At 37.9% G+C, this 56,812-nt stretch carries 62 protein-coding genes (1 of these 62 cut by a window edge); 42 read left to right on the top strand and 20 right to left on the bottom strand.

Annotated features, from left to right (window positions below; all coding sequences use genetic code 11):
* Positions 1-549 carry the 5' portion of a PAS domain-containing protein gene (locus ES948_RS04050; protein WP_152183661.1) on the bottom strand. Its footprint begins 15 nt before the window's first position, so 549 of the gene's 564 nt are visible here — the first part of the coding sequence; the start codon lies at positions 547-549; its stop codon lies off the left edge, out of view.
* Between the two features lie 58 nt (positions 550-607).
* Between ES948_RS04050 and ES948_RS04045 the strand changes: the two genes are divergently transcribed.
* Positions 608-1,054: a CZB domain-containing protein gene (locus ES948_RS04045; RefSeq protein WP_152183660.1), complete on the top strand. Its 447-nt coding sequence runs from the start codon at positions 608-610 to the stop codon at positions 1,052-1,054.
* Here ES948_RS04045 and ES948_RS04040 read toward each other — a convergent pair.
* Both ES948_RS04040 and ribA read right to left on the bottom strand, forming a co-directional pair.
* Positions 1,041-3,152, bottom strand: a complete 2,112-nt coding sequence (locus ES948_RS04040) for a bifunctional diguanylate cyclase/phosphodiesterase (protein ID WP_152183659.1) — start codon at positions 3,150-3,152, stop codon at positions 1,041-1,043. The genes ES948_RS04045 and ES948_RS04040 overlap by 14 nt on opposite strands.
* A gap of 10 nt (positions 3,153-3,162) precedes the next feature.
* Positions 3,163-3,726: a GTP cyclohydrolase II gene (gene ribA / locus ES948_RS04035; protein WP_152183658.1), complete on the bottom strand. Its 564-nt coding sequence runs from the start codon at positions 3,724-3,726 to the stop codon at positions 3,163-3,165.
* Positions 3,727-3,802: 76 nt separating this feature from the next.
* Between ribA and hemB the strand changes: the two genes are divergently transcribed.
* Positions 3,803-4,777, top strand: coding sequence for a porphobilinogen synthase (hemB, locus tag ES948_RS04030; protein WP_152183657.1), 975 nt, complete (start codon positions 3,803-3,805; stop codon positions 4,775-4,777).
* Between the two features lie 51 nt (positions 4,778-4,828).
* Entirely contained in the window at positions 4,829-5,752 is a 924-nt protein-coding gene (argF, locus tag ES948_RS04025; RefSeq protein WP_152183656.1) for an ornithine carbamoyltransferase, read from the top strand.
* 10 nt (positions 5,753-5,762) lie between these two features.
* On the opposite strand, the gene ES948_RS04020 is transcribed toward argF, so the two are convergent.
* Positions 5,763-6,614: a nitrate- and nitrite sensing domain-containing protein gene (locus ES948_RS04020; protein ID WP_152183655.1), complete on the bottom strand. Its 852-nt coding sequence runs from the start codon at positions 6,612-6,614 to the stop codon at positions 5,763-5,765.
* A 66-nt stretch (positions 6,615-6,680) separates the two neighbouring features.
* On the bottom strand, positions 6,681-7,646 hold the full coding sequence (gene trpS, locus ES948_RS04015; protein ID WP_152183654.1) for a tryptophan--tRNA ligase: 966 nt from the start codon (positions 7,644-7,646) through the stop codon (positions 6,681-6,683).
* A gap of 110 nt (positions 7,647-7,756) precedes the next feature.
* Here trpS and hpf point away from each other — a divergent pair, with 110 nt between their 5' ends.
* The 3 genes from hpf to hemJ are packed head-to-tail and all read left to right on the top strand — an operon-like array spanning position 7,757 to position 9,132.
* Positions 7,757-8,086 carry a ribosome hibernation-promoting factor, HPF/YfiA family gene (hpf, locus tag ES948_RS04010; protein ID WP_152183653.1) on the top strand — a complete coding sequence of 110 codons (330 nt, stop codon included), beginning with the start codon at positions 7,757-7,759 and terminating at the stop codon, positions 8,084-8,086.
* Positions 8,076-8,696, top strand: coding sequence for a hypothetical protein (locus tag ES948_RS04005; RefSeq protein WP_425505069.1), 621 nt, complete (start codon positions 8,076-8,078; stop codon positions 8,694-8,696). Before hpf ends, ES948_RS04005 begins: the two co-directional genes overlap by 11 nt.
* A gap of 10 nt (positions 8,697-8,706) precedes the next feature.
* Positions 8,707-9,132: a protoporphyrinogen oxidase HemJ gene (gene hemJ / locus ES948_RS04000; protein WP_152183652.1), complete on the top strand. Its 426-nt coding sequence runs from the start codon at positions 8,707-8,709 to the stop codon at positions 9,130-9,132.
* Between the two features lie 123 nt (positions 9,133-9,255).
* On the opposite strand, the gene der is transcribed toward hemJ, so the two are convergent.
* Positions 9,256-10,731, bottom strand: a complete 1,476-nt coding sequence (gene der / locus ES948_RS03995; RefSeq protein ID WP_152183651.1) for a ribosome biogenesis GTPase Der — start codon at positions 10,729-10,731, stop codon at positions 9,256-9,258.
* A gap of 125 nt (positions 10,732-10,856) precedes the next feature.
* On the bottom strand, positions 10,857-11,444 hold the full coding sequence (locus ES948_RS03990; RefSeq protein ID WP_152183650.1) for an LPP20 family lipoprotein: 588 nt from the start codon (positions 11,442-11,444) through the stop codon (positions 10,857-10,859).
* A gap of 100 nt (positions 11,445-11,544) precedes the next feature.
* On the opposite strand from ES948_RS03990, the gene ES948_RS03985 reads away from it, so the two are divergent.
* On the top strand, positions 11,545-11,985 hold the full coding sequence (locus ES948_RS03985) for a phosphoribosyltransferase (protein ID WP_152183649.1): 441 nt from the start codon (positions 11,545-11,547) through the stop codon (positions 11,983-11,985).
* Here ES948_RS03985 and ES948_RS03980 read toward each other — a convergent pair.
* Together ES948_RS03980 and ES948_RS03975 are read right to left on the bottom strand one after the other, a co-directional pair.
* Positions 11,982-12,347, bottom strand: coding sequence for a cytochrome c family protein (locus tag ES948_RS03980; RefSeq protein WP_223176038.1), 366 nt, complete (start codon positions 12,345-12,347; stop codon positions 11,982-11,984). The two genes, ES948_RS03985 and ES948_RS03980, sit on opposite strands and share 4 nt — an antisense overlap.
* Positions 12,348-13,100 carry a DnaJ domain-containing protein gene (locus tag ES948_RS03975; protein ID WP_152183648.1) on the bottom strand — a complete coding sequence of 251 codons (753 nt, stop codon included), beginning with the start codon at positions 13,098-13,100 and terminating at the stop codon, positions 12,348-12,350.
* Between the two features lie 79 nt (positions 13,101-13,179).
* Here ES948_RS03975 and ES948_RS03970 point away from each other — a divergent pair, with 79 nt between their 5' ends.
* The 9 genes from ES948_RS03970 to ES948_RS03930 all read left to right on the top strand — a co-directional run bounded on the left by ES948_RS03970 (position 13,180) and on the right by ES948_RS03930 (position 21,503).
* Complete coding sequence (locus ES948_RS03970) at positions 13,180-13,545, top strand: SpoIIAA family protein (RefSeq protein WP_152183647.1); 366 nt, start codon at positions 13,180-13,182, stop codon at positions 13,543-13,545.
* A gap of 18 nt (positions 13,546-13,563) precedes the next feature.
* On the top strand, positions 13,564-14,451 hold the full coding sequence (locus ES948_RS03965) for a DMT family transporter (protein ID WP_152183646.1): 888 nt from the start codon (positions 13,564-13,566) through the stop codon (positions 14,449-14,451).
* A 321-nt stretch (positions 14,452-14,772) separates the two neighbouring features.
* Positions 14,773-15,567 (top strand): 3-deoxy-8-phosphooctulonate synthase, encoded by a 795-nt coding sequence (kdsA, locus tag ES948_RS03960; RefSeq protein WP_152183645.1) that lies wholly within the window; start codon positions 14,773-14,775, stop codon positions 15,565-15,567.
* An 11-nt stretch (positions 15,568-15,578) separates the two neighbouring features.
* Positions 15,579-16,043 carry a 6,7-dimethyl-8-ribityllumazine synthase gene (gene ribH / locus ES948_RS03955; protein ID WP_152183644.1) on the top strand — a complete coding sequence of 155 codons (465 nt, stop codon included), beginning with the start codon at positions 15,579-15,581 and terminating at the stop codon, positions 16,041-16,043.
* A gap of 133 nt (positions 16,044-16,176) precedes the next feature.
* Entirely contained in the window at positions 16,177-16,578 is a 402-nt protein-coding gene (gene nusB, locus ES948_RS03950; RefSeq protein WP_152183643.1) for a transcription antitermination factor NusB, read from the top strand.
* 4 nt (positions 16,579-16,582) lie between these two features.
* Entirely contained in the window at positions 16,583-18,994 is a 2,412-nt protein-coding gene (locus ES948_RS03945; RefSeq protein ID WP_152183642.1) for a multiheme c-type cytochrome, read from the top strand.
* The gene (locus ES948_RS03940) at positions 18,994-19,182 is read left to right on the top strand and encodes a hypothetical protein (RefSeq protein ID WP_152183641.1); all 189 of its coding nucleotides are present in this window, start codon (positions 18,994-18,996) and stop codon (positions 19,180-19,182) included. Before ES948_RS03945 ends, ES948_RS03940 begins: the two co-directional genes overlap by 1 nt.
* Positions 19,167-20,219, top strand: coding sequence for a dehypoxanthine futalosine cyclase (locus ES948_RS03935; protein WP_152183640.1), 1,053 nt, complete (start codon positions 19,167-19,169; stop codon positions 20,217-20,219). The genes ES948_RS03940 and ES948_RS03935 overlap by 16 nt, the downstream gene beginning before the upstream one ends.
* Entirely contained in the window at positions 20,220-21,503 is a 1,284-nt protein-coding gene (locus ES948_RS03930) for a M16 family metallopeptidase (RefSeq protein ID WP_246153817.1), read from the top strand. It begins immediately after the preceding gene.
* A 65-nt stretch (positions 21,504-21,568) separates the two neighbouring features.
* On the opposite strand, the gene ES948_RS03925 is transcribed toward ES948_RS03930, so the two are convergent.
* Both ES948_RS03925 and ES948_RS03920 read right to left on the bottom strand, forming a co-directional pair.
* The gene (locus ES948_RS03925) at positions 21,569-22,669 is read right to left on the bottom strand and encodes a DNA cytosine methyltransferase (RefSeq protein ID WP_152183639.1); all 1,101 of its coding nucleotides are present in this window, start codon (positions 22,667-22,669) and stop codon (positions 21,569-21,571) included.
* A complete protein-coding gene (locus ES948_RS03920; protein ID WP_152183638.1) occupies positions 22,666-23,646 on the bottom strand; it encodes a HaeIII family restriction endonuclease in 981 nt (326 codons plus the stop codon). The genes ES948_RS03925 and ES948_RS03920 overlap by 4 nt, the downstream gene beginning before the upstream one ends.
* Positions 23,647-23,971: 325 nt before the next feature.
* On the opposite strand from ES948_RS03920, the gene ES948_RS03915 reads away from it, so the two are divergent.
* Positions 23,972-26,221: an AAA family ATPase gene (locus ES948_RS03915; RefSeq protein ID WP_152183637.1), complete on the top strand. Its 2,250-nt coding sequence runs from the start codon at positions 23,972-23,974 to the stop codon at positions 26,219-26,221.
* A 136-nt stretch (positions 26,222-26,357) separates the two neighbouring features.
* Positions 26,358-27,116 (top strand): TIGR01458 family HAD-type hydrolase, encoded by a 759-nt coding sequence (locus ES948_RS03910; RefSeq protein ID WP_152183636.1) that lies wholly within the window; start codon positions 26,358-26,360, stop codon positions 27,114-27,116.
* A gap of 37 nt (positions 27,117-27,153) precedes the next feature.
* Here ES948_RS03910 and ES948_RS03905 read toward each other — a convergent pair whose 3' ends face one another.
* A complete protein-coding gene (locus ES948_RS03905; RefSeq protein ID WP_152183635.1) occupies positions 27,154-27,654 on the bottom strand; it encodes a hypothetical protein in 501 nt (166 codons plus the stop codon).
* A 152-nt stretch (positions 27,655-27,806) separates the two neighbouring features.
* Between ES948_RS03905 and ES948_RS03900 the strand changes: the two genes are divergently transcribed.
* Positions 27,807-28,085 (top strand): peptidylprolyl isomerase, encoded by a 279-nt coding sequence (locus tag ES948_RS03900; protein WP_152183634.1) that lies wholly within the window; start codon positions 27,807-27,809, stop codon positions 28,083-28,085.
* Between the two features lie 10 nt (positions 28,086-28,095).
* The gene (gene aguB / locus ES948_RS03895; protein WP_152183633.1) at positions 28,096-28,944 is read left to right on the top strand and encodes an N-carbamoylputrescine amidase; all 849 of its coding nucleotides are present in this window, start codon (positions 28,096-28,098) and stop codon (positions 28,942-28,944) included.
* Here aguB and miaA read toward each other — a convergent pair.
* Genes miaA through ES948_RS03875 form a run of 4 tightly spaced genes read right to left on the bottom strand, consistent with a single transcriptional unit; the run spans position 28,916 to position 32,631 of the window.
* Positions 28,916-29,815 carry a tRNA (adenosine(37)-N6)-dimethylallyltransferase MiaA gene (miaA, locus tag ES948_RS03890; protein ID WP_152183632.1) on the bottom strand — a complete coding sequence of 300 codons (900 nt, stop codon included), beginning with the start codon at positions 29,813-29,815 and terminating at the stop codon, positions 28,916-28,918. The genes aguB and miaA overlap by 29 nt on opposite strands.
* A 7-nt stretch (positions 29,816-29,822) precedes the next feature.
* On the bottom strand, positions 29,823-30,560 hold the full coding sequence (locus ES948_RS03885) for an endonuclease/exonuclease/phosphatase family protein (RefSeq protein ID WP_152183631.1): 738 nt from the start codon (positions 30,558-30,560) through the stop codon (positions 29,823-29,825).
* Between the two features lie 2 nt (positions 30,561-30,562).
* Entirely contained in the window at positions 30,563-31,987 is a 1,425-nt protein-coding gene (gene cls, locus ES948_RS03880) for a cardiolipin synthase (RefSeq protein WP_246153816.1), read from the bottom strand.
* A gap of 5 nt (positions 31,988-31,992) precedes the next feature.
* Positions 31,993-32,631 (bottom strand): hypothetical protein, encoded by a 639-nt coding sequence (locus ES948_RS03875; RefSeq protein WP_152183630.1) that lies wholly within the window; start codon positions 32,629-32,631, stop codon positions 31,993-31,995.
* A gap of 108 nt (positions 32,632-32,739) precedes the next feature.
* Between ES948_RS03875 and ES948_RS03870 the strand changes: the two genes are divergently transcribed.
* The 11 genes from ES948_RS03870 to bcp are packed head-to-tail and all read left to right on the top strand — an operon-like array spanning position 32,740 to position 42,318.
* On the top strand, positions 32,740-35,850 hold the full coding sequence (locus ES948_RS03870; protein WP_152183629.1) for an FIST N-terminal domain-containing protein: 3,111 nt from the start codon (positions 32,740-32,742) through the stop codon (positions 35,848-35,850).
* A gap of 54 nt (positions 35,851-35,904) precedes the next feature.
* A complete protein-coding gene (gene mqnP / locus ES948_RS03865) occupies positions 35,905-36,765 on the top strand; it encodes a menaquinone biosynthesis prenyltransferase MqnP (protein WP_152183628.1) in 861 nt (286 codons plus the stop codon).
* Positions 36,762-37,286: a hypothetical protein gene (locus ES948_RS03860; protein ID WP_152183627.1), complete on the top strand. Its 525-nt coding sequence runs from the start codon at positions 36,762-36,764 to the stop codon at positions 37,284-37,286. The genes mqnP and ES948_RS03860 overlap by 4 nt, the downstream gene beginning before the upstream one ends.
* Positions 37,283-37,807 carry a DUF6115 domain-containing protein gene (locus tag ES948_RS03855; protein WP_188109446.1) on the top strand — a complete coding sequence of 175 codons (525 nt, stop codon included), beginning with the start codon at positions 37,283-37,285 and terminating at the stop codon, positions 37,805-37,807. Before ES948_RS03860 ends, ES948_RS03855 begins: the two co-directional genes overlap by 4 nt.
* A 4-nt stretch (positions 37,808-37,811) precedes the next feature.
* Positions 37,812-38,978: an FtsW/RodA/SpoVE family cell cycle protein gene (locus tag ES948_RS03850; protein WP_152183626.1), complete on the top strand. Its 1,167-nt coding sequence runs from the start codon at positions 37,812-37,814 to the stop codon at positions 38,976-38,978.
* 10 nt (positions 38,979-38,988) lie between these two features.
* A complete protein-coding gene (murG, locus tag ES948_RS03845; RefSeq protein ID WP_152183625.1) occupies positions 38,989-40,011 on the top strand; it encodes an undecaprenyldiphospho-muramoylpentapeptide beta-N-acetylglucosaminyltransferase in 1,023 nt (340 codons plus the stop codon).
* 42 nt (positions 40,012-40,053) lie between these two features.
* Positions 40,054-40,362, top strand: a complete 309-nt coding sequence (locus ES948_RS03840; protein ID WP_152183624.1) for a nucleotidyltransferase family protein — start codon at positions 40,054-40,056, stop codon at positions 40,360-40,362.
* On the top strand, positions 40,355-40,690 hold the full coding sequence (locus ES948_RS03835) for a HepT-like ribonuclease domain-containing protein (protein WP_152183623.1): 336 nt from the start codon (positions 40,355-40,357) through the stop codon (positions 40,688-40,690). Before ES948_RS03840 ends, ES948_RS03835 begins: the two co-directional genes overlap by 8 nt.
* Positions 40,691-40,732: 42 nt before the next feature.
* The gene (locus ES948_RS03830; protein WP_152183622.1) at positions 40,733-41,338 is read left to right on the top strand and encodes a DedA family protein; all 606 of its coding nucleotides are present in this window, start codon (positions 40,733-40,735) and stop codon (positions 41,336-41,338) included.
* A complete protein-coding gene (locus ES948_RS03825) occupies positions 41,335-41,829 on the top strand; it encodes a DUF420 domain-containing protein (protein ID WP_246153815.1) in 495 nt (164 codons plus the stop codon). Before ES948_RS03830 ends, ES948_RS03825 begins: the two co-directional genes overlap by 4 nt.
* A gap of 18 nt (positions 41,830-41,847) precedes the next feature.
* Positions 41,848-42,318 (top strand): thioredoxin-dependent thiol peroxidase, encoded by a 471-nt coding sequence (gene bcp, locus ES948_RS03820; RefSeq protein ID WP_152183621.1) that lies wholly within the window; start codon positions 41,848-41,850, stop codon positions 42,316-42,318.
* 22 nt (positions 42,319-42,340) lie between these two features.
* Here bcp and ES948_RS03815 read toward each other — a convergent pair whose 3' ends face one another.
* On the bottom strand, positions 42,341-43,897 hold the full coding sequence (locus ES948_RS03815) for a DUF3373 family protein (protein ID WP_152183620.1): 1,557 nt from the start codon (positions 43,895-43,897) through the stop codon (positions 42,341-42,343).
* A gap of 364 nt (positions 43,898-44,261) precedes the next feature.
* On the opposite strand from ES948_RS03815, the gene rpsB reads away from it, so the two are divergent.
* From rpsB to argS, 9 genes are all read left to right on the top strand, one after another.
* Positions 44,262-45,044, top strand: a complete 783-nt coding sequence (rpsB, locus tag ES948_RS03810) for a 30S ribosomal protein S2 (RefSeq protein WP_152183619.1) — start codon at positions 44,262-44,264, stop codon at positions 45,042-45,044.
* Positions 45,045-45,046: 2 nt separating this feature from the next.
* Positions 45,047-46,099, top strand: a complete 1,053-nt coding sequence (tsf, locus tag ES948_RS03805) for a translation elongation factor Ts (protein ID WP_152183618.1) — start codon at positions 45,047-45,049, stop codon at positions 46,097-46,099.
* Positions 46,100-46,182: 83 nt separating this feature from the next.
* On the top strand, positions 46,183-47,385 hold the full coding sequence (locus tag ES948_RS03800) for an NAD(P)/FAD-dependent oxidoreductase (protein WP_152183617.1): 1,203 nt from the start codon (positions 46,183-46,185) through the stop codon (positions 47,383-47,385).
* Positions 47,386-47,409: 24 nt separating this feature from the next.
* Positions 47,410-48,054, top strand: a complete 645-nt coding sequence (locus tag ES948_RS03795) for an ABC transporter ATP-binding protein (protein ID WP_152183616.1) — start codon at positions 47,410-47,412, stop codon at positions 48,052-48,054.
* Positions 48,054-48,818: a flagellar biosynthetic protein FliR gene (fliR, locus tag ES948_RS03790; protein WP_188109445.1), complete on the top strand. Its 765-nt coding sequence runs from the start codon at positions 48,054-48,056 to the stop codon at positions 48,816-48,818. The genes ES948_RS03795 and fliR overlap by 1 nt, the downstream gene beginning before the upstream one ends.
* 61 nt (positions 48,819-48,879) lie before the next feature.
* Positions 48,880-50,694 carry a DNA topoisomerase IV gene (locus ES948_RS03785; protein WP_152183614.1) on the top strand — a complete coding sequence of 605 codons (1,815 nt, stop codon included), beginning with the start codon at positions 48,880-48,882 and terminating at the stop codon, positions 50,692-50,694.
* Entirely contained in the window at positions 50,694-51,314 is a 621-nt protein-coding gene (gene gmk / locus ES948_RS03780; RefSeq protein WP_152183613.1) for a guanylate kinase, read from the top strand. Before ES948_RS03785 ends, gmk begins: the two co-directional genes overlap by 1 nt.
* Before the next feature lie 84 nt (positions 51,315-51,398).
* Positions 51,399-51,629 carry a Sec-independent protein translocase subunit TatA/TatB gene (locus tag ES948_RS03775; RefSeq protein ID WP_152183612.1) on the top strand — a complete coding sequence of 77 codons (231 nt, stop codon included), beginning with the start codon at positions 51,399-51,401 and terminating at the stop codon, positions 51,627-51,629.
* Between the two features lie 3 nt (positions 51,630-51,632).
* Entirely contained in the window at positions 51,633-53,228 is a 1,596-nt protein-coding gene (argS, locus tag ES948_RS03770) for an arginine--tRNA ligase (RefSeq protein ID WP_188109444.1), read from the top strand.
* A gap of 7 nt (positions 53,229-53,235) precedes the next feature.
* Here the strand turns inward: argS and ES948_RS03765 are convergent, their stop codons facing one another.
* Positions 53,236-53,913, bottom strand: coding sequence for a L,D-transpeptidase family protein (locus ES948_RS03765; RefSeq protein WP_152183611.1), 678 nt, complete (start codon positions 53,911-53,913; stop codon positions 53,236-53,238).
* A gap of 55 nt (positions 53,914-53,968) precedes the next feature.
* On the opposite strand from ES948_RS03765, the gene ES948_RS03760 reads away from it, so the two are divergent.
* Together ES948_RS03760 and ES948_RS03755 are read left to right on the top strand one after the other, a co-directional pair.
* The gene (locus ES948_RS03760; RefSeq protein WP_152183610.1) at positions 53,969-54,592 is read left to right on the top strand and encodes a GNAT family N-acetyltransferase; all 624 of its coding nucleotides are present in this window, start codon (positions 53,969-53,971) and stop codon (positions 54,590-54,592) included.
* A gap of 45 nt (positions 54,593-54,637) precedes the next feature.
* On the top strand, positions 54,638-55,975 hold the full coding sequence (locus ES948_RS03755; RefSeq protein ID WP_188109443.1) for a Na+/H+ antiporter NhaC family protein: 1,338 nt from the start codon (positions 54,638-54,640) through the stop codon (positions 55,973-55,975).
* Here the strand turns inward: ES948_RS03755 and ES948_RS03750 are convergent.
* A complete protein-coding gene (locus ES948_RS03750; RefSeq protein WP_152183609.1) occupies positions 55,972-56,244 on the bottom strand; it encodes a type II toxin-antitoxin system RelE family toxin in 273 nt (90 codons plus the stop codon). The two genes, ES948_RS03755 and ES948_RS03750, sit on opposite strands and share 4 nt — an antisense overlap.
* Entirely contained in the window at positions 56,241-56,474 is a 234-nt protein-coding gene (locus tag ES948_RS03745) for a ribbon-helix-helix protein, CopG family (RefSeq protein WP_152183608.1), read from the bottom strand. Before ES948_RS03745 ends, ES948_RS03750 begins: the two co-directional genes overlap by 4 nt.
* Between the last annotated feature and the right edge of the window lie 338 nt (positions 56,475-56,812).

The raw sequence follows: 56,812 nt of genomic DNA, 5'->3' as shown, positions 1-56,812 counted from the left end.
TTTCATAGCATTGAAGAAGATTTTAAAGATGCCTTTGTTACCAACAAGATTGTCTATGAAGTCATCATAGCTAAGGCCTTTTTCTTCTAAAAATCCTCGAAGGTATTTTTCACTTCCTTCCATTCCGCTCTCTTTTTCAATTTCCAAAAGTTTTTGATAGATAGGTTCGATAGCTTCAACTGCTTTGCGAGGGGCAGCTTTTCTAAAAGCAGTGTGGGAGATGATTTCATTGGTAATAGGATCTACTTTTGGCTCAAATTCAGTTACAACCCAGTAGTAGCTACCGTCTTTTGCTAGATTTTTCACAACAGCCATGATATTTTGGGCTTTGTTAATTCTGTCCCACATCATTTTAAAGACAACTTTTGGCATGTCAGGATGTCTGATTAGTGAATGGGGTGTACCGATAAGTTCCGCTTCACTGTATCCTGAAATTTCTACAAAATAGTCATTCCCATATTCTATTATGCCTTTTGGATCGGTCTTTGAAACAATATAACGTTTTGGATTAAGTTGTATTTCGTGATTAATCGGTTCTGGACGTTTCATAAAAGTTCCTTATTTTTTTAACTTATGCTATTATATACTTTTTTAAAGGTAAATTTCAATGAAAAAAGAACAAAGTGTTAATTCTGTACAAAAAGCAAGAGAGGCCCATCTATTGCAAATGGAGAAGATACATGCAATTATTGAGGGGAAAAAGGTTAATAATCCTACTGCCGTTTCAAAAAAAGAGTGTGACTTTGGACATTGGATTTATGATGAGAAAAATCATGTACGAGAGCTTATTGGAAGTCAGTTTTATAGTAAACTTGATATTTTACATGAGCAGTGGCATAAAGAGTATTTTAAAATCTATAACATTTTTTTCAAAGAAGAGAAAAAAAGAGGACTCTTTTCTAAATTTTTGGGTAGGAGCAGTGTGGATGCTTTGGAGATTGACAAAGCAAAGCTCTATTATGTCGAACTTCAGGCAACAACAGATGAGCTTTTAAGAGTACTTGCTGCTGCACAGAGAAGACTTGAAGCACTTCCAGAGTCTAAGTTTCATTAGACCTTTTTAACAGTTTCGTCATTTTATATCTGCTCAGAGGTTGTGAATAGTAATAACCTTGAATTTTTTTACATCCGTTTACAAGCATAAACTCTTTTTGCTCTTTTGTCTCTACACCTTCTGCAATAATATGAAGATTTAAACTCTTTGCAATAGCAATAATCGCTTTTGTAATGGCTATATCATCTTCATCGTAAGGAATCTCTTTTATGAAAGAGCGATCGATTTTTAGTTTGCTCAGAGGTAGTTTTTTAAGATAGGAGAGTGAAGAGTATCCGGTCCCAAAGTCATCAATGGCAATCGAGATCCCTATGTTACTTAAACGTTTAAGCTTTTTAATGGACTGTTCAGGGTTTTGCATTACCTGACCTTCTGTGACTTCAAGCTCAAGCCATGAAACCTTAAAGTTGTTCTCTTGCATTGTTTGCAGGAGATCGGTAATAAAATTATTTTCATTAAGCTGTTTCATAGAGAGGTTGAGTGCCAGTTTACCAGGGTTGAGCCCTTGTGCATACCAACTGCTAAATTCCTGCATCGCCTGTTTCATTATAATTTTGTCGATATCAATGATAAAACCGTTTTCTTCAGCCATGGGAATGAACTCTGAGGGAGGCACAATACCCACGTGAGGATGTACCCATCGAACAAGCGCTTCCATACCGATAATCGTTTCTGTCTCTGCATTATATTGTGGTTGAAAATAGACTTCAAACTGATTCTCTTTGATAGCAATACGCAGGGAATTTTCCATAATGACCTTTTCAAAAGCCTGTTGTGTCATCTCAGAAGAGTAGAACTGGAAATTGTTTCGTCCTTCATCTTTTGCTTTGTACATCGCTGTATCTGCATATTTTAAAAGGTCTTCTTGTGTCTCGGCATCATTGGGGTAGATACTGATACCAATACTGGAAGATATATGGAGAGAATGATGTTTTGTCTCAATAGGTTTTTTTAAGCTGTTAATGAGTTTTTGCGCAACAGTTGCAGCATTCTTTTCACTTTTAAGATTTTTTAGAATAATAGTAAACTCATCACCGCCCAAACGTGAGAGTGTGTCTTCCTCACGCAGCACTTTTTGGAATCTTTTTGCACTCTCAATAAGGACCTCATCTCCAATATGATGCCCAAGCGAATCATTAATCTTTTTAAACTGGTCGAGATCAATAAAAAGAAGAGCAAATTTTTCCTCATTACGTTTTGATGTAATGATCGCCTGTTGCAATCTGTCTTGAAAAAGAGTACGATTTGGAAGGTCCGTAAGGGTATCATGATAAGCTTGGTACTCTAAAAGTTTTGCTTGTTGATGATGCTCTTTTTCCAGTGCGATAAGTTCACTGATGTCCGTATCAAAGATAACAGCAGCATCCTTCCCGTGGTATGCGAGTTTATAGATATAGGATTGGACATGATACTCTGTTCCATCTTTACGCTGGTGGATAGTACGATTTAGAACCTTTTCCCCTTGTTCTATCTTTTCTTGTAAATAGGCAATTTTACTTTTTTCAAGATAAGGATTGATATCACGGACAGTTTTTTGAAGCATCTCTTCATTTGTATAGCCTAGAGCTCTGCAAGCACCTTTGTTTACATAGAGATAGCGGAGTGTTTCTAACTCAATGATATAGATTTCGTTCGAGGAGTATTCCAAGATTGCAGCGAGCTCTTTTGCTTCTTCTTTGATGTTGGTAATCTCTGTAATGTCCTGCGTTGTACCTATCAGTTTTAGGGGTTGTTTATTCTCATCAAAAATCACTCGTCCATTTATAAAAAGGTCAATAATAGTGCCATCTTTTCTGCGTGCTTTACAGGTAAATTTGAGTACTTTTCCTGTCTGAATGGCTTCTTGGAGCAGAGTCTTTGCATCGGTGATATATTCTGGAAGAAGCATGAAAAAAAATGTATCTATAGAGACCTCTGTGCCCTCTTTGAGACCATAAATCTTATAGCTCTCTTTAGACCAAACGGATTTTTTCGTTTTAAGGTCAACTTCCCAGCTTCCAAGTCCTGCAATATCTTCAAAGTGACGAAGTACACTCTCTCGTGCTTTGAGCTTTTTAAGAGCAATTTGGGGAGTATCTTTTGTTATATCTATTGGCATATGTTACTCTTTAAAGAAGATGACCCATGGCATCACGTTTTACATCCAAATAATCTTCATTGTATTGGTTGGCTTTCATAACTATTGGCACTCTCTCAACAATTTCAACATCAGAGATAGCATTTATCTTATCTGGATTATTCGTAAGTAGTTTGATCTTTTTAATGCCAAAATGATGGAGTATAAAAGTGACAATCTCATAGGTGCGTTCATCTGCCGCAAAACCAAGTTGATGATTGGCTTCTATGGTATTGTAACCTTTGTCTTGAAGAGCATAGGCATTTATCTTGTTTAATAGACCAATATTACGGCCCTCTTGACGCAAATATATAACCATACCACCTTTTTCATTGATGAGTGAAAGGGCATACTCGAGCTGATCACGGCAGTCACATTTTAAGCTTCCTATCGCATCACCTGTAAGACACTCTGAATGGACCCGAACAACAGGTATTTCACCCAACTCTTTTGCATATATGACAAGGTGCTCTTTTTGCCCCTCTTTAAATGCCTTTACTTTAAAATCGCCAAATCGTGATGGTAAATTCGCTACCTCTGAAATCTTTATATTCATTAATTAATCTTTAAAATGGTAAAATCTTTTCTTCAAACACTATTATAATCAAATATAGCAAAAAAAGGGTTTAAAAATGTTTCAAAGATTCCGTCGTACTCGGCTCAATCCACATCTGCGTGCATTAGTGCGTGAGACACATGTAAGAGCAGATGATTTTATCTATCCGCTTTTTATTAGAAGTGGAGAGGGTATTAAAACAGAAGTAGCTTCCATGCCGGGTGTTTATCAGATGAGTATTGATATGGCCATAAAAGAGTGTGAAGAGTTGAAATCTTTGGGACTTTATTCCATTATACTGTTTGGTATTCCTGATGTAAAAGACTCTATTGGAAGTGATGCGCTTTGTGAACATGGTATCATAGCATCTGCCGTACGTGAGATAAAACAAGCACATCCCGATATGTTTATTGTGACAGATTTATGTTTTTGTGAATATACGGACCATGGGCATTGTGGTATTATTGATGAAGAAAAAGAGACCGTTCTCAATGATGCAACACTGGAGATCTCAGGGCAGCAGGCAGTCATTCATGCAAAAGCAGGTGCAGATATGATAGCACCGAGCGGAATGATGGACGGCATAATTGAGACTCTGCGTGAGGCACTTGATGAGGCAGGATACAGTGAACTGCCTATTATGGCATATTCGACAAAATTTGCTTCAGGTTATTATGGACCGTTTCGTGATGTAGCAGAATCAACTCCAAGCTTTGGTGACAGAGCTTCTTATCAGATGGACCCGGCTAATCGTCGTGAAGCAATCGCAGAGTCTATCAGTGATGAAGCTCAAGGAGCTGATATACTTATGGTAAAACCGGCTCTTGCATATCTCGATATTGTACGTGAGATAAAAGACAATACAACACTTCCAATGGCAGTTTACAATGTAAGTGGTGAATATGCGATGCTGAAGTTTTCCGGAATGAATGATTTGATAGATTATGAGCGAGTAGTTATGGAGACAATGGTGAGTTTTAAACGTGCAGGTGCGGATATCATTATCTCCTATCATGCCAAAGAAGTGGCAAAAATGCTACAAAACAGATAAATTAAAGAAAAGTATACTAAAATTACTGATAATAAAAGACAGGATTGTATCGTGAGACATTTTTTAACACTCAAAGATTACACAAAAGAAGAAATTTTAGAGATAATACATCTGGGCCTTGAGATAAAACAAGATCTGCAAGCCGGAATTTATAAAGAAGAGCTAAAACACAAGACATTAGCGATGATTTTTGAGAAATCTTCTACACGAACTCGCGTGAGTTTTGAGACGGGGATGTTTCAGCTTGGCGGTCATGCACTCTTTCTCTCCAATCGTGATATCCACTTAGGACGCGGTGAGCCTGTAAAAGATACGGCACGAGTCATTTCACGTATGTGTGATATGGTAATGATACGAACGTACGAGCACTCTATGATAGAGGAGTTTGCACGATATTCAAAAGTACCTGTCATTAATGGTCTGACAGATTCTTATCATCCTGTACAGCTTTTGGCTGATTATATGACAATGATAGAACATGGTGTAGCAGAGAATGCCGTGGTTGCTTACATCGGTGATGGAAACAACATGACACACTCATGGCTCTTTTTAGCTGCCAAACTGGGTTTTGAATTACGCATTGCAACACCAAAAGGGTATGAAGTAGAGGCTGAGGTACTGCATGAGGCACTTGCATTTGCAAAAGAGAGCGGGGCTGTTATCAAAGTTATGAATGATCCTAAAGAAGCGGTTCGTGGAGCAACTATTGTAACAACAGATACATGGGCGTCCATGGGTCAAGAGGATGAAAAAGAGCAGCGTATAAAAGATTTTGCAGGTTTTATGGTAGATGGTCTGATGATGTGTCTCGCAGATAAAGATGCGAAGTTTTTACATTGTCTACCTGCGTATCGTGGTCAGGAAGTCAGTGAGGAGATTTTAGAGTCTCACGCAGAGATAGTTTTTGTCGAAGCAGAAAACCGTCTTCATGCACAAAAAGGTCTGATGGTCTGGTTGGATCAACACAGAGACTAATTTTTAGTCTCTAAATCCATCCTTTGGCATTTTCCAGGATGGCTTTATTACTTGTATCGTATGCTTTGATAATAGCTGAGATTAACGCAGTTCCCTGATCGAAGTATTTATCTGGATCGACTTTATTCGGAGTTTTTAGCAGCTTTTTTTGTGCAAAATTTATATAAGATCTTACACCTTTGTTGATAGTTGTGAGTTCATTATTTATATTTGCTCCTAGTTCACCTGGATGCTTTGCAACGATTTGTGTCATCTGATTTTGAAGTTTTTTATTTAAAGACTGCAGCTCATAAGCAAGTGCTTGAATATTTTCAATATCACTCTTGGTAACTTTGCCTTTTGCTGCGATACCTGCTCCCAAACCTCTCAGTCGTCCCGTATATTCTGTCATAGGAAGCATAATCTCCATCATTACCGAAGAGATGTCTTTTCCAAAAGGTGTGAGATCTTTTGCAAAGCGTTTTGAGACACTTTGTGCAAGCATAAGTGTATGGTCTATCTGCTCTGTATAAGCAGAAAAGGTTTTTTGTGGATCTTGTTTAAATGCTTTACGGTTGAGTTTTATCAGTGCTTGAGATATTGCGGTTGCACGTGAATTTATAACAGGGTCAGCTGCAAGTGGGAGTGATTCCATATTGCCAATGGCCCTTTTCATATCATCTCTGCTGGTAAAAACAAGCAGCATTGCTGCTGTATTACCATTGAGATAAGAGTTTGTTAAACCCCTTGTCTTTTGTGTCGCTATGATAAGGTTTTTTAAACTTTCTATATATTTAGAGGTATTTTTCTGATCTTCATTACTGAAGAAAGATCTTGCCTGTAAATTAAAGAGGAGTAGTAAAATAAGTACAAGTGAACGCATTGTGACTTCCTGTTATTGTTTCAAGATGTTATTGTGGTTATGCGTTATTGTACCTAATTAACTTAATTAATACCTTATACCAGTGACAGTTCTTATTTTTTCTATCATTGGTAGTGCGATCTCTTTGGCTTTTGTTGCACCAAAATCAAGAATATCTCTTACTTCATCCTGATGTGCTTGGTAGTAAGCTCTTTTTTCTCTGTAAGGTTTGAAATACTCCCAGATGACATCATGCAGGTAAAGTTTAAAATGTCCATGACCCTCTCCACCACGTTTATAGCGCTCTTGAAGTTCTCTGCACTCATCTTCATTTAAAAAGAGTTTTGCCATATTGTAAACATTACAGTTTTCATACTCTTTTGGTGCTTCCATCGGAACATTTTCAGTAACAATTTTTTTAATAGTTTTAAGCTGTTTTTTTTCATCACCAAAGATGTTTACCGTGTTGTTGTAGCTTTTTGACATCTTTTGACCATCAATTCCAGGAACTGTTGCAACATTTTCTTCTATCTTAAATGTTGGAAGTTTAAATATCTCTCCATACTCATTGTTAAATTTCACAGCGATATCACGGGCAATCTCCACATGTTGGATCTGGTCTTTTCCAACTGGAATGATGTCCGGAGAGTAGAGCAGAATATCTGCTGCCATCAGGACTGGATAGGAAAAGAGTGAATGGTTCGCAGCGATGCCTTTGGCAGTTTTATCTTTGTAACTGTGAGCACGCTCTAAAAGCCCCATCGGTGTAAACGAAGAGAGTGCCCAATAGAGCTCTAGTACCTCTTTTACATCGGACTGTACCCAAAAAGTTGCTTTTTTAGGGTCAATTCCCAAAGCCAAAAAGTCAGTTGCACTCTGCATAGTAAGTTCTGCTAGTTTTTTCCCATCTTTGACACTTGTCATCGCGTGATAGTTCGCTATAAAAGCAAAAGTATCATTCTCTTTTTGTGCATCGACCATCTGTTTAATAGACCCAAAATAGTTTCCAATATGCAAATCACCTGATGGTTGAATACCAGTTAATACTCTCATATCTCAAATTCCTAAATAATTTTTTGTGTATTATACCCATCTCAGCTTTATTTTGTTATTATATATCTAAATATAAGGGCCCAAATGTGCTCGTAATAAAAGGATTTATGATGATAGTACAATATCGTGCAAAAGATATTAATTTAAATGATGCAAATAAAGCACACATTGAAGCTGCAGTAGAGAAATTTAAAAAATATTCATTGGATTTAACACGTGTTATGTGTAATGTAATGGCTCAAAAAGATGGTGTTAGTGTTGAGTTCGAGATTCATGTGGCACATGCTGCGCCAATCGTCATTACAGAGAATGATAAAGATTTGGATGCTGCGATCGATATCGCAATTGATCGTGCAAGTAAAGCACTTCGTCGTCTCCATGATAAAATGAAAGATCATAAAGCATCTTCAATAAAAGAATTAGATGTAGTTGATGCATAAAAGTGTATCGGCTCTATTGATTTTCTTTCTTTTAGCCTTCTCTATAGAGGCTAAAGAGACAAAAAAGTACTCTTTTCGGGTTGCTTACGGATATGCAAGTGAGAAAGATTTGGGAGATATCCTATTTACTTTAAACTTTTCTAGACATCCAAGAGATTTAAGTACAGTTGCCGTGGATGGCGGTTACCTTCTTTATGAAGCAATAGGAGATATGCCTTTAGAACTGTATGCAAAAGGTGGTTTGTCTTATTTTTATGAAGATCAATTTAACAACACCTATGAAGCTATTGTATATCTAAAGCTCATCTATAATCTGGATTTTTATGAAAATAGAGTGCGTTTTGGTTTTGGTGAAGGTGTCTCTTATGTAAACGACAAGTTAGAATCTGAAGTCATTGAAGCAAGAGTAGAGAATGATAAAACTTCTAAGTTTTTAAACTATCTTGATATCACTATAGATTTTGATATCGGAAGAGTGACGGGTGTCAAAGCTTTGGAAGATGTCTATTTTGGTTATCTTTTAAAACACCGTTCTGGAGTATTTGGTCTCTACAACGGTGTTCATGGTGGGTCTAACTATAACTCTTTGTATATAGAGACGAATTTTTAAAGGCAAAAATATGTATGATTGGATACTTTGGTTTCATGTGATCTCGTTTATCTCGTGGTTTGCAGTACTGTTTTATCTACCACGGCTCTACGTATATCATATGGAACATATAGAGAACAGAGGTTTTGTTGAGGTTGTTAAGATTCAAGAGATGAAACTCTACAAGTACATTGGTGTGCCTTCTATGTGGTCGACAATTATCAGTGGAGCTGCTCTTATCTATATGGGTGAGTGGATGCGTTCACCTTGGTTGCATGCAAAACTACTCTTTTTAGCTCTTTTGATAGCGTACTTTTATTCTTTAGATGTAATCCGTAAGCGATTGCTTGAAGATAGATGTACAAAAAGTGGAAAATTTTTCAGAATGTATAATGAAGTACCGACAATTTTAATGCTTTTAATCGTCGGTATGGTAGTGTTTAAGCCTTTTTCTTAAAACAAAAAGGCTTCTATTTTTTACTCTCTTGCTCTTCTTGTTGCATACGTTTAAAAAGTACGACACCCAAAGTTGTTAGTGCTGCACCTGAAAACAAAAAAACAATCGCTAGTGATATATTCATCATCTCTCTCCTCTTCTTTTTGCTTTAAAGAGCAGTGGTGTCCCTTCAAAGTTAAATGTTTCACGAAATTTATTTGTCAGATAACGTCTGTAGGTAAAGTGAAGCCCTTTTGGTTTGTTCATAACGATGGCAATCTTTGGAGGGCGTGTCTCATACTGTGTCGCATAGTAGATACGAATAACTTGACCGTGCATACTTGGGAGTGTATGGCGGCGAAGCGCGCGTTCAAGAACTTCATTGACCTGAGATGTCGAAATTCTTTGTGAATAGTTCTCATTGATCTGTAAGATCATATCATGGAGTTTATCAACCCGCTGACCGCTTTTTGCAGAGAGTGTAATGATAGGTGCATAGGAGAGAAATTTAAATCGCTCACGCACCTCTTTGATGATTTTATCATGTTCTTGTTTGTCTGCGATATCCCATTTATTTAGAACGATGATACAGGCAAGATGATTATGATCAACAAGTCCTGCGATTTTCTCATCAAGGTCCAAAAATGGCTGGCTTGCATCAAGGACAACGAGTGCCATATTTGCATTCTCTAACATTGCTTTTGTACGCATAAGAGCATATTTTTCAATCCCTATGATACGTCCCCGGCGGCGTAGTCCTGCAGTATCGACAAAAGTAAGCTGTTTACCTTCATACTCAACCGTCTCATCGATCGGATCTATGGTTGTTCCCGCAACACTACTTACTACAGAGCGTTCTTCCCCTAGAAGAGCATTTAAGAGTGAACTTTTACCAACATTTGTACGTCCGATAATGGCGATTTTGATGTGGTTAATGTCATTTTCATCAAACTCTTTGATGTTGTCATTGTTCGCAAAGATTGAGTCATCTTCAACTTCATCTTCATCCTCGTCCCAGTAGTAAAAATCATCATCTTCATCTTCTTCATACTGTGCAAAGAACTCTTCATCACTGAGCTCCTCTCTTTCTTCATGCACAACTGTGATTTCATCTTCTTCTTTGATGATATCTTCATCAGGGAGTTTTTCATATATCCAATCAAGCAGTGCTACAGTATTTCTGTTATGTGATACTGATATACCAAAGATATCCCCCGTACCAAATTCATAGAAATCCCAAAGCTTCTCTTTCATTTTATCATTATCTATTTTGTTGACAACAAGGGCTATCTCTTTACCCATTGACTGAAGTTCATAAAAGAACTTTTTATCTTCATCTTCAGGGATGCTTTTCCCATCTACCATATAAAGGATGATATCTGCTGCATAAGCAGCTTTAAGGCTCATCTCTTTTATTTTGTCAAACAGCTCACAACCTTTGTCTAGTCCACCTGTATCAAGAAGAATTGCTTGCTTGTCATTGATGACGACATGCTTTCTCTTTACATCACGAGTTGTGCCTGCAAGGTCTGATGTGATGGCATCTCTGTTTTTTATAAGTCTGTTAAAGAGTGAACTTTTTCCAACATTTGGACGTCCGATAATGGCAATTTTTTTCATGGAGTGTAACCTTATATAAATAATAATGAAAGCGTATTAGTTTTTTTTGAAATTATATCTAAATAATGAAAGAAAAGGGTCTGTTGAGGTTTAAATACCCTGCGTGAGGGTATTTAAAAGAGGGGTTATTCTGTAGGAAACTCTTTGTCAAGTTGCTCTAATGCCTGTTTTGATTGAAACTGCTGCCAGAGTGCATTATCATTTTTAAAGCTTGACTTGATAGCTTTTTTCACCTCTGCATTGATACTTTCTTCAGGAACAGTTACAAGCAAATAGATAGCACCTGATGGAGCTTCCCAGTAGTCAATTGCCTTAGAGTTTTTCAGATCAACTTTTGCAAGCTGTTTTGTGACGGCAGTTGTTACTTTATCAACTGTCTCAGCTGAACCGTTACCAGTTGCACGTGTAAAACCTTCTACTTTATCTTTTACCTCTGTTTGGATCTGTTGTGCAAGTGATGAACGGCCGTTCATAAGTGCTACTCTTCTCATATGAGCGATGCCTGCAGCAGACTTCTCAGCAACACCGACACCTGCGTAATAACCTTCAACTTGAGGAATACATGTCCATCTCGGTGCTAAAACATTTTCTATTTTACATTGAAAAGTTGGATTGTAAGCCTCTTTTTTCGGCTCTGGCTTCTTGTCACTACATCCTGTGATTGTCAGCAGTGCAACAGCTATGACAGCAGTGTTTTTGACAATATTTTTCATTAAACTAATCCTTCTTGTAAACTTAAGTAAAGATATACTAACATAAATATTTAATAAGAAATATTAAAAAAAAGAGAAAAAATAGAGATTAAGGAAAATTGTGAAGCAATATTATGGCTATGCAAATTTTAGAGATGATACAAGACAACTGATAGAAAGAGTCAAAGATTTTGAAGCCGAGGCAATAGTCACAATAGCACGTGGAGGCTATACACTTTCACATGCTATGGCTGAGGGTTTAGATATCCGTGATGTGCAGAGTATTCGAACAGAATTGTATGACAAAGAGTGCAAACGAGAAACATTGAGTCTTTTTGGAAGTTGTGACTTTAAAGTCAAAAAGGTGTTGGTTGTAGATGATATTGCTGACAGTGGAGAAACATTAGCATATATTATGGAGTATCTGCAAAAAAACTTCTCCGATGTAACTTTTAAATCAGTAACACTTTTTTATAAGAAAACATCTATTTACGAGCCTGATTTTTGGGTCAATGAGGCAAATGCATGGATAGAGTTTTTCTGGGAGAAAGATTTTCTTTAAGGTTGTCTGTGTCCGCTATGGAGTTTGTTAAAGTCCGTATCATAGATATATGCGGCGATATCCTCTAAAACATCTTTTTCATAAGCAATGTGGGGCATTAGCTCATGTTTTTTGATGGCATCTTGCATGATAGAGGTCTCACGTGAGGGGTTTGCTACCCACTCGGAGAGGTACTTTACAAAATCTTGCTTCTTTGGAAATGTACTTATATATCTTTTGCGTACTTCTATCATAGCCGGAGCAGACTTCTCTTCAAGCTCAAAATGGCATGTTACACAGTTACCGTGAAAGAGCAAGGCACCCATCTCATCTGAAGCATGTAGGCTAACAAGTGTAAAAAGAAGCATTAAAAGTTTTCGCATTTATCCTCGTGCCTTTTTAATCATCTCATAAGCCTGATTGATCTCTTGGGTCTTTTGGGTCGCTTCTTCTATATAGCTCTCACTTTTACCTTGAGACTTGATGATGTCAGGATGATATTGGCGTACAAGTTTTCTGTAGGCTTTTTTGATCGTTGCCATATCATCATTTGGAGATACACCGAGAAGTTTGTACGCATCTTCAAGAGATTGTTTTGGCTGCACATTTTGCATCATCTGCTCAAACTGATCAAAAATTGCGTGGTATACATTTGGGTCAAACTGCATCGCTTCTGCAATGGTTGCGAGAATTGTCTCTTCACTTTTGGTGACTTCACCATCTGCAAAACTAAGCTGAATTAAAAACTGCATAAATTGATGCTGCATTGCCTGGGAGCGTTTTGTTGCGTGAGAGAGTGCGTGAGCTAAATGTTCGATGTTATCCGTTCTGTTTTTCTCTTCGTTGAAAATATCTTTGAGTATCGCTTTTGCCTTGTGTGGCTCTGGGAATACAGAAGATATATCATCAAGCATATTCGATATAAGTTCGGCCTCAAGTGCATCAACCCGTCCGTCTGCTTTGGCAACTTTTGCACTAAGGGCTACAAAGAGCCCCAATTCATTCTTTTTCAGTGAATCATAGGAGATAGAGAAATCTTTAAAGGTCTCTTTCGAGTACGTTTCATACCTTGCATAACTTTTAAATACATAATAAAAAATAGCACCAAGAAGCGTAAGAAGTAGTATATTTCCCATCAAGTTCCTTTGTAAAAGAGGTCTGTTGTTTTTATGTTATTATACAGATGAAAAGAAAATAAAAAGCAAGGAGTTTATCATGGTAAAAGTACTGAGTGATGATACCCGTAAAGATTTCCTAGGATTTGAGCTGAGTGGGATTGTTACAGCTAAGGATTATGAAAAAACATTGATTTCTGCTGTGCAAGAGAAACTCAAATCAACAGATAAACTCAGAGTACTTTATCATGTAAAAGAGGATTTTGATTCTTATGAGCTCAAAGCGATGTTTGATGATGCAAAAGCAGGAGAGAAGTTTTGGAATAATTGGGAGAAAATTGCTGTTGTCAGTGATGTTTCATGGATAATCAACGCTGTAAAGATATTTGCTTTTATGCTGCCTGGAGAGATTAAGACTTTTTCTAATGCTGAGCTAGAAGAAGCGAAGGAGTGGTTATTTTCATAAAATGATACAATTCGCTTTATGAAACGTCTTAGAAATTTAAACAAGGGTGTAAAGTATATGCTGATAGCTAGCTTTACATTCGCAATTATGGGGGCTTTTGCCAAGCTTTCAAGCCAGTATATGAGCTCACTTGAAGTGGTCTTTTTTAGAAATATTGCCGGTGTCATACTCATCGGTCTAGCCGTGCTGAAAAAACCGATGCAGCATCAGGGTGGCAAACCTTTACTGCTCTTTTTTCGTGGCTTTATGGGATTTGTAGCACTTTTGGCCTTCTTTTACAACATTGCACATATCTCTCTTGGTGATGCAATGACCTACTCAAAGACATCTCCTATATTTACTGCAATTTTTGCCTGGCTTTTTCTGCGTGAGAAGCTTGATCTTAAGGCTTGGATAGCTGTTTTTGTCGGTTTTATCGGTATCGTGTTTATTACACAGCCTAGTGGATTTGGATTTTCAAAATATGACCTGCTAGGAATATTTTCCGGTGTAGGTGCTGCACTGGCTTATACTTCTGTACGTGAGCTAAAAAGCTACTATGATACACGAGCAATAGTGCTTTCCTTTATGCTTGTTGGTACTATTGGTCCTGTTGTGCTCTTTGCTGTATCTCCATATATTCATATGCCAGAACTTGATTTTATGCTTGGGGAATTTGTGATGCCAGAGGGCATTGTCTGGGTTTATGTTATAGCGATGGGACTCTTTGCAACACTCTCTCAAGTGCTGATGACAAAAGCATATGGGGAGACAAAAGCAGGAATTGTCGGAGCGGTAAGTTATACGAATATACTCTTTTCAATTTTAGTTGGACTCTTTCTTGGTGATGCACTTCCAAGCCTAAGTACGAGCTTTGGAATCATTCTTATTGTCTTTGCTGGAGTGATGGTGGCAAGGGCTAAATAGATTTTTACAATAATTTGGCTATAATCTCTTACATTTTTTTAAAGGGCACCTCTAAAAATTCTAACAGTCCTCAGAGGGATAAAACAGAGCAAACTTGTGAAGAACTTTTTTTGAGTCATAGCTAAAGCTATGATGATGAAAAATTCTTTGCAAGTTTGCTCTGTTTTATCCCTCCCTTCGGGCAAAAGAGAAAAGTCCATACTCTGCGTTAATCTTTTTTAACTTAGCTACGGCTAGGTTTTCAAAAGACTGCCTTGATTATGAATTTTTCTCTTATGCTGAGGATTATTAGAGTTTTTAGAGGTGCCCTAAAGGGTATAGATGAAACTTTTGGCTGGTCCTTGCGTTATTGAAAGCGAGGAAAATATTTTTAAAATTGCGAAGTCTTTGGAGAAGTATCAAGAAGATAGCACGATAGACTTCTATTTTAAAGCGAGTTTTGACAAAGCAAACCGAACATCACTGGAGTCTTTTCGCGGGCTTGGAATGGATGAAGGGCTGCGTATACTACAGAAAGTCAAGGATGATTTTGGCTATAAAGTAGTAACGGATGTGCATGAGTCTATTCAGGTTGCACCTGTGGCAGAAGTTGTAGATATGCTGCAGATTCCTGCTTTTTTATGCCGTCAAACAGATCTGCTTGTAGCATGTGCCAAGACAGAGCGTGAGATAAACATCAAAAAAGGGCAGTTCTTAGATGCCAATGCGATGCAGTATCCGCTCTTAAAAGTGCTCCAAACACGTGGTTGTTCTCAAGCGACATATGAGAACTCACAAAAGCACGGAGTATATCTCTGTGAACGCGGTAATACTTTCGGCTATGGCAACTTGGTTGTTGATATGCGAAACTTGGTACTGATGCGTGAGTTTGCACCAGTCATCTTTGATGCAACACATTCAGTACAACGTCCGACTGCAGAGAACGGTAAAACCGGAGGAGACAGCTCAATGGTTCAGTATCTCGCAAGTGCTGCTGCAGCTGTTGGAGTTGACGGTTTCTTCTTTGAGACACACTTTGATCCAAGTATTGCACTCTCAGATGGTCCAAATATGATAAAACTTGATGAGCTCGATGCTCTCATAACAAAAATCAAAAAAATTCAAGAAATTAAATAAAGGAAGTAAAGATGAATCTAATCGAAGGTAGATTAAAAGTAGTAAACGGTAAAAAAATTGCGATAGTAAGTACAAGATGGAACCATTTCATCGTTGACAGACTTGTAGAAGGTGCAAAAGATGCATTTGACAGACATGGTGGAAAGCAAGATGACTTGACACATGTTTTGGTCCCGGGTGCCTTTGAACTTCCAATGGTAGTAGACCAGCTTCTCTCTAGCGGAAAATATGATGCTATATGTGCACTTGGTGCAGTTATTCGTGGTGCGACACCGCATTTTGACTATGTAAGTGCAGAAGCAACAAAAGGTATCGCTACAATGAGTCTAAAATACCAAAAACCGGTAAGTTTCGGACTTCTTACAACTGATACTATCGAGCAGGCAATCGAGCGTGCAGGAACAAAAGCAGGGAACAAAGGTTTTGAGGCAATGACGACAGTTATTGAGATGTTAGACCTTTACGAAGCTCTATAAAAATGCACTAGTGCATTGGGCTTTCTGCCGAAGAAAACCCAGTGTTAACGTAGGTAGCAGGATTACTCCTGATACCGTACAAAATGAAGAAGGGGGTTCCCTTCATTTTATGTAATAAAATTAAGGAGTTATGATGGCAACAAGACATCATGCAAGAATGGCTGTTGTCAGCCTTTTGTACGCGTTTGATTTAGGCAATGGCAATACTTCAGAACATACAACAGAGATACTAGAAGAGAAAAAAATTCGTAATAAACAGCGTGATTTTGCACTTGATCTCTATGAAGGTGTAATGGAGCACTTAGAAGAGATAGATAAGGCAATCACCCTGCATTTGAAAGATTGGGATTTTGAGCGTTTGGGTGCGATTGAGCGTGCAACTCTTCGTCTTGCTGCTTATGAAATCTTATTTGGTGATTTGGATTCTGCTGTTGTTATCAATGAGGCAGTAGAGATTACAAAATCTTTTGGAACAGAGCAATCTCCGAAATTTATCAATGGTGTTTTAGACGCGATAGCAAAAGATAAAAAGTAAAAATATGAAAAAAATCGTTCTTCTTGCAGTGCTTCTTGCAACATATGCTTTTGGAGCAAATCAGTGTATCGTCTGTCATAAAGGCATCGAAGATATTCGTGATAGAAACTCTTCGATGATGCGCTCGATTTTGCGAATATCAGAGAAAGCTGGACATCCTGGAAATGACTGTATCGTCTGTCATGGAGGAAATCCAAAAAGCAAAAGTAAGAAGTATGCACACAGAGGAACAGTAGAGTACTTTAAGAGTAATCCAGGCCCAAAAGAGTACTATCCCGCACCGGCAAGCTCTTGGATAAATCAAAATACATGTGGTGTTTGTCACCCTAACCAGGTAGCGGCACAGATGAACTCTTTGATGATGACCGAACAGGGAAAGATTCAAGGAGCGATGTGGAGCTTTGGTGCCAAAGAGGGCTACACCCATGTCAATGGAAACTACAAAACAAAAAATCCGGACGATCCGCATAAACGATTAGGTACGGACACTTACCGGGTCTATATGGAAAAGCTTGCAATGATGGAGCCGCAGGGTTTTCCAACAGAGATGAAAGAACTCCCCGCCGCACCTACAGTTGAAGAGATACACAAAGACCCGTCACTTGCAGTTTATACCTACCTCCGTCAAGAGTGTCTGCGTTGTCATACAGGAAGTAAAGGTCGTTACAGACGAGGTGATTATAGAGGAATCGGGTGTGCATCATGTCATGTTCCTTATTCAAATGAGGGCTTTTATGAAGGTAATGACAAAAGCATCAAGAAAAAAGAACGCGGTCATATGCTCTCGCACCAGATTCAATCTTCACGCAAGGTAAAAGTTAAGATCCATGATGTAGAGTACAGTGGTGTACCGGTTGAGACCTGCTCAACATGTCATAACCGTGGAAAACGCATTGGAGTGAGTTATCAGGGACTTATGGAGACAGAATATCAGTCTACTTTTGATGCCGAGGGACATGGACAGCCAAAGCTCCATACGAAACGTTACCTGCATATGAAAGAGGATGTACATTACAAAAAAGGGATGTTGTGTCAGGATTGCCATACATCAAATGACCTTCATGGTGACGGTTTTTTAGCGGGAGCAAACCTGGGAGCTGTTGAGATAGAGTGTCAGGATTGTCACGGGACTACAAAAAAATACCCTTGGGAATTGCCAATAGGGTACTCTGATGAATTTTCTGAAAAAGAAAAAGTCGGAAAACCAAGAGGTGTGACACAAACAGTTGCAAAATATCTCAAACAGGGCTACCTTCCAAAAGACAAAGGTGATGGTTACATCTTGACAGCACGTGGAAATCCACTTCCAAAAGCCGTTAAAAAAGGCAACAAAATCATCATGCATCTGGCTTCTGGCAAAGATATCGAACTCAAACCGCTTAAGCTTTTAAAAGAGGAAGAGGCACTCTCAAAAGAGGCACTCGTTGCTATGGATGTCGTTGAAGCACATACATCTGAGATGGAGTGTTATACCTGCCATGCAACATGGGCACCACAATGTTACGGATGTCACGTCAAAGTTGACTACAGCGGAGGCAAAAAAAATCCGGACTATCTAAAAGCCTCCCATGATCATGATATGCATGGAACAACAGGTGGTATGCGAGATCTGAAGAAGTACCTTGTTCCTGGAAAGGTAACAGAGACTCGCTCTTATCTGCGTTGGGAAAATCCTGCTCTGGCACAAAATGGGGAGGGACGTATAACTCCTGTTATTCCTGGGTGTCAGACAACTATTACCGTAATTGGTAAAGATGGAAAAGCACTACTGCAAAACTATATCTTTAAAATTCCAAATGTAGAAGGTACAGGTAAAGAGGGACAAAATGCCATCGATATGGCTCCTGTTCAACCTCATACCATTCAAAAAGAGGCACGTTCGTGTGAGAGCTGCCATACTTCAGATAAGGCACTTGGACTCGGTGTCGGTGGTGGGAAGCTGGGTGCTGATCCGAGCAAAACAACGATTATGGACTTGATGAGTGCAGACGGTAAGATAGTACCAAAACAAGTAGATGAGCAGATTCCAGCAATCCCAAATCTGAAACATGATTACTCACAGTTTGTTGATGAAAATACAACACAGTTAATGACGGTAGGGCATCACTGGAAGCTTTCGCATCCATTGCAAAAAGATGAAAGAGACAAGCTTGACCGTCGTGGAGTATGCTTGTCCTGTCACCAAGATATTCCAAAGGGTAACCTTGCTGTATCGGCAATGACGCATATTGCTCAGATGGCAGAGCTAAAAATTGACAACAAAGAACATCAAGGAATTTTAAATAAGATACTTAATCTTGGTGCATTGCTTCAAGTTACAGGTGGAGGGTTTATAATACTTCTGATTTTATATGTTATCTATAGAAAGTTCATAAAGCAAAAATCGATTAATCCAATGAGTAGAGGATGGAAATAGTGAAAAGAATGATAGTCATGTTGAGTCTGGCAGTTGCACTCTTTGCAAATGATATGATCATAAAAGAGAGTCACTGCAGTGTTGATGCAACGATAAACAATATAATAGATGCACCAAAACTTGTGCAAAAATTAAATAAAGCACTTGATGATATCACAACAAAAGCGGGACAATGCAAAAGAGACTAAGCAAAGAAGAAGCACTTGATCTAATCAGAAATGCAGATCTTAAAACTTTAGGAAAGATGGCAAGCGAGCGTAAGCGTGAGCTCCATCCAAAAGGAATCACTACTTTTGTCATAGACAGAAACATAAACTATACAAACATCTGTTGGGTTGATTGTAAGTTTTGTGCCTTTTACAGACATGAAAAAGATGCTGATGCCTATGTACTTACCTTTGATGAGATAGATGCAAAGATAGATGAACTGTTAGAGATCGGTGGAACGCAGATACTCTTTCAAGGCGGTGTGCATCCAAAACTAAAAATCGAGTGGTATGAGGATCTGGTAGAGCATATTCATCAAAAATATCCGACAATTACGATTCACGGATTTAGCTCGATCGAGATAGATTTTATCGCCAAGGTCTCACGCATCTCTGTTGAAGAGGTACTAGAGCGTCTAAAAGCAAAAGGTTTGGCTTCTATTCCGGGTGCAGGTGCAGAGATACTCTCAGACAAGGTACGAGATGTCATCGCTCCTAAAAAGATTGATGCAGATGTGTGGGTAGACATCCATAGAAAAGCCCATAAGCTTGGTATAAAAAGTACAGCTACGATGATGTATGGAACAGTAGAGAGTGATGAGGATATCATCGAACATTTTGATATGATTCGTCGTCTTCAAGATGAGACAGGCGGATTTAGAGCCTTCATCATGTGGAGCTTTCAAGGGCAAAATACAGAGCTTTTACGCCTCATTCCAGATATGGAAAAACCATCATCAAACCGCTACTTAAGACTTTTGGCAGTTGCACGGCTCTATCTTGACAATGTAGTAAATATTCAAAGCTCATGGGTAACACAAGGACCTTACATCGGACAGATGGCACTGCGTTTTGGTGCAAATGATTTGGGTTCAACTATGATGGAAGAGAATGTTGTAAGCTCTGCGGGTGCTGCATTTTCCATGGCAAAAGATGAGATGGTTCACCTCATTAAAGATATAGGTGAGACACCGGCGATTCGAAATACTGCTTATGAGACTTTAGAGATATTTGAGTAGATGAAAAAAATAGTATTAGCATTTTTATTGATAGGACAGATTGTAATGGCAGCAAAGATTGATAGTATTGAAGTTAAAGGGATAACGATTCCTCTGATTTTTGAAGAAGATGTGCGTTTACCGATTGTAAATACACAGATAGTTTTTACAAATTCAGGAAGTATAACAGACAAAAAGATAGCAGGTCTTGCAAAGTTTTCTGCAAAGATGCTCAATGAAGGCTCACGTGAGATGGGTGCAAATGGATTTGCCGAAAGATTAGAGTCCAAAGCTATTCACATTTCAGCATCGACGGGGAGTGAAACTTTTGTTATTGATACAGGCTCACTTAATGAGCAGTTTAAAGAGAGTATGAAGTACCTCAAGATGCTTTTAGAAGAACCAAACTTTACAAAACGCTCATTAGAGAAAGTAAAGACGATGACAATGGGTGCAATCTCACGCAAAGAAAATGATTATGACTATGTAGCTTCCAATGCACTCAAAAAACTGCTCTTTGATGGAACGGTTTTAGCACAGCCCTCAGCTGGGACACTAGAGAGTGTCAAAAGCATCAAGCTAAAAGATGTAGAGAGCTTTGTAAAAGAGCATCTTGTTCTCTCACGTGCTATTATAGTCGTTGGTGGGGATGTGGATATCGAAGATATCAAAAAGCAGATGAAAAAAGTGCTTAAAATTTTGCCAAAGGGCAAATCTGAACCACTGCCTCACTATGAAGCAAGCAGTGATGCAAAGACAGATATCTTAAAACGCACAACAGAGCAGGCATATATCTACTTTGGTTCACCATACAATATGGCCGTCAATGATGAAGATTACTATAAAGCAAGAGTAGCGACATTTATCTTGGGAACTGGTGGTTTTGGAAGCAGACTTATGGAAGAGATACGTGTAAAACGTGGACTTGCATATTCTGCGTATGCCCGTGTGCATGTGAGTAAATCAGTAAGCTATTTTAACGGTTACCTTCAAACGAAGATAGAGTCACAAAATGAAGCAAAAGAGACGGTAAAAGAGGTCATAGCAGAGTTTGTTGCAAAAGGTGTAACCGCAGATGAGTTAGAGCAGACAAAGAAGTTTTTACTCGGAAGTGAACCACTGCGTGTAGAGACAATGAGCCAGCGCCTTAACCGTACTTTTATGGACTACTATAAAGGTTTTAAACCGGGACATTCTCAAGAAGAGCTAGAGAAGATTAAAAATCTTAAACTTGCAGACTTAAACAAGTTTATAAAAGCACATAAAGAGATATTAGAATTGTCTTTTGCTATTGTGACGAAGTAAAGAGATACTCTTTGCTTTACAGACTTGATTTTATCTTATGGGGTATGGATAACAGTGGACTTGAATTATAAGTGAACCGTTTGTTTAGTACTTTTTGATATATCAGGAATATATAATATGTCATTAATATTTGAATTTTGAGAGATAGGTTCACCTATTATTTCCAAGGATTTGTTAGGGTATATGCTTAATAGTTGTTTTTGTATTTCCTTTGCCAAATAATATGCTAAAGATGGTGGTACAGCATTTCCTACCATTTTATAACCTGCACTCAAATTTTTATAATAAAATTTATGATTATCTGGGAATGTTTGAATTCTAGCACATTCTCTAATGCTAAGTCTTCTATATAAATGTTCACTATGAGGAACAAATATTCTTTTATTTTGCTCCACAAATTGCATTTTAGGAGCTTGCGGATGAAGTGGAGCATGTCTTCCACCTGCTTGTATTGTAAATGATGGTTCATCCCAACTTCTGACTCTATTTCTTGACATAAACATTGATGAAAAACCACCAGTCATAAATTCATGATTTTCAATCTTACAGTCATCACCATTTGTATAATTTTTATCTTTCGCAGGTAAAACATTATCTTTTAAATCAAAAATTACATCTTTTAAGAATCTTTTTTTTGAAAATGGTTTTGGGAATTCAAAGGTGATATTTAAATCTTTTCTAAATCCAATAAAAAATACTCTTTTTCTATCTTGTGGTACTTTATAGTCATGAGCATTTAAAAGCTTGAATGATAAGTTGTATCCACTATCAATAAAATGATTTTTAATATTTTCTAGTGCTTCACTATGGCGACTTGCTAACATACCAGAAACATTTTCAGCCAAGAAGAACAGAGGTCTTGTATCTCTTAAAACCCTAATAAATTCAAAAAATAGTTGTCCTCTATGATCATTTATTCCTTTAAGCTTACCTGCTTCGCTCCAGCTTTGGCAAGGTGGTCCACCTATTAAACCAATAGCATCAGGAATATCACTTGATGGAATGTTAACAATACTTCTTCTATCTAGTTTAGTATTTGGAAAATTTTTTTCAAATGTTTCCCAAATCTCTTTGTCGTATTCATTTGCCCAAATAGTTTTAAAACCTGCTTTTTCAAAACCTAAATCTAATCCACCAGCTCCAGAAAATAATGATATTATATTCATTTACTTTCCTTAATTGAAAGTTTATTTGTAAATAAAGTTTTTGGCGCTTTTAATAAGTTAATATCAAACTTTAAAGATGGTTCAACTCTTGAACTTGCATTATGTATTCTAAATGAAAGTTCCCAGTCATTATTTAGTTTTATGATAAGCGTTGTTTTAGTGTCTTTTTTATAGTTAATACTAATTATTTTAGTGGGTAAATTTACTTGAGGTATTTTAAACTTAGGAATAATTTCTTTAAATGGCAGATTTAATGTTCCATGTAAGTTATATGCTTGAATTTCTATATTATGTTTACTTTTGATAACTTTATAAAAATCTTTATTTCCTATTAGGTATTCTACTAAAGTAGAAGCAACTTTTGCTGGATTAGTGTTATATATTTTGAATAATTCTTTTTTAAATGCTTCTAATACTGGGTGATATATGGATGTGTGATAATCTCCTAAGGATTCCCAAGTTTTTGTTTTATTACTTTCTTTTCTCATTTTATCAAGAGAATCAAAGATAGGTTTTACTTCATCAAAATAAATATTAGATACAGGTATTCCAAGCCACTTTTTTCCAAAATCAATTTTGTTTGAAAGTCTTGAATGTTTTATAGCTTTATGATTGTTTTTCGCAGATACTCCTATTTCCCACTTTTGTAATAAACGAATAGCAACAATATCTCTTACATCTCCATCTTTACCTTTATCATCTGTTAATATTTCTAGTTGTAAAATGTCATTATCATCAAAGCTATTTGATAGTCTAGGTTCAATATCAATTAAAAAATTTACTGCAAAACTAGCGTAAAGAGAGAATTCACTTTGTATAAGTGTACCAAATGAGTCAAAATGTTTTTTTGCTGTTATATATGCTTTATTTTCTATAACTTCTACTGCTGTACCTCGTTGTAGTTTTTCTTGAAATTCTTTTAAAATGGCATATTCAAATGCTTTTCCATTTTTTGTTTGAGTTGATTCTTTTCCCATCAAATTTCCAATTAATTATTTAAGATTTGTTATGATAACAAAAACTCTCTTTAGAATAAATGTTAGCTTATAATAAAAAAGAAGTATATACCAATTTTATTGGATTTTTAGAAATATGTCAAATTGCAAAGTTTTTAATTAATTTTTGAGATTTTTACTATTATTCTTAAATATTGATTGTGTGTTAATGTCCAAAAAACAGTAATAATATACCAACTGTTTCTTAAAGGAGTGAAGTTGTGAATGTTATGGTTACAAGATTTTTTAATAAGAGTTACGAAATTAATATGGTATAAACATTTATAAAAAAATAAAACGGCAGGGCATGGCACAGACACTTATAGGGCAGATTGACAGGGTTCTTTTTGAGGGGGATGACGGTTTTTTTATTGCGGTACTAAAGTCCGGTGAGAAAATCAGTGGTGTTTACTATGAGAGTGCCATTGAGAACATCAAAGGTTCTGCTATTACGCTAGAGGGTGAGTGGCATGAGCATAAGAAGTATGGACGCACCTTTAAGTTTGACTCCATAAAGGTAAATCAAAACGAACTCTTTTTCTTTCTCAACAAAATCATCAAAGGCTTTACCAAGAAACTCTCAGCAGATCTTATAGAGCATTTTGGTTCAGAAGAGCTTGTCAATATCTTAGACAATGACATTGAGCGGTTGTTGGAGTTTAAAGGCATCAAAGAGAAGCGACTCAAAAAGATTCAAACCTCTTGGAAAAAGTTTCGCTCGATGCGTGAGCTTGGTGAGTTTTTAAGCCCTTATAATGTCTCTCCAACACTCCTAACTACTATTGCAACTGCTATGAAAGATGTGAGTGAGCCCTGTTCTAAAATCAAAGAAAATCCTTATATACTAACTTCCATTTCCGGTATCGGCTTTAAACGGGCTGATGAGTTGGCACTGAAGATGGGTGTCAGTGCTGAGGATGAAAACCGTATCAGCTCGGCGATGGATTATGTGCTTTTAGAATATTGTGAAGCAAATGGAAACTCCTGTATTGAAAAGTCACTGCTCTTTAGCGGACTTGATGAGCTGCTTGGTTTTTATCAAAAAGAGTATCTTTATGAAGCGGCTTTGGTTGAGCGTGTGAGTGAGGGAAGCATTGTCCTTATGCAGCACGATAGACTCTCTCCTGCACGGCTTTATGATGCAGAGAAGTTTTTGTATGATACTTTTACCAAGCGAGCTAAGCTTGACAGTGGGGGATTTGTAAAAGATCTCGACGCATTTTTGGTAGATTCAGAGCTGAAACTTGGTGAGCAACAGCGAAAAGCAGTTGAGATCATCAACAATGGTGCAAGCATCCTTTTCTTGGTTGGTTATGCAGGAACAGGAAAGAGCACAACTTCCAAGACGATTTTAGAGCTTTTAAATACCCGTTATGACAACAAAGAGATTATTACCTGTGCACTTAGTGGTATTGCAGCGCAGCGCATTAGTGATACAACAGGGTTTGAGTCTGCTACGATTCAGTCACTGCTTGTTAAACATGAAGAATCAGACAAGTTTCCCTACTCGGTAGTTCTCATTGATGAAGCCTCGATGATAAACTCGACACTCTTTGCACGCTTAATGGGGAAAATCTCAAATAAAGCCATTGTTATAATTGTAGGGGATGATGCGCAACTACCGCCTATTGGGGCTGGAAATGTGCTGAGTGACGTGCTTACTCTCAATCTTGCTCCCATTGTAAAGCTCACGCAGATATACAGACAGAGTGAAGATCAGGCCATTACGCTCATTGCCAATCAGATCCGACAGGGTGAAGTACCACAGTATAAAGGTGTGTATGAGGATTTTGAATTTGTAGATGTCAATATTGCCAACTATTATGCTCTGAAAAATCAGCTCACGCAAGAGGAGCTTAAAGAGCTACGTGAGAAGAACTCTCAAGATATCATCGCCGAGATGTTGCACCGTGTAGTAGCAAGCATTGAAAAAGCACGCTATCGTCTGAACAATAAGCAGATAAAAGAGTATCTAAACTATTTTCAGGTCATTACGCCGATGAAGGGCGGCACGCTTGGTACGACCAATCTCAACAAAATTTTGCAGGAGTATTTTAACCCCAATCCTAAAAAGTGCATCAAGCGTGGAGAGTTAGAGTTTCGTCTAATGGACAAGGTCGTGCATACCAAAAATGAGAATATGACCTCATGGAGTTCTGAAGGGTTTAAAATGGGGGAAGACTCAAATGAAAGACGAGTCTTTAATGGTATGAGCGGACTGCTCTTTCGCATCGATGAAGAGGAAGAACAGGCCTATGTCTTTTACCCAAATGAAGATATCGTTGTAAAGTATGAGTATGATGAGCTAAAAGCATACCTGATGCTCTCCTATGCTTTGACAATCCACAAAGTACAGGGCATGGAGTATGACATTGTTGTTATTCCAATGAGTTTTACGCATTTTATCATGCACAACACGAAGCTTATCTATACAGCCATCACACGCTCAAAACATCGCTGTATCATCATAGGCGAGAGTGGGGCTTTTGAGTCAGCCTGCAGACGTGTGGCAGTAACAGAGCGTGATACCGTGCTTTTAGAACTTGGGAAAAGTTAAGGGCACCTCTAAAAACTCTAGCCTTCTGAGGATGATTAGAGTTTTTAGAGGTGCCCTTAATCTATTTTCTAAAGAAAAGATTGATACAGAAGGATGTATGATTAGAGTAAGAGCTTAGTTGCAAAAGGAGTCTCTTATGCTAAACAGTTCTAAGATAAAAGCTGTTTTATGTGACATTGGTGGTGTTTTGTATGTTGGAGATAAGCCCATTGACGGTGCCATTGAAGCAGTGAATGCCATAAAACAAAAGTACCCCATCCGATTTTTAACTAACACAACCCAAAAAACTTCTTCTCAGGTTGTAGAAAAGCTTCAAAAGATGGGCTTTGATATAGATGCGCAAGAACTCATTACTGCTCTAGATATAACGAAGCGATTTTTGGAAAACGAGAAAAGTTCGGCAGAGTTTTTGTTGACAGAGGATGCAAAGAAGTTTTTTACTGATCTGCAGCAGTATCCTAAAAAATATGTTGTCGTGGGCGATGCACAGGAAAACTTCTCATACCAGAATCTTAATCGTGCTTTTCGTATGCTTATGGAAGATGCCCAGCTGGTTGCCATTGCAAAAAATCGCTATTTTAAAGATGCAGATAACAAATTGAGTATGGATGCTGGTTGTTTTGTAGCAGCTTTGGAGTATGGTGCTGCAAAAAGTTCACAGCTTTTGGGAAAACCAAGCCGTTCATTTTATCATTTGGCATGTGAAGATTTGGGAGTAAAACCGAATGAGTGCATGATGATAGGAGATGATATCGAAGGTGACATTCGGGGTGCACAGGAAGCCGGACTGCAGGCTGTACTGGTAAAAACAGGTAAGTTTAATTTGAAAGATCTGGACCTTGGAGTTCATCCTGATAGTGTTATAGACTCTATCGCTGATTTTCTAGAAGTTTAAAACCAACGATATTGTCAGATTATTTCAAAGAAGTTTTTTATTTAGTGAAGAGCTTTTCTAGCTCTGATGCATCTTTGAGATTTTGAATATTTGTAATTTTTAAGTTATCAAGAGTAACAACAACGATGCTCTCTTTATTCATTTCTTTTGTGAACTCTGCTGAGAGTTTGTCATCATTGATAAGAAGGATTGGGAATTTTAACTCTTTTAAGTCAGGTAAGATAAACATACTTTTGATAATTCCCGGTGCTGCACTGACATCTGCAACGTAAACAGCTTTATGTTCTGCTAGAAAATTGGCAGGTTTTGACTCTAAAAATTCATTACAAGCGTGTCCTGTCGGTTTTGAAAAAGAGAAGAAAACGATTTTTGTATCTGCCGCGATAGTTGCCGGTTTTTCATTTTGGTCTTTAAGTTTGATGTCTGTCAAACTTTTGCCTACTGCAAGTTTTGCCTCTACATTTTTGTTCTCTTCTGATTTTGAACTACATCCTAAAAAAAGCAGTGTAATTGCCAAGATAGCGATAATTTTTTTCATATTTTCTCCCGTATGATTCGATTTATGTAAGTCTACTAAAGTGTTGTTGAGATTATAATACGAATTATATTTACTTAACTCCTTTAATAGTTTCTAAAGTAAGCAATTTTATTGTAGAATTTGGATGAAAAAAATCAAAGGAGTACCATCATATGGCATGGGCAACAGCAAGACATATTTTAGTAGAGAGTGAAGCGAAGTGTAATGAGTTAAAAGAGGAGATAGAAAACGGAGCGGATTTTGGTGAGATTGCAAAACAGTACTCAACATGTCCATCTTCAAGAAACGGTGGTGATTTAGGTCAGTTTGGACCAGGACAGATGGTGCCTGAGTTTGACAAGGCGGTATTTAACGGAGATGTCGGTGTGGTTTATGGACCGATTCAGACACAGTTTGGTTATCATCTTTTAGAAGTAACTGCGAGAGGTTAAGGAAGTATCAATGGTAAAAGTAGCAGCGATTCAGATGAGTATGAGTGAAGATAAATCTGCAAATGTAAATAAGGCAAAAAGACTCGTGCGTGAGGCTGCTAAAAATGGTGCAAATATCATACTTTTACCGGAGCTTTTTGAAGGGCTTTACTTCTGTAAAGATATGGATGCAAAGTACTTTTCATGGGCTGCTCCTCTGAAAGATAACAGACTTATAAAAGAGTTTCAAACACTCTCACGTGAGCTTGGGGTTGTTTTATTGGTCTCTTATTTTGAAAAGGCCGATGCAGAGTATTTTAACTCACTTGTTGTTATCGATGCTGATGGTACATTGATGCAAAACTATCGAAAGACACATATTCCGGATGGTCCGGGTTATGAGGAGAAGTTCTACTTTAAACCGGGTGATACCGGCTTTCAAGTCTATGAGACAAAGTATGGGAAAATTGGCGTGGGAATATGCTGGGATCAGTGGTTTTGTGAAACTGCACGAGCATTGACACTGATGGGTGCAGAGATTATTTTTTATCCCACAGCCATCGGAAGTGAGCCGGAGATCCATCTGGACTCAAAAGAACACTGGCAAAGAGTACAGATGGGACATGCCGCGACAAATACGGTACCCGTCGTGGTAGCAAATCGTTATGGAGTGGAAGTGGGTGAGAGCTGTGAGCTTACTTTTTACGGTTCATCATTCATTACTGACTATACAGGTGCGAAAATAGCCGAAGCCTCACGTGACAAAGAGGAGATACTCTGCGCTGAATTTGACCTTGAAGAGAATGCAAAACAAAGAGAGTACTGGGGACTTCTGCGTGATAGAAGAAGTACTATGTATGCAAAGTTGTGTGAAGAATAATATCTTCCAAATCTTCTAGTTTTGCATGAGTGATATCTTGAAATTGTGAGCGGTTAAAGGTCTGTTGTCGTTTTGCAAGCTGAGCAGTATGGGTAGAGATGAGTTGGAGCATCTCTTCTTTGTCTATCTTTGCATCTAAAAAGTCCAATACTTCTACAATCCCGATGGCTTTCATAGCGTTTGGAACTCGTGTATATTTTTGTTCGAGATATGCCACTTCATCGATAAGTCCCATATCATACATCTGCTGCGTTCTTTTTGTAATACGCTTACGCAACACTTCACGCTCCACATCGATGTTGAAAATTGGCAAATCTTTTATAATCGGCTTGGCAGGATTTTTTGAAAACCACTCACTAGGTGTCATTCCTGATGCTTCTAAGATAAGCAGTGCTTTTTCGATGCGGTAGCGATCATTGGATGCTATTTTTTGCATATATGCTGCATCTTTTGTAAGTAACGCTTCATAACTACGTGTGAGATTTTGGAGCTTTTCTTTGACACGCTCCTGCGTGAGCTTTGTAATCTCTGGAAGAGGAGAGAGCCCATCGAGCAGAGATTTCAAATAAAATGAGGTACCACCGACAATGATGAGGTTTTTATCATCTTCTTTACATTTTCGTACAACATCATGGTAGAGCCGTATAAAAATCTCCACACTAAAGTGCTCATTTGGCCAGAGTTCATCAATACCAAAATGCTTTATCTCACGCAGCTCCTCTTTAGAGGGTTTTGCGGCAACGATATCTATCTCTTTATAGATACTGAGTGAATCGATAGAGAGAATGTAAGCATCTATCTCTTTAGCGATTTTGATGGCTAGATCACTTTTTCCCGAAGCAGTAGGACCGATGAGTGCTAGTTGTTTCATAAGCGGATTATAACACAAGTTCAAACTCTGCATAGAGAGGATTATGGTCAGAGATATCTTTTGTATCAATGGCTTCTGCACGGAGAACTTTGATACCACGATAGTAGATATGGTCAATCTCTTGAGAGAAGATACGTTTTATATGGTGTGGATTTTCAGGCTCAAGTTTCTCTAAAGAGAGCTCTTTTTGAAATGCTTGCAGAAGTGCAAATCGTTTTTTGCTCCAGTTGTTAAAGTCCCCTGCAACAATGAGTGCGCCGTCAAGTTTTGCAATAGTGGTGGTTATTTTCTTTAATTCATCAGCAAAAATTTTATGGCTTACAAAATTAATAGCGTGTAGATTGACAATGTGAAGCGTTTTATTACTGCAGATTTGATGTTTGGTGATAAGCAGACTTTTATGTGTGATAAAACCAAGCTCTTTTTTTGTCGTGCGTCTGTTTTGAATCGCTTCAAGTGCAAAGTTTGTGGCAGTACAGACACCGTAGCAGTGATGTTTTGTCTCTATATTTGCAGCAAGAAAGTAGGCGTGTTTATGGAAGAAAAAAGTTGATTTTTTCGGGTATTTTACCTCTTGGAAAAGTAAAATATCACTCGGATAACTCTGCATCAATGCATGAAATTTTTTCTCAAAAGCCTCTGTTTGGTTCTCTTTATGTAGATTCCAGACTAACAGAGAGAATCTGCAAGCAAGAGGCTTTTTTGCATGGAGTGTGTTTTGAAGAGAGGTTCTTGTTGCAAACATTGTTAGAGTATCGGCGAAGTCAGTCTTGCCAGACGTGTGATGAGTTTAAATGCAAAAGGCATTTTCTCTATATCAGCCATTTTAACTTCAGATGCGTGTTTAAAATCATCTTCAAACATTTTCTTTACCTCTTGTGTAAACTCCTTATTTGCGATAAGAGCTGTGATTTCAAAATTAAGGCGAAGTGAACGGTTATCAAGATTTGCTGTACTGACAGCTGCGTGAGAGTCATCTAAGAGCATTGCTTTTTGATGTAAAAAACCATCTCTGTATCGAAAAATCTTCACACCTGTAGAACTTACTGTCTCAAAATAGGTAAAAGAAGCAAGATAGATAAGCAGGTTATCCGCTTTTTGTGGAATCAGGATGCGAACATCCACACCGCGAAGTCCTGCCAGCTGTAAGGCTTTTATGATAGCACCATCAGGTACGAAGTAGGGGCTCGATATCCAGATGCGCTCTTTTGCAGCATTAATGGCCTGCAGGAACATCAGCGAAGCAGTCTCTATCTCATCAGCAGGAGAAGAGGGGATAATAAGAACTTTTTTATCTGCGTTTGTTGCAGGTCTTGGTATCCATTGCAATTCATTAATGAGGTATTCTGCGGCCCAAAACCAGTCTTCGATAAATGTCTTTTGAATGGCAATGGCTGATGGACCTGTGATTTTTATATGGGTATCTCGCCAGTGTCCAAATCTTTTACTTTTAGAGAGATACTCATCACCGATATTATGCCCACCAGTCCAAGCAGATTCACCATCAACGACGACGATTTTTCTGTGGTTTCGAAAGTTGATTTGAAATCTGTTTTTTATTCCTTTTTGTGTATTAAAAGTATAGACCTCGATGCCAATACGGCGCATTGTCTCAATGTACTCATCTGAGAGTTGATAGCTGCCTATCTCATCATATAAGAAGTAGATATTTACTCCTTCTTTTGCTTTTGTGACAAGAGCTTCTTGGATCTGTACACCAAGTGTATCATCACGAACGATGTAAAATTCAAGAAGTATATAACTTTTTGCTTTTTCAATGCCTTGTAAAATACTTTGAAATGTTACTTCTCCATCGATGAGCAGCTCAACATCATTTGCATGAAGATAGGGCATTTTTGCCAGTTTTTGGGAGGCTTTTTCCAAAAATCCAAGAGATTCTTTAGCGGGTCTGTAGCTTTGTAGATGGGTGACAATTTTATGAAGTTTATTACTTACGAGTTTTTCAGCCTCTTTTCTGGCTGTGGTGTAGCCGTTGAACTTGCTTCTGCCAAAAAGCCAGTAAAGAGGTACGGCAATATAGGGAAATGTAAGTAGTGAGATAACCCATGCGATGGCACCTTGAGAGGTTCTTACCGTCATAACGGCATTGAGTGCAGAGATGATACCCAGCAGATGAAAAAATGCTAAAACATAGAGTATCATCGGTAACATTGCTACTACTTTTTACTTTCTTGAACTATTTGGGCATCTTCTGTTGTTTCAGTAAGAAGTTTTGGCTCTTGCGATGGCTGTATATTACCGCTGAGTGCTTTGATGAGTTCACTCTCTTGCTCTTTAGCGAGTTTACCGCTGGCAACGGTATCGATGATTTTTTCAGCGATACGCATACGTGTCATATTCTCCTGCTGATGAAAATATTTGTTAAGGTTGTCCTGGTAGGCTCGAAGCTGGTCATCATGTTTGCGCTTGAAGTAGAGATAGACAAAGTAGCTGATGATGACTAAAAGTAAGAAAAGTATCAATAGAAGATAGCGTTTTATCTCCATCGAATCAGCCCGCTCCAAGTCACGCAGTTTTGCCTCAAAGGACTCTTTTTTAGCTTCAGCTTCGAGTTTTATCTTCTCTAAAAGTTGCTCTTTTTCCAGTTTTGCCAAAGTTGTCTGTGACTCAATTTTAGCAAGTTCCTGCTCTTTTTGTGCATCTATTTTTTTGAGTTGCACCTCTTTGGCAGCGGCTATTTTTTCTTCAAAAGCTTTTTTCTCTTGGAGTTTTTTTGCAGCTATCTCTTCGGGAGATTCACCAAAGTTACATGCACTAAGAAAAAGTGTTAGCAGGAGTAAAGATATAAGTTTCATTTTTGCCTCAATTAAGGTTGTCTGTGAGATATTTTACTAAAATTTTTGTTAATTTACTTTGTAGTATAATTAGCCTAAAAAGAACTCTATATATATAAAAGAAGTTGCATGAAGCAGTATAACTACATCTACGATACACAGGATGCTTTTTTGAAGTATATTGATTCTCTTGCAATAGAGAAAGACTCCAGTACTGTTCTCATTCAACTTTTTAGCTCGCAAACATACAAACAGATACAAAACAATTTAACAGAGATCCTTGAAGTACTGCCTCACGCAACACTTATCGGGACATCTACTGCAGGTGAGATTATTGCAGGGAAGATGATCAACAGAAGTACTGTTTTAAGTATTTCCGTATTCCAAAAGAGTAAAATAAATGCTTTTTATGCCATAGAAAAAGACTCTTATAAATTAGGTCTTACACTCTCAAAAAAAGTTTTTCATAAAGATACAAAATGTGTTATCAGTTTTTTGGATGGACTTGGGCATAATGGTCAGGAGTATCTTCTTGGCTTAAATTCTATGAACTTTAACAAGGCTGTCATCGCCGGTGGTATGGCAGCAGATATGCTGGACTTTCAAAAGACATATACGATTTTTGGCAATAAAATATTTTCCGGCGGCGCTGTTTGTGTTGCTTTAGAAGGAGAAGATTTAGAAGTACTGCAGGATTATAATCTTGGTTGGCATGCAGTCGGTCCTACCTTTGTCATAACAAAATCTGAAGGTGCCAGAGTCTATGAGATAGATAACCGTCCTATAAAAGATATATATGCAGAGGTATTAGGAGAGTTTGCAGTTGAGAATATGCCGGCTTCAACCATAGAGTTTCCGTTGATTTTAGAAAATGATGATATGCTCATAGCACGCTCAATGCTGAGTGTTGCAGAGGATGGCAGTATATTGTATGGTGGTAATATTGAAGAGGGTTCTGTTGTACGCTTTGGAATCGGAAGCAGAACACTTGTTAATCAGTACAATCCAAAAGAGCAGCTCAAAGCATCAGAAGCGCTGCAGGCATGTTTTATCTACTCCTGTATAGCAAGAAAGATGTTTTTAGAAAAGGATTTGGAAAAAACTTTCCGCGTTATTGAAAATACGGCGCCAACAAGTGGTTTTTTTACTTACGGGGAGTTTTTCTTTTACAAGCAGCAGACAAAACTGCTCAATATTACGACAACTTTGCTTTTTTTACGTGAAAAAGGGACACAAATACTGCCACATCACCCGGTAGGCAAAGATAATATCTACAATGCATCCAAGACAGACAGTGCACTCTTTAATCTCATAGAGTATGTGACAAGAGAGTTAAAAGAGCAGGAGAGAGGTTTTCGAGCCTCTAAGTTCAAACTTGATGAGTTTTTAAAAGCACTCGAGAGTAGTGTCATCATCTCTCGTACAGATACAGATGGAATCATTACCTATGTGAATGAACAGTTTGAAAAAATAAGTGGCTATACACGGGATGAACTTTTAGGTAAAGCACATAGTATCATACGTGATCCGAATGTTCCCGATACCCTTTTTGCACAAATGTGGGAGACCATTACAAAAGGGGAGATTTGGAAAGGAGAGTTTTCCAACAGAGCCAAAGATGGGTCTGTCTATCATGTAAAATGTTCCATTATTCCGATTCATGATGAAAACAGTAATGTCATAGAGTATATGGCTATTCGTGAAGATGTTACTTCTTTGGTCGAGAGTAGAAAAAAAGCAGAAGAAGCAGGTGCTGCACAGGCGATGTTCTTGGCCAACATGAGTCATGAGATTCGTACTCCTATGAATGGTATTTTGGGTTTTTCCGAACTTCTTGCAAAAACAGACCTTGATGCAACACAGGAAAAATATGTCAAAGTCATTGGAAGCTCAACCAAGATACTGCTTGAGATTGTTAATGACATCCTGGACTCTTCAAAGATAACAAATAAAAAAATCGTTCTTGAAAAAGTTCATATCAATCCGTTCGAAGAGTTTATGACGACATATGAGCTTCTTAAAACAGTCGCACAGGAGAAGTCTATAAACTATACAATTGAAATTGATGGGAAGATTTCAAAATGCATCTTAAGTGATGCGATGCGACTGCGACAGATAAAAATAAATCTGCTTTCAAATGCCATCAAGTTTACACCCAAATTTGGTGAGGTCGCATTTAAGGTCTCTTTGATAAAAACAGAAAAAAAGAAGCAAACCCTCCGTTTTAGTGTTGAAGACAGCGGTATCGGGATTCCAAAATCCAAGATAAAAGAGATATTTAAACCTTTCTCACAGGCAGATGCATCGACGACAAGAAAGTTTGGAGGTACTGGTCTGGGTCTTAGTATCAGTTCTGATCTGATCAAGGCTTTTAACAGTGAGCTTAAAGTGACATCGCAAGAGGGAAAAGGAAGTAAGTTCTACTTTGAGATGACTTTTGATCTGTGTGAAGAAAGGGAGCTAGAAGATACACAGTTTGTAGAAGAGAATGTTTGTCAAAAAGATGAAGATTGTGACAGACTACACTTGAAGGTTTTAGTAGCAGAAGATTATGAGGTTAACCGTATGCTTATTGAGTCTATATTTCAAAAGTATAAAAATATTACGCTTGATTTTGCTGTTAATGGTAGAGATGCTCTTGATAAACTCAAAGAGCAGAAATATGACCTTATCTTGATGGATATCAATATGCCGGTACTCAATGGCATCGATGCAACAAAATATGTGCGAGAGAATCTTCATTTAGATATACCTATTGTTGCATTGACGGCAAATGCTCTTGAAGGTGACAAAGAGAAGTTCTTACAATGCGGTATGAATGATTATTTGAGTAAACCTATTGATGTGACTGCTTTGGAAAATATTTTATGTAAATACTCAAAAACAGACAATGAGATGGGTCTGCTTTTAATTGAAGAAATTTTAGAGAGTTTAAAGAGTAAAATAGGCTTGAGAGAAGCGGTCTCTGTAAAACTTTTACGTACATTTTTAGAGAGCCTCAAAGAGGAAGTTCCAGAACTTGAAGAGGCCATCAAACTAAAAAATATAACACAGATATATAAAATCGTCCATAAGTTAAAAGGAGCTGCGAGTGCACTCTATATCAGTGATATTTCTGAACTTATGAGTGGTATTGAGAAAGATGCAGAGATGAAAATTCTAAGAGATTATGAGCTTGAAATTGATCAGATGTATATGTATATCAAAACTTTAGAGAATGGTCTGTCAAATATCATCTAAGTTTAAATCACTTTTTGATAAGATATAACATAAACACAAAATATGGGGTGGAATTTGCAAAGACTGATACAAAAAGCAAAAGATTTTAACGAACTAGTCATGTTTGAACACTCTATATTTTCACTGCCGTTTATTTTCATCGCTATGGTTGTTGCAGCAGATGGATGGTTTGGTTTTGGACTGCTCATTTTAGGTGTTTTAGCAGCACTGAGTGCTCGAAACTTCGCAATGGGTGTGAACCGTTATGCTGACAGGGACATAGATGCAAAAAACCCTCGTACTGCAACGCGACCAAATGTAGATGGGCGCCTGGATGCAGTGAGCATGATGATATTTATAGTTGTTAATGCACTCATTTTTATTGCTGTTGCCTATCTGATAAACTCTTTGGCCTTTGCACTCTCTCTGCCTATACTCTTGGTACTTGCATCATACTCTTATTTTAAACGTTTCTCTTCTTTGGCACATGTTGTTTTGGGGCTTGCCCTTGGTCTTGCACCGATTGCCGGTGTTGTAGCCGTGAGTGCTACGATTGAGCTTTGGTCTGTTTTACTCTCTTTGGGAGTGATTTTTTGGGTAGCTGGATTTGATCTGCTTTACTCTTTGCAAGATATCGATTTTGACAAAGACAATAATCTCTACTCCATTCCCTCGCGTTACGGAGCAGAGGCTACACTCTTCATCTCGGCACTCTTTCATGCTTTGGCAGTTCTTTTTTGGATTTTATTTGTTTGGGCAGCTGACCTTGGCTTTTTCGCTTATGTAGCAGCATTTGGAAGTGGATTTGTTCTATTGTATGAGCAGCAGTTGGTACGACGTGATTTTACGCAAATTGACAGAGCATTTTTTACAGTAAATGGCTACTTGGGCATTGCCTTTTTTCTACTGATAATAATTGATAGGATAGTCTCATGAGTCAACCTCGTTTAGTCCCAGCACCGATAAGTATTGCATTCTCAGAGGCTTCACTGGATAAGGAGGCATATGAGAGAGAGTTTCAACAGCTCAGTGAGAGTGATGATGACCCAATAAGCCAGTGGCTAAAACTTGCAAAAGCAAGAGGTGATACGGCTGAGACAGATCCTGTGCTTTTAAATCTTGTCGTAGAATTACATAGAAAGATAGACGCGTTAGAGGCATTTTTGAAAAATGAGACACCAAAACGGGTCTCCCTCACGCAGGAAGTGGAGATTGAATCCATTGGGTTTGAGCATTTCAAACTTAAAGAGCCACTGCTGCAAGCCGGGAAGATCTACTATGGGCGTGTAGCGATGCCTGTACACCCTAAACGTGATGTCGGACTCTTTTTTAAAGCGTTAGATTCACAACTGGCAGAGACAGTCCGTATGCATGAGAGAGATGAGAAAGAGTGGGCGGCTTATATGACAGCACGTGAGAGAATTTTAATTCGTCAGGCAAGAGAGAAAAAACAGTGAACTTAGAAAATTTTCAATTTAATATTGAGTATATTATTGTCATTATGGCGGGAGTTATTCTTTACCTGCTCTATTATGTCTACTCAAAAGATTCCGACTACTCACGTAATATCCGCTCAGTCGCTTCTGTGGTAGAAGATCTAAACAGAGAGATATTTTACTTAAAACGTGAGCTTAAAGAGACAGAATCTGCTATCAAAAAAGCACCATCGCGTATGAGTGATGATGAGATTTATCAAGAGATAGAACGCAGTGTCTATGATATGGTCCAACCGCTTTCACTTGCACTCAAACAGATACAAAATAACATTGAGAGCATTGAAGTAGAGATAGAGTCCCGCATCGCACAATTAGAGAGTGGCGTGAAGCAGATTAGCATTCCTTCTTCTATTCATGGCAATGATGATGAAAAAATTATCTCCTTGTTTCAACAGGGGGTATCGATTGATACAATCGCAAAAGAGTTACATATTTCAAAGCCCGAAGTTGAGTTTGTTTTAAAAATCAACAAAATAAAGTAGATTGATGGGTGCAGACAGACAGCTTTTTACACTTGTAAGTATCCTGATAGGACTCAGTATCATCCTCTCTTATACACTCACGACTTATACGGTACTGCTTTTTGGCGTCAATGAGTTTCACTTTGTCATCCGCCAATCCATTTTTGCATTTTTGGGTATTGGTATCATTTATACTCTTTCACAACTTAATCCGGACAAGTGGCTCAAACCTATCGGTTTTACGCTCTTTTTTGGCTCTTTGATTTTAATGATAGCGATGCCGTTTTTACCTGAGACGATAGTGAGTGAGGTAGGAGGTGCAAAGCGGTGGATAAAGATCGCAGGTTTCTCTTTGGCACCTGTTGAGTTTTTCAAGGTCGGTTTTGTCTATTTTCTTGCATGGAGTTTCTCACGCAAGTTAGGGCATCATGATGGTATGGGACTCAAAAATGAGTTTAAACGATTTCTGCCTTATGCGGTTATCTTTATTATGGCGATGTTTATCATTGCCTTTTTACAAAAAGATTTGGGACAGGTCGTTGTTTTAGGTGCAACCTTGCTTTTTATGCTTATCTTTGCAGGAAGCAGTTTTCGTTTTTTCCTTACTATCTTGGGTGGGATTTTCAGCGCAGTTGTTGTCTTTATACTAACAGCCGAGCATCGAATCTTGCGTATAAAATCATGGTGGTCGATAGCGCAAAACTCTGTTTTGGAACTCTTGCCGGATGCCATAGCAGATAAATTGCGTGTACCTGTTGAAGTAGAACCCTATCAGATAGGAAACTCGCTCAATGCCATTCATAACGGTGGCTTTTTCGGTACGGGTCTTGCAAACGGAACATTTAAACTTGGATTTTTGTCAGAGGTGCATACGGACTTTGTCTTAGCAGGTCTTGCAGAAGAGTTTGGTTTTGTCGGGCTTTTATTCGTTGTCGTGGTATTTATGTGGATGCTACAGCGAATTTTTAAAGTAGCCAATCGTGTGGAAGATACAAGTCTATACCTTTTTAGCATAGGAATAGGACTTACTTTGGCATTTTCGTTTTTGGTAAATGCCTATGGAATCAGTGGCATCACACCCATTAAAGGGATCTCAGTTCCATTTCTTTCCTATGGGGGTTCTGCTATGCTTGGTGCTTCCTTTGGAGTTGGGATGGTGTTGATGGCTTCCAAAAAAGCAGATATGAGTTAGAGGCTACGATATGAAATTATGTGTAACAGGCGGTGGAACAGGCGGGCATTTGATGATAGCAGAGGCGATTGTAGAAGCTGCTGTAGCTGAGGGGCATGAGTGCATCTTTATCGGTTCAAAAAAAGGGCAGGATAGAAAATATTTTGAACACGGCAGCTCATTTTCGCATGTCTATTTTTTAGATACGACAGGAGTTGTCAATCAAAAAGGGCTTGGAAAATTAAAGGCACTCTATAAAATATTAAAAGCACTTCTTAGCTCACGCAAGATACTCAAAAAACATAAAGTAGATGCCGTTTACAGTGTAGGTGGTTTCTCTGCTGCACCTGCCTCTTTTGCGGCACTTACACTTTATAAACCTCTTTTTATTCATGAACAAAATGCAGTTACAGGACGACTTAACGGACTGCTAAAAAGATATGCAAGAAGTTTTGTTTCTGCTTATGATAAAGAGTCTCCAATCAAAGGTTATCCTGTCAAATCGGTTTTTTATAAAACGGCACACTTGCGCCAGCAGTTGCGTACCATCATCTTTTTAGGTGGAAGCCACGGAGCAAAAGCTATCAATGATTTGGCTTTGAGTATTGCTTGGAAGCTGAAAAAAAGAGGTATTGCTATCATTCATCAAGCGGGTGAAGCTGATTTTGAGAGGGTAAAAGAAGAGTATGAAACACTTGGAGTTGAGGCAGAACTCTACGGCTTTACAAAAGAGTTGCCATCTCTTATAAACAGAGCAGATATGGCAGTCTCACGCAGCGGAGCTTCAACACTTTGGGAACTAACAACGAATGGTTGTCCTGCTCTTTATGTTCCATACCCGTATGCAGCAAGAGATCATCAATACGACAATGCAAAGTTCATTGTCGATAACAATATGGGCTGGTGTGAGCGAGAAGGCGAAGGGCTCAAAAGCAAACTGCTCTCCATCATCAAAGAGCCACAGCTTAAAGAAAAGAGCCAAAAACTTTTAGAGTACGCACAAAAAGATGTGGCTCAAAAGATGATAAAAGATGTAGAAGCGAAGATACAATAGTTAGGTATAATACTTATAAAAGAACTCAAAAGAGGCAAAGATATGGATAAAAAAATTTTAGCTACACTGACAACGCTTAAAGAACGTCTGCGTGAGGATGGATTTATCATTGATGGTATTTTTGGTTCTTTTGCACGTAATGAAGCGACATCGCTAAGTGATTTAGATATTTTGTATCATCTTGAGAGACCTTTTTTTGAAAAATATGAAGGCTTTAGCGGTTTTAAGCGTCTTGATGAAATTAAAGAGTATATCTCAAGTAAAACTGCAAAAAAAATAGACTTGGCACCAAAAAACAATCTTTCAAAAACTGCGCAAAAATATATTTTGGATGAAGTAATATATGTCTAATCGTTCGCAACAGGCAAAGATTGATTTTATTGTAGAGATGATTGAAAATATTGAGATTATCACATCTCGGCATAAAGGTATTGTCAAAGCTTTAGAAGATGTGGAAGGATGGATTGCAATACTTATGGGTTTATCGCAAATAGGTGAAACTCTGAAAAAGTTTGATGATACAGTTATTGAAAAATATGATTTGAAAAAAGACAGAGATGGTGCTTACTATACGCGTAATTATATTGTACACGATTATGAAGGTGTCGATTTAGGATTTGTTGAGAGTATTGTAAGAGATTATTTGCCAAAACTGAGAGAAAAACTTGCACACATTTAATAAAAATCAAAATATTATGCTTCTTATCAAGGAAAAAACCAAGTGATCCATGAACTTGCACAACAACTTGTTGATCTGATATTTGACTGGGGGTATTTGGGGATATTTATCATGATGGCGATTGAGTCTAGTTTTATCCCTTTTCCTTCTGAAATAGTTTTGGTTCCGGCAGGATATCTGGCCAGTTGTGGGGATATGAGCATCTCTTACATTATGATGAGTGCTATTTCTGGAAGTTTGGTCGGGGCATTTGTGAACTACTATCTTGCCTTTACACTCGGGCGTAAATTTTTACTGCGATATGGCAAATATTTTTTTATCTCCCCGGAGGTACTGGAGAAGATGGAGAGCTATTTTAAAAAACATGGGCATATCTCCACTTTTTCAGGCAGGCTTATTCCGGGTATTCGTCAGCTTATCTCCATTCCCGCCGGACTCGCAAAGATGAATCTTTTAGAGTTTAGTGTCTTTACAACACTGGGTGCTGGTATCTGGGCTTTGATACTGACACTTTTAGGGTATTATATCGGTGAAAATCAGGAACTTATAAAAGAGTACTTAAAAGAGATAACTACTCTTGTTGTTGTGTTACTCATAATCATAGGCGCGCTATACTATCGTTATCAAAAAAAGAGAGAGTCAAAGTGATAAAAGAAAATATGAACTATATGTTTGAAGCCGGTTTTTTAGGAACACGTGCACCGTTTTTTATGGATGTGGTGACACTTATCGTTGCTTGTTTGCCTCTACTTGTTTATGTGGCGGTTTTGTTTGCAAAGAGTAAAAAGTACAAACTCCATACACTTTTACAAAATGTTATCTTTGTTTTTTCTGTTGTTGTCATTACTTACTTTGAGCTTGGTGTACGAGTAGGTGGAGGTTTTAAGGCATTTATCGTTGATAGTGGAGTTTCTCACACATATGCTTCAGTTGTTTTGGGTGTTCATATTTTGATAGCAACCATTACTTTCTTTTACTGGATACTCATTATGATTCGCGCAAATTATGAGTTTGTAAAAAAGCTCATCCCAGGACGAGCTTCCAATGCCCATAAAATCTTGGCAATCAAGACATTCACAGGCATTGTCTTTACATCATTTAGCGGTATTTGGGTTTATCTGCTATTATTCGTCTATTAGAAATTCAAGGAGTCAACTATGTTAGAACTTGGTCAAAAAGCACCGGATTTTTGTCTGCCAAATCAGGATGATGTCGAGATTTGTCTGCGTGATTTAAAAGGAAAGTGGGTAGTGCTCTATTTTTACCCAAAAGACAATACTCCTGGATGTACAATCGAAGCATGTGAATTTACAGAAGCTGCACCGGATTTTTCATCACTTGATGCTGTGATTTTAGGTGTGAGTGCAGACTCTACCAAAAAACACAGAAACTTCATCGAGAAGAAAAATCTAGGTATTACACTGCTCAGTGATGAATCAACTGAGATGATGCAAAAGTATGGTGTGTGGCAGCTGAAAAAAAATTACGGCCGTGAATATATGGGTATCGTTCGCTCAACATTCATAATAGACCCAGAGGGTGTAGTACGTGTTAAATGGGAAAAAGTTCGTGTGAAAGGGCATGTAGAAGCTGTTAAAGAGAAGCTTAGTGAGTTGAAAAACGCATAAACTAAAAAGAGAAAATCTCTTTTTAGTATCTATAGCGTAGATAGAAACGGATATCTTGTGCTTTATCTACATAGTTAGAAGCATTTGTCATATTGTTTGTGATTTCAACAGCATTTCCTGTTGTATTACCAAAGAAACCATTACTTCCGGCATATTTATAATCTATATATGTATAGCGGATTTGAAGTGATAAAATATCTTCAACCAATGGCTCTGTGAAGTATGCCTCGTACGCGTCACCACGAGCGGCTACTTTTGAACCGATATTTGTATCTTCTGCATAAGTGATACTTCTCCAGTACTGTGTACCATGGTTGTACTCAAGTCCCCAGCGTCCCTCCTCAGAGATAAGTGAAGGAAATTGTGTTCCAACCCATACAGAGTAACCTGTTTTACTCTCTCCCGGATTTGAAACAAGCATACCCTGATCAGCGTTAGGATCGGTGATACTCATTGCACCACTTACAAAGAAGATAGTGTCATCTAAAAAGTCATTGATACCATCACCTATACCATTAGCTACTACATTTGCAGTAATAGAGTGTAATCCCCCTACTGTGTAGAATTGATTTTGAGGAACTCCACCGACAAAAACCTGATCGATTAAATTACTTGCATAGTAATATTGAGAATTAATGCTGTATTGACCATCATCATAAGGGACAAAGATAAGACCAATTAAATCAATATTTGGTTCAACATCAGTATCATTTGCATATGGTGCTGCAGTGAATTTATGAGAAGCATTACTCATACCTCGACCGGCACAGAATTTCAGATACATGCCATCAGCACCTGTAATGTTTTCCAGCCCAAATTTTGCACTAAGACCATCGAATTCAACATTGATACTGTGTCCCATTGGTGAAGCTGCATGGTCATCATCTCTAAGGTTGATAAGATGGCCGTTTGTTGATGGACGACGACCGACACTGAAGGTCCACGGTATATCAGCTCCTAAAAATTCACTATCTTTATAGAAGAAGTATGCTGAGCGAACTCGTACAATATCATCGTAAGCATTTTCATTCGCTATCCAATCAAAGTTTTCAAAGTTATATCCTATCGTATCATTGTCAGTTCTCTGTCCAAAAGCTTTATTGTAAGCAAGTTGCCCCGTAAAACTAAGGTGTTGTGTCGCTGCCCAGTTCATGTTCATCCATAATCTGTTTGTCATAAAGGCATCATTTTTCTGTTTGCTACCATCTGCCATTTTATAATCAAGATTTTCGATTGCAAAACGATAGTCAACACCAAATTTTAGGTGGTTTCCATTTGTGTTTCTGTTAAGATCACTAATGTTTTCCTGTATTTCGGCAATTTGATCTTCTATGCTATCTTCTTCGTCATCATCCTCTTCATCATCAGATTCAGCCTGATTTGCTTGCGCAACTTCTTCTTCATCACCATCTTCATCGCTTGTTGCTTTAGATTCTTGTGATTTTAAACTCTCTAGCTCTTGTTGCATCTGCTTCATCTGAAGCTCCATCATCTGGATACGATCATACATAGACTCTGCACTTAGGTTGGTTCCAAGAATTGTCGCAGCAGCCAGTGATAGTAGTAAAGGCTTGTTCATCTTTTTCCTTTTTCTGTGATATTGTTGTGATACTATACATCATTAATTATAAAGATAGTTTTAAATTTTTACTATATTACTATAAATATTAATTATATTTTGTCAGCTTATGTCTATTATTAGCAGAGTAAAACAAAAGCTAGATTTAAATAAATTTTTAGTATAATTCACGGATTTTTCTTCTGTAATGCACAGTCGAAAATATTAACAGGTTATGTCAAAAAACCGGTGCAACTTCCTCTCTAGGGAGTCAATGCTCGACATCTCCAAAGCCAACCGGTGAAAACAAGGGAACCGCTTTTTGCACTGCAAAAATGTTTCTTTAGTAATTCTGGCTCATTATGAAGCCCTTAAAGGACCTTAAATGGTAACTATGAAAGACCTATTGGAATGTGGTGTACACTTCGGACACCAAACTCGTCGTTGGAATCCAAAGATGAAAAAATTCATCTTCGGTGTAAGAAAGAACATCTATATCATCGATTTACAAAAAACACTTCGTTACTTCCGTAACACATACCAAATCGTAGTTGATGCAGCAGCAGAAGGACAAACTATCCTTTTCGTTGGTACAAAAAAACAAGCACGTAACTCAGTTCGTGAAGCTGCGATTGCATGTGGTATGCCATATGTAGACAACAGATGGTTAGGTGGTATGCTTACTAACTTCCCAACTATTCAAAAATCTATCCGTAAACTTGATGTTATCACTGAGATGCAAGAAAACGGTCAAATCGATCTTCTTACAAAGAAAGAGGCATTAATGCTTTCAAGAAAAAAAGAGAAGCTTGAGATGTATTTCGGTGGTATCCGTGATATGAAAAAACTTCCAGATATGCTTTTCATCGTTGATGCAGTAAAAGAGCATACAGCAGTTCTTGAAGCTCGTCGTCTTGGTATCCCTGTTGTAGCTCCACTTGATACGAACTGTGACCCAGACCTTATCACTTACCCAATTCCTGGTAATGATGATGCTATCCGTTCTATCCAACTTTTCTGTCGTGAAATGACAGCAGCGATTAACGAAGGTAAAGCTCTTCGTGATGGTCAAGGTGAAGAAGTAGAACAGACTGAAGAGGTTGCAACTGAAGAAGCAGCGACTACAGAAGCTCCAGCAACTGAAGAAAAAACTACAGAGGAAGCGTAATTATGGCAGCAGTAACAGCAGCAATGGTTAAGGAGCTTCGTGCAGCGACTGATGCTCCGATGATGGATTGTAAAAAAGTTTTAGTTGAAGCTGACGGAGATATGGAAAAAGCAAAAGAGCTTCTAAAAGAGCGCGGTATCGCTAAAGCAGCTAAAAAAGCTGACCGTGTTGCAGCAGAAGGTCTTGTTGGTTACAAAATGGCTGACGACTTCTCAAAAGCAGCAGTAGTTGAAGTAAACTCTGAGACTGACTTCGTTGCACAAAATGAAGGTTTCCAAAATCTTGTAAAAGATACAGTAGAAGAGATCTACAACAATGAGCCAGCTGATGTTGAAGCACTGAATGCTTCTGCATATGGTGAAACTTTTGTAGAGACTGTTACAAAAATCGGTGAGAAGATCGAAGTTCGCCGTTTTGCAGTAATGAAAGCAGAACCAACTGAAGCGATGAATGGTTACATTCACTCAAACAACCGTATTGCAGTTATCGTAAAAGCAAAATGTGACTCTGAAAAAACTGCAGAGTGCATGAGAGATACGCTAAAACAAATTGCAATGCACGCATCTGCTATGAAACCGACAACTCTTTCATATAAAGATTTTGATGCTGAGTATGTTGAGAGTGAAACAAAAGGTCGTATCGAAGCACTGAAAAAAGAGAACGAAGAGTTAAGCCGTCTTGGTAAACCTCTTAAAAACGTTCCAAAATACATCTCTATGATGCAACTCACAGATGAAGTTATGGCACAAGCTGAAGCTGACATCAAAGCTGAGTTATTAGCAGAGGGAAAACCTGAGAAGATTTTAGACAAAATCATTCCTGGTAAAATCGCTCGTTTTATCTTAGATAACACACTTTTAGATCAAGAACAAGCACTTCTTGACCAACAATATGTTTTAGATGATAAATTAACTGTTGCTGAGGCAGTTGAAAAAGCTGCTAAAGCATGTGGTGGTACAGCTGAGATCACTGAATTTGTTCGCCTTGAAGTTGGTGAAGGAATCGAGAAAAAAGAAGACGACTTCGCAGCAGAAGTTGCAGCACAAATGGGTTAAGCTTTAGGCTTAACTCAACCTCTATTAAATATTCTCCCCTTTTTTTAATCAACTCTTGCTTTCATTCATGATATAATCATCCAATGATAAAAAATAATGTAAAAAAAATTGTGGTCATTGGTGCTGGATATGGTGGTGTAAGATTAGTTGAAAAACTCTCACGCAATCATAGTTATGAGATAGCTCTTTTTGATAAGAACCCTTATCACTTTATGCAGACGGATGTATATGACTTAATAGCCAATGAAGTAGATTTTGCAAAAATTATTGTTGATTTGTACACTTTATGCAGTGGGCTTGGTGATAATGTTTCTTTCTATAATCAAGAAGTAAAAGAGATAGACTTTAGTCATAAACGAGTTTTTACTGATACACAGAGATTTTCTTATGATTATCTTGTTATTGCTGTAGGAGCGAGAACAAAGTTCGTAAAAAGCATTCAAGGACTTAACGAGTATGCACATGGAGTCAAAGCATTACACCGTGCAATGTATTTTAAACAGAAGTTTGAGATGTCTCTTTTTCGAAAAGTGGATGCAAGTGGGGCAAAGTGTGATCCTTTAAATATTGTTATTGCAGGTGCAGGACTGAGTGGTGTGGAAATCGCAGCACAAATGGCCTCTTTTGCCAAAGAGTTCTATTGTAAAAATCATTTTTTATGTAGAAAACTCAATATTGTGCTTGTGAACTCATCCCAGAAGATTTTAAAAGGTATGGATATTTTTTTGGTAGAAAAATCAGAAAAAAGATTGCTCAACTTGGGTGTGACTATTAAGAACAATGTCCGTGTTGCGTCACTTACAAAAGAGTATGTCTATTTGAGTAATGGAGAGAGCATTGCTATGGACTTTATGATATTTGCAGGAGGTATTGAACCAAACGGGCTTATCTATAAACTTGATTTGCAAAAAGACAAACGAGGGTTCCTGTTAACAAATGAATTTTTACAAACACCGCAATATAAAGAGGTTTTTGTTATAGGTGATGCAACAATCCTACATAAAAATGAGAAGATTATCGCGCCAACGGCTGATGTAGCAGAACAGATGGCTGATATATGTGCTACAAATATAGAGCTTTTAGATAAAGGCAAGACATTACGAAAACACTCCATAAAATCTCGTGGTATATTAATCTCTTTAGGAAGAAATTATGCTGTAGCAAAAGTTTTTGGTCTTTTTTTTGATGGGTATTTTGCCTATTGTATGAAAAAATTTGTCGAAAAAAGCTATGCATGGCATTTGGATAGAAAATCGAAAAATGGCTGTCAGAAAATATTTAAATAAGCTAGATTTGAATATAATCTTTTCATGAATCTATTATCTGCAACAAACTTATCGCACTCTTTTGATTATGAACTTTTTAACAATGTTTCACTTGAACTTAATCGTAAAGAGAGTATTGCTATCATAGGTATTAGCGGGAGTGGGAAATCGACACTCCTGCACCTTTTATCAACACTTTTAAAGCCTGACAGTGGAACGGTTGAGCTTTTAGGGGAAGATATACTCTCTATGAAGCCAAAAAAACTTTCACTTTTACGTCGTAATGAACTTGGACTAATATTTCAATCACACTATCTTTTTAAAGGATTTAGCGGATATGAAAATCTTGAAGTGGCTGAGATATTGGCAGGGGAGCCTATAGAAGAAGAACTTTTAGAGCGTTTAGAGATAGAACACTGCATCCGCCAAAAAGTAACTGAGCTCTCCGGAGGACAGCAACAACGTGTTTCCATCGCAAGGGTTTTAACAAAAAAACCGACAATAATATTTGCAGATGAGCCAACAGGGAATCTTGACAAAGTAACAGCAGGGGAAGTGATGGAGCTCTTCTTTGAGTATATTCACAAACACAAAGCAGCTATGGTCCTTATTACACATGATGAGACCTTGGCACACATGTGTGATAAGGTTTATAAATTAGAGAATAAAGAGCTGATAAGAGTGAAGTGATGGAGTTGGCACAAATATTTAATGAAGCAAATGCCGTTGGTTTTATACTGCTTTATTTTCGTTTTGCTGCACTTTTCATTGCTGTACCTATCTTTTCACATAACAACATTCCTATGAACATCAAAGCGGCAATGGCTTTTTTCTTTACAGTGGTTTTTTACGCCTCTATGCCTCCTGTGCAAATTGCACTTACTGTTCCTTCTATCATCATTGCAATTTTGGGTGAATTTATGCTTGGACTTGTCGTCGGTGTTGCTCTGCAGCTTGCTTACAATATCATTACATTCGCAGGTGGACAGATATCGTTTATGATGGGGTTTTCCATGGCAAGTGCCATTGACCCGCAGTCTGGTATCTCTATGCCAATTATCTCACAGTTTCTTTCTCTGCTTGCATTAATGGTACTCCTTGCACTTAATCTGCATCATTGGATGCTACTCTTAATTGACCATAGTCTTAAAACCGTTCCTTTGGGTGGATTTATGATGAGTAATGACTTTTTTAATTATATTATCCATGCAACATCAAGTATGTTTTTAGTCGGTTTTATTATCGCTTTTCCTATCATTGCACTCTCTTGGTTGGCTGATATTATCTTTGGAATGCTTATGAAAACTATGCCTCAGTTTAACCTTTTGGTTATTGGTTTTCCTATTAAGATTATGGTTGCATTTGCTGTTCTTATAGCAATACTTACGGCAGTTATGCTGATACTCAAAGGTCAAATCCAAGAAGCTTTCAATGCTTTGGAGATGTTTTTTTAGTTTTTTTAGGGTACAATAATATGATTTTAAACAATCATAGATGCTCTCATAAGGAATATGCGTGAAGATACTACTGTTGAATGATAACCCGGTTGTAAACAAATTAGTTACACTAAGTGCACAAAAGACTTCAGACGAGTTAGATATCGTCCAAAGTATTGATGATATAGTAAACGATTCCTATGATTTGGTAGTAGTAGATGACAGCATAGGTGGTGATGAAGCTTTAGATGAGTTAAGAAAGAAACTTACTTTTTCTAAAAGTTTATATATCTGTGCCCGAGATGCACAAAAGAGTGAAAAGTTCAACACAACACTCAAAAAGCCATTTTTACCGACAGACCTTGTGGAGCTTTTCGCTATGTATGACAAAGAGATAGAAAAAGGTGAGGATCTACCAGAGACGCAGAGTGTCGAAGAAGTAGTGCAAGAGAGTCAGGAGAGTAGAGTAGAAGAGCCTGCTGAAGAGATAGAAGAGCTAGAGAGTTTGGATGTAGATAATATGCTTGAGCTGGATGAACTGGACGGGATTGATGACTTGGATGAACTTGATGATTTTGAAGAGATAGCACTTGATGAACAGGTAGAGTTTGATAGTGAATCATTGGAACTGGACATTGATGGTGCTACAGAAGATACAACACTAGAACTTGATGAGTTTGATGAAACACTCATAGATGAAGAGTCTTTGGATGATGAAAACCTTGGAGAGAGCGTTTTAGATGATGAAGAAGCACAAAAGGTAAAAGATCTTCTTGATGAAACAAGTGTTGATGCTGGAAGCTCTTTGGCTATTGATGATGTGCCAGAAGTCTCTGATGAAGAGAGTGTTGTCAAAGAGTATGATCTTGCCCTTGACATGGAAGATGAAGCTGATGTCAATATTGGTGAAGAGCCAACTGAGGAAGCGGAGTCTTTAGAGATGGAAGGTGAAGGTGAAAATCTTACGCTTGAAGAGTTGGAGAGTGAGACTGTTGAAGAGCTTGAGGATATCGTGGATGAAGCGCTAACAGAAGAGTTGGCTCTTGAAGAGGAAGACATAGAGTATGATATGGCATTGGATTTGGAAGATGAGGCCGATGCTGATATTTCAAAAGATGATGTGCTCTTAGCAGTGGATGATCTAGATGAAAATGTTGCAGAGGATAGTGTTTCTGAAGATGAGTTGTTCAGTGAGTTTGATGAGAACAGTGAAGATGAAGAATCAGCAGTAGAAGAGAGCAGCGAAGAAGTTGCGCAAAGTGAGGATGCAGCTAAAGATATGTTCGAAGAGCTTGGAATCTTTGATGAAGCTGTTGACGCAGATGAAAGTACAGAAGATGAAGCGAAATCAGTACTTGATGAGACTCTTGAAGAACTTGAGTTGTCAGATGAGGAAGAAGAACCTGAACCTGAAGAGACAGATGAAGAAGATGCTATAGAAGAAGTGATGGAAGAGGAAGTTGCTGATATCGAAGATAGTGAGGCTCAAGAAGATAATGTTGAGGATATAGAGCAGCAGATACAAGAGGCTGTTGAAGAGTTGAGCGAAGAAGATTTAGAGAGTGAACTTGATGATGAAACACTGCTTGGTATCGCAGCAGCAGAGATAGACGCACTTGATAGCTTAAGCTCTAAAGATCTCAAACTTGCTCTTGGAGAAGAGATAGAAGAAGAGGAAGAAGAGATTTCTGAGCCAGAAGAAGAGAGCCCAGAGGTAACAGCAGAAGATGTTGAAGAGTTACTTGAAGAAGCTGAAAAAGAAGTTGAAGATGAAGAGAAAATCGAGGGAGTTGAGGCACTGAAAAAGCTTTTAGAAGCACTGAGTGATAAAGATGTAGCAGCCTCAATGAAGGGAATGAAAATTACAATAAATATAGAGTTGGATAATAAATAATGAGTAAAATAAATGGTGCGGTTTTAGTTCTTTCAGGTCCGAGTGGAGCAGGAAAAAGCTCTTTAATTCATAAGATAATCGATGATATCGGAGAGTGTTACTTTTCCATCTCGACGACAACAAGACCTATGCGTGAGGGTGAAGTTGAGGGTGTTGATTATCACTTTGTTGACAAAGAAGAGTTTGAGCGTGAGATAGAAGAGGATCAGTTTTTAGAGTATGCTGTTGTTCATGGTAATTATTATGGAACTTCACTACGTCCTGTAAAAGAGGCACTTGGTGCAGGAAAACTTGTTATCTTTGATATTGATGTTCAGGGTAACTCTGCTGTTCAAAACAGGCTTGGAGATATTACAACTTCTGTATTTATCACACCACCAACACTCTCAGAATTGAAAAAACGTCTTGAAAATCGCTCAACTGATGTACCAGAGGTCATAGAGAGACGTATAAAGATGGCACGAAAAGAGATTCAGCGTGTATCAGAGTATGAGTATCTGCTTATCAATGATGATTTGGATGTTGCAGCTGATAAGTTGCGTATTATCGCTACAACCGCTCGTTTTAAGAAATCAAATGATGAGATCAACTTATTTGTAAACCAATGGGAAGATGTGTAAGCTCAGTGAGCTTATTTATGTAAGAGAAGTTACAGAAAAATAACGATATACTTCATCACTTAATTTTAAACAAGGAAATATACTATGGGAATGCCTAGTGGAACAGAGTTACTACTTATTTTTGGAATTATCGTACTGCTTTTTGGTGCGAAAAAGATACCAGATTTAGCAAAAGGTCTTGGTAAAGGGATCAAAAACTTCAAACAAGAGATGAAAGAAGTTGATGAGGTTGAGGTAGAAGCTCCTAAAAAAGTTGAAAAAAGTGAAGAGGTAGCCTCTAGCGAAGAAGCTCCAAAAACTACTACACAAGCGTAAGCCTTGAAACAACGTGTATCGGCGCTACTGCGCGAAAAGTTAGGTCGTGAAGTTGTTTTAGAAAAGCCACGTGACCGCTCTTTTGGTCACTTTGCTACTCCTATTGCTTTTTCTCTGGCAAAAGAACTTCGAAAATCTCCTATGGTTATTGCCGATGAACTTGCTTCATCTTTTGAAGATGCAGATGAGTTCTCAAGTGTAGAACCTGTAAAGGGTTACTTGAATTTTCGTCTCAGTGAAGACTTTTTAAGTGAATATGCTTCTTGGGCATTAGATAACCCACAAAAGTTTGCAACACAAGAAAAAAATGAGAAGATTCTTTTAGAGTTTGTCAGTGCAAATCCTACAGGACCATTGCATATCGGTCATGCAAGAGGTGCCGTTTACGGTGATACACTCTACCGTCTTGCAAAACATCTGGGTTATGATATTACTGCCGAGTATTATGTCAATGATGCAGGAAATCAGATTGATCTGCTTGGGCTTTCCATTCAACTTCATGGACGTGAAAATCTTCTTGATGAGACGGTAGAGTATCCTGAATCTTATTATCGTGGAGAGTATTTGGATGCACTCTCACGTGATGCTATGGAGAAGTTCGGTGCTGAGATTTTCCATGATGAATCACGCCGCCGTGAACTTGCAATGTGGGCTAAAGATGAAGTGATGAAGATCATCGTGAAAGATTTGGCAGATACGAACATCCATTTTGATACTTTTGTTTATGAATCCACGCTTTATGATGACTGGGATAGAGTTATGAAGAAGATGGGTGACGGTATCTATGAAAAAGATGGTAAAGTCTGGATAGCCTCTGAAGCAAAAGGCGATGAAAAAGACAGAGTTGTTGTGCGTGAGGATGGTCGTCCGACTTATCTTGCAGGCGACATCGTTTATCATAACCAAAAGTTTGAGCGTGGATATGACCACTACATCAACATCTGGGGTGCGGACCATCATGGCTACATTGCCCGTGTAAAAGCTGCGATTGAGTATCTTGGCTATGACTCATCTAAACTTGAAGTACTTCTTTCTCAAATGGTAAGTCTTTTAAAAGATGGTGAGCCATACAAGATGAGTAAGCGTGCCGGTAATGTCATTTTAATGAGTGATATTGTTGAAGAGATAGGAGCTGATGCTCTACGCTTTATCTTTGCAAGTAAAAAGAGTGATACTGCACTGGAGTTTGATCTCTCTGAGTTTAAAAAAGAGGATAGTTCAAACCCAATTTTTTATATTCAGTATGCACATGCCCGAATCAAGACACTCCTTTCAAAAAGTAAGCTCAGTGAAGAAGAGATAATGAAAGCAGAGCTCAAAGGTCTTGGTGAAAATGCAGATGTGCTTCTTTTTGATGCACTTTTACTACCTGAAGTTGTTGAAGATGCATTTTCTACGCGTCAGGTACAAAAGCTGACAGATTATCTCAAATCATTGGCGGCATCTCTGCATAAGTTCTATTATGATGTGCGTATGATTGGTACGCCTAATGAAGCTAAACTCTTGAAGTTGATGCTTATTGTGGCACTAAGCATTAAAACGGGACTTTCATTGATGGGAATTGCGGCAAAAGATAGAATGGTAAAAGAGGACGAATAAGTCTCTTTTACTGTTTGATCTCAGGGTAGAGCTTTTCTACCTCTTTGATATACTTTTTTGGAATCTGAATTAAAATCGGATTTTTCTCTTTATCTAGCCACTTTATAATCTTTTGTAAATCTCTTTTAGACATTGAAGTGCATCCGACAGTTGGATGATCTGTTGATTTTTGAATATGAATAAATATACATGAGCCTCTTTTTGCCACTGCATGAGGGTTATGTGCTACAACTATACCGATTTCATACTGTCCATCGCCTCTACGCATATGCTCAAAGCTCTTTTCATCTCCATGGGCTTCTATGATTTGGTTGTAAAAAGGGGATTTGCTATCATCCACACAGATAAGTTTGTTGTCTGCATAGAGATAAGGCAGTTTTGTTTGTGTGGTTGGTGCATATCCAAAACTCTCAGTAAGCGCAAAGACTCCGGCAGGTGCTTTTTTATCACCTTCATATTTTAGAGGTTCATCCTCTGCGTGAGCTATGGTTTTGATGCCGATTCCCCATCCAAGACCATTTTTCCCAAGATTGACCTCTATATCACTACAGACTTTTTTCTCTCCCTCAAAGCAGGAGAGCTTGGCTTTTGGGCTGCTAAAATCATCAGCAACGACTAGGAGTATCTGTTGTGATGAAAACAACAATGTTGAAAAACTTAGTGTAATTAAGAAACTTTTTATCATAAAGTATGGTACTATTACTATTATATGAAGTCAAGAGCAAAAAGGCAAAAATATTATGAGTATTAAAATAAGACAGGCAAAGGCTGAAGACGCGCCTTTTTTAGCACAAATGATGTTACAAAGTTCGAGAGCTGGGAAAAAAGATGGACTTTTCGATTTGGTTTTTGAAACAAATGATAATGCACAACTTTTAGAAAAACTCACAAAACTTGCAACTACCGAGGCAAAAAGCCATTGTAACTATAGAAATTTTTTAATTGCTGAAATGGATGGACAGAGTGTTGGTACACTATGCAGTTATGAACCTCGTAAAGCGACAAAAGAGGTCTTTATCAAAGCACTTCAAGAAGTTGGATGTTCCCAAACAATAGAAGAGACACTCAGCATTGTGTATGAGTGTGAATTAGATATCAGCCGCACAGCAATCATGTTTGATTTTATGGAAGAGCTTGAGGGCTGCATCGATGTTGGAGTTCTCAAAGCTCTTATGCAGAAGTCACTCCTTACTGCACGCTTAAAAGGTTACAGTATAGCACAGACTATCATTGAGATTGGCTCTCTAGAAGCAGAACTTTTTTATAAAAAACTCGGTTTCACTCCTGTTGATGAAAAAGAGTGTGAACGCTATAAAGAGACTTTTGGTCGTAGCGGACTCAAACTGCTCTCAATCGCATTTTAGGATATATCCATAGAATTTTCAGCCTTAAGTGTTCTGCCTTCGCTCTTGGCAATAGCACTTGCTCTTTATTCGCGCAATGTGCTTTTATCTCTTTTTGGTGGTGTCTTTTTAGGTCTTTTTTTACTTCAAGATTTTTCTTTTTTTGCTACGCTTGATGCTACGCTTTCTCTTTTTATCTCTTTACTCTCAGAAGCTTGGATAGGAAAGACTTTGGCCTTTGCTGTTTTAGTTGGAAGTGTGATGGAACTTATAGAGAGAAGTGGAGGTATCAATGGTTTTGTGGAGTATATGACACAAAAATCCAAACTTGTTGCATCTCCTCGTTCTGCATTGATGGTAAGTTATATCATAGGAGTTGTGATTTTTATAGAATCATCCATCACCTCTTTGATTGCCGGTGCAGTTGGCCGTCCTCTTTGTGACAAGGAAGGTGTGCCTCACGCAAAGCTGGCCTACATTTGTGACTCCACATCTGCACCTATTAGTTCACTGATAGTGCTTAACGGTTGGGGAGCTTTGCTTTTAGGGCTCATCGCTACTCAGATTGACTCTGGGCTTATCAGTGGTGAGAGTGTTGATTGGCTTATTAAAAGTGTTGTCTATAATTTTTATGCCATATCAGCACTGATAGTTACTTTTTTGGTTATTTGGTTTAACATTGATATAGGTCCTATGAAGGCAGCTCTGCCATCCAACTCTCACGCAAGGCTCATGTTCAACAAAAGTGCACCGATGCACTATATGATAATGCCGATTATAGTTATGATTGTTTCTGTCTTTGTTTTTTTATATCTTACGGGAAATGGCAATATTTTAAAAGGAAGCGGTTCAAGCTCCATCTTTTACACAATGCTTACTACACTAGGGTTTATGTATATTTTGTATGTCATGAAAGGAAAAATGAGTACAAAAATATATCTGCTCTCAAGTTTTAAAGGAGCAAAAAAGCTCTTTGGCATAGCAATGATACTTCTTTTTGCTTTTGCCATAGGAAAAGTGACACTGCAGCTCCATACCGGGCTCTATCTTGCATCTCTTGCAAGCAATAATCTCTCCCCTTATCTTCTAGCAGCAGTGATTTTTTTACTGAGCTCCATCATATCATTTTCAACAGGGACAAGCTGGGGGACATTTTCGATTATGATTCCAATAGCAGTACCGATGGCAGTGGGACTTGATGCCAATGTTTCTCTTGCAATAGGAGCTGTAATTAGTGGTGGTGTCTTTGGAGATCACTGCTCACCCATCTCAGATACGACGATTATTTCTTCATTAGCAAGTGATTGTGAAGTTATAGAGCATGTAAAGACGCAGCTCCCGTATGCTCTTATAAGTGGAGTGGTCGCAATTATATTGTTTATAGTGTTTGCAATTTTTGCTTAGGAGTAGATATCTTTTCGAAAACCAATACGTAAAACAAGTAAGATAATTGCATCTCCATCAATACGAAAAAGTACGCGGATTTTTCTTGCTACGATAAATCTGTATTGTGAGTCAAACTCACTCCCTTTGAGCTCACGCACTTTTTTAGACTCTTTTAAAATCTCAAAATTATCTGCAAGATAGTGAAGCTTGTTTACAATTAGAATCTGATCCGGTTTTGCAAAAGATTTCAGGTCTTTGAGAGATTTTTCGGAATACTTTATCTTCACAGCTCAATGCCTAATTCTTTATAAACATCTTCACTCTCATAAACTTTCATTTTGCCTGATTTTATATTTCGTGTAACTGCATCAGCAACGATACTGTCAGTATAGTCAAAATAAAAATCCAAAGCATTCTCAACTATCTCTTTTTGTGATTTGTGCATAGCTGAAGCAACTTCCTCTAACTCTTTTGCCAAAGATTCATCAAGTGATATAAGTTTTTTTACTGTTGCCATTGTTTATCCTTTTGTATGTCTAATTATATATCTAAAATCATATCTTGTCAATAAACTATGAAGTATTCGAAATTTAGTAATGGAGTTCACTTTTAATAAGAGTTTTATTTGTAAAGTGGAAGTATGTTTATTGTATCGTTGTTTAGCGTATCTCTAAAAAAGCTAGAGATACACCAAGGAGAATATTATATTATTTTAAGATTTTTATTTGCCGGTTTCTTCTAGTGAATTTTGACTACAAGAACCTTTTTTTGCCATGTCAAGCTCAGAAATAGCTTTTTTTGCTTCTTCTTCATCAACTGTAGGCACGCATCCCATTTGGCCACCCCGCGCATTTT

Origin of the sequence: Sulfurimonas indica, from assembly GCF_009192995.1 — a bacterium.
In the GTDB taxonomy this organism is placed as follows: domain Bacteria; phylum Campylobacterota; class Campylobacteria; order Campylobacterales; family Sulfurimonadaceae; genus Sulfurimonas; species Sulfurimonas indica.
The sequence above is the reverse complement of the archived record's forward strand: the minus strand, read 5'-3'. Positions and strand labels throughout refer to the sequence as shown.

Excerpts from the sequence above, each read along its gene's own strand:
- ES948_RS04045 (WP_152183660.1), top strand. The coding sequence starts at position 608 with ATGAAAAAAGAACAAAGTGTTAATTCTGTACAAAAAGCAAGAGAGGCC.
- ES948_RS04040 (WP_152183659.1), bottom strand. The coding sequence starts at position 3,152 with ATGCCAATAGATATAACAAAAGATACTCCCCAAATTGCTCTTAAAAAG.
- ribA (WP_152183658.1), bottom strand. The coding sequence starts at position 3,726 with ATGAATATAAAGATTTCAGAGGTAGCGAATTTACCATCACGATTTGGC.
- hemB (WP_152183657.1), top strand. The coding sequence starts at position 3,803 with ATGTTTCAAAGATTCCGTCGTACTCGGCTCAATCCACATCTGCGTGCA.
- ES948_RS04020 (WP_152183655.1), bottom strand. The coding sequence starts at position 6,614 with ATGCGTTCACTTGTACTTATTTTACTACTCCTCTTTAATTTACAGGCA.
- trpS (WP_152183654.1), bottom strand. The coding sequence starts at position 7,646 with ATGAGAGTATTAACTGGTATTCAACCATCAGGTGATTTGCATATTGGA.
- hpf (WP_152183653.1), top strand. The coding sequence starts at position 7,757 with ATGATAGTACAATATCGTGCAAAAGATATTAATTTAAATGATGCAAAT.
- hemJ (WP_152183652.1), top strand. The coding sequence starts at position 8,707 with ATGTATGATTGGATACTTTGGTTTCATGTGATCTCGTTTATCTCGTGG.
- der (WP_152183651.1), bottom strand. The coding sequence starts at position 10,731 with ATGAAAAAAATTGCCATTATCGGACGTCCAAATGTTGGAAAAAGTTCA.
- ES948_RS03990 (WP_152183650.1), bottom strand. The coding sequence starts at position 11,444 with ATGAAAAATATTGTCAAAAACACTGCTGTCATAGCTGTTGCACTGCTG.
- ES948_RS03980 (WP_223176038.1), bottom strand. The coding sequence starts at position 12,347 with ATGCGAAAACTTTTAATGCTTCTTTTTACACTTGTTAGCCTACATGCT.
- ES948_RS03975 (WP_152183648.1), bottom strand. The coding sequence starts at position 13,100 with ATGGGAAATATACTACTTCTTACGCTTCTTGGTGCTATTTTTTATTAT.
- ES948_RS03970 (WP_152183647.1), top strand. The coding sequence starts at position 13,180 with ATGGTAAAAGTACTGAGTGATGATACCCGTAAAGATTTCCTAGGATTT.
- ES948_RS03965 (WP_152183646.1), top strand. The coding sequence starts at position 13,564 with ATGAAACGTCTTAGAAATTTAAACAAGGGTGTAAAGTATATGCTGATA.
- kdsA (WP_152183645.1), top strand. The coding sequence starts at position 14,773 with ATGAAACTTTTGGCTGGTCCTTGCGTTATTGAAAGCGAGGAAAATATT.
- ribH (WP_152183644.1), top strand. The coding sequence starts at position 15,579 with ATGAATCTAATCGAAGGTAGATTAAAAGTAGTAAACGGTAAAAAAATT.
- nusB (WP_152183643.1), top strand. The coding sequence starts at position 16,177 with ATGGCAACAAGACATCATGCAAGAATGGCTGTTGTCAGCCTTTTGTAC.
- ES948_RS03945 (WP_152183642.1), top strand. The coding sequence starts at position 16,583 with ATGAAAAAAATCGTTCTTCTTGCAGTGCTTCTTGCAACATATGCTTTT.
- ES948_RS03935 (WP_152183640.1), top strand. The coding sequence starts at position 19,167 with ATGCAAAAGAGACTAAGCAAAGAAGAAGCACTTGATCTAATCAGAAAT.
- ES948_RS03930 (WP_246153817.1), top strand. The coding sequence starts at position 20,220 with ATGAAAAAAATAGTATTAGCATTTTTATTGATAGGACAGATTGTAATG.
- ES948_RS03925 (WP_152183639.1), bottom strand. The coding sequence starts at position 22,669 with ATGAATATAATATCATTATTTTCTGGAGCTGGTGGATTAGATTTAGGT.
- ES948_RS03920 (WP_152183638.1), bottom strand. The coding sequence starts at position 23,646 with ATGGGAAAAGAATCAACTCAAACAAAAAATGGAAAAGCATTTGAATAT.
- ES948_RS03915 (WP_152183637.1), top strand. The coding sequence starts at position 23,972 with ATGGCACAGACACTTATAGGGCAGATTGACAGGGTTCTTTTTGAGGGG.
- ES948_RS03910 (WP_152183636.1), top strand. The coding sequence starts at position 26,358 with ATGCTAAACAGTTCTAAGATAAAAGCTGTTTTATGTGACATTGGTGGT.
- ES948_RS03905 (WP_152183635.1), bottom strand. The coding sequence starts at position 27,654 with ATGAAAAAAATTATCGCTATCTTGGCAATTACACTGCTTTTTTTAGGA.
- ES948_RS03900 (WP_152183634.1), top strand. The coding sequence starts at position 27,807 with ATGGCATGGGCAACAGCAAGACATATTTTAGTAGAGAGTGAAGCGAAG.
- aguB (WP_152183633.1), top strand. The coding sequence starts at position 28,096 with ATGGTAAAAGTAGCAGCGATTCAGATGAGTATGAGTGAAGATAAATCT.
- miaA (WP_152183632.1), bottom strand. The coding sequence starts at position 29,815 with ATGAAACAACTAGCACTCATCGGTCCTACTGCTTCGGGAAAAAGTGAT.
- ES948_RS03885 (WP_152183631.1), bottom strand. The coding sequence starts at position 30,560 with ATGTTTGCAACAAGAACCTCTCTTCAAAACACACTCCATGCAAAAAAG.
- cls (WP_246153816.1), bottom strand. The coding sequence starts at position 31,987 with ATGTTACCGATGATACTCTATGTTTTAGCATTTTTTCATCTGCTGGGT.
- ES948_RS03875 (WP_152183630.1), bottom strand. The coding sequence starts at position 32,631 with ATGAAACTTATATCTTTACTCCTGCTAACACTTTTTCTTAGTGCATGT.
- ES948_RS03870 (WP_152183629.1), top strand. The coding sequence starts at position 32,740 with ATGAAGCAGTATAACTACATCTACGATACACAGGATGCTTTTTTGAAG.
- ES948_RS03860 (WP_152183627.1), top strand. The coding sequence starts at position 36,762 with ATGAGTCAACCTCGTTTAGTCCCAGCACCGATAAGTATTGCATTCTCA.
- ES948_RS03850 (WP_152183626.1), top strand. The coding sequence starts at position 37,812 with ATGGGTGCAGACAGACAGCTTTTTACACTTGTAAGTATCCTGATAGGA.
- murG (WP_152183625.1), top strand. The coding sequence starts at position 38,989 with ATGAAATTATGTGTAACAGGCGGTGGAACAGGCGGGCATTTGATGATA.
- ES948_RS03840 (WP_152183624.1), top strand. The coding sequence starts at position 40,054 with ATGGATAAAAAAATTTTAGCTACACTGACAACGCTTAAAGAACGTCTG.
- ES948_RS03835 (WP_152183623.1), top strand. The coding sequence starts at position 40,355 with ATGTCTAATCGTTCGCAACAGGCAAAGATTGATTTTATTGTAGAGATG.
- bcp (WP_152183621.1), top strand. The coding sequence starts at position 41,848 with ATGTTAGAACTTGGTCAAAAAGCACCGGATTTTTGTCTGCCAAATCAG.
- ES948_RS03815 (WP_152183620.1), bottom strand. The coding sequence starts at position 43,897 with ATGAACAAGCCTTTACTACTATCACTGGCTGCTGCGACAATTCTTGGA.
- rpsB (WP_152183619.1), top strand. The coding sequence starts at position 44,262 with ATGGTAACTATGAAAGACCTATTGGAATGTGGTGTACACTTCGGACAC.
- tsf (WP_152183618.1), top strand. The coding sequence starts at position 45,047 with ATGGCAGCAGTAACAGCAGCAATGGTTAAGGAGCTTCGTGCAGCGACT.
- ES948_RS03800 (WP_152183617.1), top strand. The coding sequence starts at position 46,183 with ATGATAAAAAATAATGTAAAAAAAATTGTGGTCATTGGTGCTGGATAT.
- ES948_RS03795 (WP_152183616.1), top strand. The coding sequence starts at position 47,410 with ATGAATCTATTATCTGCAACAAACTTATCGCACTCTTTTGATTATGAA.
- fliR (WP_188109445.1), top strand. The coding sequence starts at position 48,054 with ATGGAGTTGGCACAAATATTTAATGAAGCAAATGCCGTTGGTTTTATA.
- gmk (WP_152183613.1), top strand. The coding sequence starts at position 50,694 with ATGAGTAAAATAAATGGTGCGGTTTTAGTTCTTTCAGGTCCGAGTGGA.
- ES948_RS03775 (WP_152183612.1), top strand. The coding sequence starts at position 51,399 with ATGGGAATGCCTAGTGGAACAGAGTTACTACTTATTTTTGGAATTATC.
- ES948_RS03765 (WP_152183611.1), bottom strand. The coding sequence starts at position 53,913 with ATGATAAAAAGTTTCTTAATTACACTAAGTTTTTCAACATTGTTGTTT.
- ES948_RS03760 (WP_152183610.1), top strand. The coding sequence starts at position 53,969 with ATGAGTATTAAAATAAGACAGGCAAAGGCTGAAGACGCGCCTTTTTTA.
- ES948_RS03745 (WP_152183608.1), bottom strand. The coding sequence starts at position 56,474 with ATGGCAACAGTAAAAAAACTTATATCACTTGATGAATCTTTGGCAAAA.